44 protein-coding genes and 1 pseudogene (1 of these 45 running past the window's edge) are annotated in these 57671 nt (G+C 46.9%); 23 read left to right on the forward strand and 22 right to left on the reverse strand.

Translation table 11 applies throughout. From position 1 onward, the window contains the following. The 4 genes from HUF13_RS08820 to HUF13_RS08835 all read right to left on the reverse strand — a co-directional run. Positions 1 to 344 (reverse strand): GTP-binding protein (locus HUF13_RS08820; RefSeq protein WP_304038991.1); only part of this gene is annotated, 344 nt, incomplete at its 3' end. Next, positions 344 to 1243 (reverse strand): sulfate adenylyltransferase subunit CysD, encoded by a 900-nt coding sequence (cysD, locus tag HUF13_RS08825; protein ID WP_173347120.1) that lies wholly within the window; start codon positions 1241 to 1243, stop codon positions 344 to 346. The genes HUF13_RS08820 and cysD, both read right to left, overlap by 1 nt. A 10-nt stretch (positions 1244 to 1253) precedes the next feature. Then, complete coding sequence (locus HUF13_RS08830) at positions 1254 to 1568, reverse strand: ferredoxin family protein (protein WP_173474788.1); 315 nt, start codon at positions 1566 to 1568, stop codon at positions 1254 to 1256. After that, a complete protein-coding gene (locus tag HUF13_RS08835; protein WP_173474789.1) occupies positions 1552 to 3306 on the reverse strand; it encodes an adenylyl-sulfate reductase subunit alpha in 1755 nt (584 codons plus the stop codon). The genes HUF13_RS08830 and HUF13_RS08835 overlap by 17 nt, the downstream gene beginning before the upstream one ends. 141 nt (positions 3307 to 3447) lie before the next feature. Between HUF13_RS08835 and HUF13_RS08840 the strand changes: the two genes are divergently transcribed. Then, complete coding sequence (locus tag HUF13_RS08840; protein ID WP_173388407.1) at positions 3448 to 4011, forward strand: hydrolase; 564 nt, start codon at positions 3448 to 3450, stop codon at positions 4009 to 4011. Positions 4012 to 4018: 7 nt separating this feature from the next. Here HUF13_RS08840 and HUF13_RS08845 read toward each other — a convergent pair whose 3' ends face one another. Next, complete coding sequence (locus HUF13_RS08845; RefSeq protein ID WP_173474790.1) at positions 4019 to 4900, reverse strand: pseudouridine synthase; 882 nt, start codon at positions 4898 to 4900, stop codon at positions 4019 to 4021. 122 nt (positions 4901 to 5022) lie between these two features. Continuing rightward, the gene (gene hisC / locus HUF13_RS08850; protein WP_173474791.1) at positions 5023 to 6132 is read right to left on the reverse strand and encodes a histidinol-phosphate transaminase; all 1110 of its coding nucleotides are present in this window, start codon (positions 6130 to 6132) and stop codon (positions 5023 to 5025) included. 482 nt (positions 6133 to 6614) lie between these two features. Between hisC and HUF13_RS08855 the strand changes: the two are divergent. The 7 genes and pseudogenes from HUF13_RS08855 to HUF13_RS08885 all read left to right on the forward strand — a co-directional run bounded on the left by HUF13_RS08855 (position 6615) and on the right by HUF13_RS08885 (position 14252). Then, positions 6615 to 7215, forward strand: a pseudogene (locus HUF13_RS08855) (response regulator transcription factor). Between the two features lie 149 nt (positions 7216 to 7364). Further along, a complete protein-coding gene (locus HUF13_RS08860) occupies positions 7365 to 8270 on the forward strand; it encodes a cell wall metabolism sensor histidine kinase WalK (RefSeq protein ID WP_304038995.1) in 906 nt (301 codons plus the stop codon). 11 nt (positions 8271 to 8281) lie between these two features. Then, positions 8282 to 8518 carry a hypothetical protein gene (locus HUF13_RS08865; protein WP_173474792.1) on the forward strand — a complete coding sequence of 79 codons (237 nt, stop codon included), beginning with the start codon at positions 8282 to 8284 and terminating at the stop codon, positions 8516 to 8518. Positions 8519 to 8671: 153 nt separating this feature from the next. After that, positions 8672 to 10213 (forward strand): sialate O-acetylesterase, encoded by a 1542-nt coding sequence (locus tag HUF13_RS08870; RefSeq protein ID WP_173474793.1) that lies wholly within the window; start codon positions 8672 to 8674, stop codon positions 10211 to 10213. Positions 10214 to 10300: 87 nt separating this feature from the next. Continuing rightward, a complete protein-coding gene (locus HUF13_RS08875; protein WP_173474794.1) occupies positions 10301 to 12001 on the forward strand; it encodes a CBM35 domain-containing protein in 1701 nt (566 codons plus the stop codon). A gap of 526 nt (positions 12002 to 12527) precedes the next feature. Then, entirely contained in the window at positions 12528 to 13463 is a 936-nt protein-coding gene (locus tag HUF13_RS08880) for an Rpn family recombination-promoting nuclease/putative transposase (RefSeq protein ID WP_173474795.1), read from the forward strand. Between the two features lie 51 nt (positions 13464 to 13514). Further along, a complete protein-coding gene (locus HUF13_RS08885; RefSeq protein ID WP_173474796.1) occupies positions 13515 to 14252 on the forward strand; it encodes a phosphatase PAP2 family protein in 738 nt (245 codons plus the stop codon). A 61-nt stretch (positions 14253 to 14313) separates the two neighbouring features. On the opposite strand, the gene HUF13_RS08890 is transcribed toward HUF13_RS08885, so the two are convergent. From HUF13_RS08890 to HUF13_RS08910, 5 genes are all read right to left on the reverse strand, one after another. After that, positions 14314 to 15264, reverse strand: coding sequence for a hypothetical protein (locus HUF13_RS08890; protein WP_173474797.1), 951 nt, complete (start codon positions 15262 to 15264; stop codon positions 14314 to 14316). Between the two features lie 21 nt (positions 15265 to 15285). Next, positions 15286 to 16248: a radical SAM/SPASM domain-containing protein gene (locus HUF13_RS08895; protein ID WP_173474798.1), complete on the reverse strand. Its 963-nt coding sequence runs from the start codon at positions 16246 to 16248 to the stop codon at positions 15286 to 15288. Then, positions 16241 to 17317, reverse strand: coding sequence for a tRNA-dihydrouridine synthase family protein (locus HUF13_RS08900; RefSeq protein WP_173474799.1), 1077 nt, complete (start codon positions 17315 to 17317; stop codon positions 16241 to 16243). The genes HUF13_RS08895 and HUF13_RS08900 overlap by 8 nt, the downstream gene beginning before the upstream one ends. Before the next feature lie 51 nt (positions 17318 to 17368). After that, positions 17369 to 17995, reverse strand: coding sequence for an RdgB/HAM1 family non-canonical purine NTP pyrophosphatase (rdgB, locus tag HUF13_RS08905; protein ID WP_173474800.1), 627 nt, complete (start codon positions 17993 to 17995; stop codon positions 17369 to 17371). A 151-nt stretch (positions 17996 to 18146) separates the two neighbouring features. Beyond that, positions 18147 to 18371, reverse strand: a complete 225-nt coding sequence (locus HUF13_RS08910; protein WP_173387792.1) for a TM2 domain-containing protein — start codon at positions 18369 to 18371, stop codon at positions 18147 to 18149. A 159-nt stretch (positions 18372 to 18530) separates the two neighbouring features. Between HUF13_RS08910 and HUF13_RS08915 the strand changes: the two genes are divergently transcribed. From HUF13_RS08915 to HUF13_RS17345, 13 genes are all read left to right on the forward strand, one after another. Continuing rightward, complete coding sequence (locus HUF13_RS08915; protein ID WP_173474801.1) at positions 18531 to 20486, forward strand: hypothetical protein; 1956 nt, start codon at positions 18531 to 18533, stop codon at positions 20484 to 20486. Further along, entirely contained in the window at positions 20471 to 21307 is an 837-nt protein-coding gene (locus HUF13_RS08920) for a transglutaminase family protein (protein ID WP_304038997.1), read from the forward strand. Before HUF13_RS08915 ends, HUF13_RS08920 begins: the two co-directional genes overlap by 16 nt. 122 nt (positions 21308 to 21429) lie before the next feature. Next, positions 21430 to 24276, forward strand: coding sequence for a TIGR02171 family protein (locus tag HUF13_RS08925; RefSeq protein ID WP_173474802.1), 2847 nt, complete (start codon positions 21430 to 21432; stop codon positions 24274 to 24276). Next, entirely contained in the window at positions 24273 to 25913 is a 1641-nt protein-coding gene (locus HUF13_RS17315) for a TIGR02171 family protein (RefSeq protein ID WP_304038999.1), read from the forward strand. The genes HUF13_RS08925 and HUF13_RS17315 overlap by 4 nt, the downstream gene beginning before the upstream one ends. 24 nt (positions 25914 to 25937) lie before the next feature. Continuing rightward, positions 25938 to 26813, forward strand: a complete 876-nt coding sequence (locus HUF13_RS17320; RefSeq protein WP_304039001.1) for a hypothetical protein — start codon at positions 25938 to 25940, stop codon at positions 26811 to 26813. A 213-nt stretch (positions 26814 to 27026) separates the two neighbouring features. Next, the gene (locus tag HUF13_RS08935) at positions 27027 to 29957 is read left to right on the forward strand and encodes a TIGR02171 family protein (protein WP_173474803.1); all 2931 of its coding nucleotides are present in this window, start codon (positions 27027 to 27029) and stop codon (positions 29955 to 29957) included. A 257-nt stretch (positions 29958 to 30214) separates the two neighbouring features. Continuing rightward, positions 30215 to 32968 (forward strand): TIGR02171 family protein, encoded by a 2754-nt coding sequence (locus tag HUF13_RS08940; protein ID WP_173474804.1) that lies wholly within the window; start codon positions 30215 to 30217, stop codon positions 32966 to 32968. Between the two features lie 8 nt (positions 32969 to 32976). Next, complete coding sequence (locus HUF13_RS17325; RefSeq protein WP_304039003.1) at positions 32977 to 34638, forward strand: hypothetical protein; 1662 nt, start codon at positions 32977 to 32979, stop codon at positions 34636 to 34638. 85 nt (positions 34639 to 34723) lie between these two features. Then, entirely contained in the window at positions 34724 to 36169 is a 1446-nt protein-coding gene (locus HUF13_RS08950) for a glycosyl hydrolase family 8 (protein WP_173474805.1), read from the forward strand. Positions 36170 to 36521: 352 nt separating this feature from the next. Further along, a complete protein-coding gene (locus tag HUF13_RS17330) occupies positions 36522 to 37097 on the forward strand; it encodes a hypothetical protein (RefSeq protein ID WP_304039005.1) in 576 nt (191 codons plus the stop codon). Between the two features lie 4 nt (positions 37098 to 37101). Then, positions 37102 to 37896: a hypothetical protein gene (locus HUF13_RS17335; RefSeq protein ID WP_304039007.1), complete on the forward strand. Its 795-nt coding sequence runs from the start codon at positions 37102 to 37104 to the stop codon at positions 37894 to 37896. After that, positions 37850 to 38281, forward strand: a complete 432-nt coding sequence (locus HUF13_RS17340; protein WP_304039009.1) for a hypothetical protein — start codon at positions 37850 to 37852, stop codon at positions 38279 to 38281. The genes HUF13_RS17335 and HUF13_RS17340 overlap by 47 nt, the downstream gene beginning before the upstream one ends. Continuing rightward, the gene (locus HUF13_RS17345) at positions 38278 to 38595 is read left to right on the forward strand and encodes a hypothetical protein (RefSeq protein WP_304039011.1); all 318 of its coding nucleotides are present in this window, start codon (positions 38278 to 38280) and stop codon (positions 38593 to 38595) included. The genes HUF13_RS17340 and HUF13_RS17345 overlap by 4 nt, the downstream gene beginning before the upstream one ends. Positions 38596 to 38714: 119 nt before the next feature. On the opposite strand, the gene ligA is transcribed toward HUF13_RS17345, so the two are convergent. Together ligA and HUF13_RS08965 are read right to left on the reverse strand one after the other, a co-directional pair. Further along, complete coding sequence (gene ligA, locus HUF13_RS08960) at positions 38715 to 40889, reverse strand: NAD-dependent DNA ligase LigA (protein WP_173474806.1); 2175 nt, start codon at positions 40887 to 40889, stop codon at positions 38715 to 38717. Positions 40890 to 41114: 225 nt separating this feature from the next. After that, the gene (locus tag HUF13_RS08965; protein WP_173474807.1) at positions 41115 to 41663 is read right to left on the reverse strand and encodes a manganese efflux pump MntP family protein; all 549 of its coding nucleotides are present in this window, start codon (positions 41661 to 41663) and stop codon (positions 41115 to 41117) included. A gap of 161 nt (positions 41664 to 41824) precedes the next feature. On the opposite strand from HUF13_RS08965, the gene HUF13_RS08970 reads away from it, so the two are divergent. Both HUF13_RS08970 and HUF13_RS08975 read left to right on the forward strand, forming a co-directional pair. After that, on the forward strand, positions 41825 to 43072 hold the full coding sequence (locus tag HUF13_RS08970) for a hypothetical protein (protein ID WP_173474808.1): 1248 nt from the start codon (positions 41825 to 41827) through the stop codon (positions 43070 to 43072). Further along, positions 43069 to 43512, forward strand: coding sequence for a hypothetical protein (locus HUF13_RS08975; RefSeq protein WP_173474809.1), 444 nt, complete (start codon positions 43069 to 43071; stop codon positions 43510 to 43512). The genes HUF13_RS08970 and HUF13_RS08975 overlap by 4 nt, the downstream gene beginning before the upstream one ends. Here the strand turns inward: HUF13_RS08975 and HUF13_RS08980 are convergent. From HUF13_RS08980 to HUF13_RS09020, 9 genes are all read right to left on the reverse strand, one after another. Next, complete coding sequence (locus tag HUF13_RS08980) at positions 43509 to 45206, reverse strand: GGDEF domain-containing protein (RefSeq protein ID WP_173474810.1); 1698 nt, start codon at positions 45204 to 45206, stop codon at positions 43509 to 43511. The two genes, HUF13_RS08975 and HUF13_RS08980, sit on opposite strands and share 4 nt — an antisense overlap. 141 nt (positions 45207 to 45347) lie before the next feature. Then, positions 45348 to 46595 carry a nucleoside recognition domain-containing protein gene (locus HUF13_RS08985; RefSeq protein WP_173474811.1) on the reverse strand — a complete coding sequence of 416 codons (1248 nt, stop codon included), beginning with the start codon at positions 46593 to 46595 and terminating at the stop codon, positions 45348 to 45350. A gap of 87 nt (positions 46596 to 46682) precedes the next feature. Further along, positions 46683 to 47339, reverse strand: a complete 657-nt coding sequence (gene yfcE / locus HUF13_RS08990) for a phosphodiesterase (RefSeq protein ID WP_173474812.1) — start codon at positions 47337 to 47339, stop codon at positions 46683 to 46685. A 364-nt stretch (positions 47340 to 47703) separates the two neighbouring features. Further along, positions 47704 to 51513, reverse strand: a complete 3810-nt coding sequence (locus HUF13_RS08995) for a transglutaminase domain-containing protein (protein WP_173474813.1) — start codon at positions 51511 to 51513, stop codon at positions 47704 to 47706. A 310-nt stretch (positions 51514 to 51823) separates the two neighbouring features. After that, entirely contained in the window at positions 51824 to 52246 is a 423-nt protein-coding gene (locus HUF13_RS09000) for a YraN family protein (protein WP_173474814.1), read from the reverse strand. A gap of 147 nt (positions 52247 to 52393) precedes the next feature. Further along, complete coding sequence (locus tag HUF13_RS09005; RefSeq protein ID WP_173474815.1) at positions 52394 to 53902, reverse strand: serine/threonine-protein kinase; 1509 nt, start codon at positions 53900 to 53902, stop codon at positions 52394 to 52396. After that, positions 53899 to 56037, reverse strand: coding sequence for an ATP-binding cassette domain-containing protein (locus tag HUF13_RS09010; protein WP_173474816.1), 2139 nt, complete (start codon positions 56035 to 56037; stop codon positions 53899 to 53901). The genes HUF13_RS09005 and HUF13_RS09010 overlap by 4 nt, the downstream gene beginning before the upstream one ends. Before the next feature lie 12 nt (positions 56038 to 56049). Further along, positions 56050 to 57240: a pyridoxal phosphate-dependent aminotransferase gene (locus tag HUF13_RS09015; RefSeq protein WP_173474817.1), complete on the reverse strand. Its 1191-nt coding sequence runs from the start codon at positions 57238 to 57240 to the stop codon at positions 56050 to 56052. Continuing rightward, positions 57237 to 57671 carry the 3' portion of an MMPL family transporter gene (locus HUF13_RS09020; protein ID WP_173474818.1) on the reverse strand. It continues 1983 nt past the right edge of the window, so the window shows 435 of its 2418 coding nt (coding positions 1984-2418); its start codon lies beyond the right edge, outside the window — the gene reads right to left on this strand; it ends in the stop codon at positions 57237 to 57239. The genes HUF13_RS09015 and HUF13_RS09020 overlap by 4 nt, the downstream gene beginning before the upstream one ends.

Here is a 57671-nt window from a genome sequence, read left to right on the forward strand (position 1 = left end):
TCTACGAGAATCACTGCGAGGTCGGCAAAAGATGCGCCCACGGCCATGTTGCGCGTGTATTCTTCATGCCCCGGAGTGTCAGCAACGATAAAGCTGCGGTGATCCGTCGTGAAATAGCGGTACGCGACATCGATGGTGATGCCCTGTTCGCGTTCGGCCATAAGGCCGTCGAGCAAAAGCGAATAGTCGATTTTTCCGCTGCGGCTACCGACTTTACTGTCCAATTCCAGAGCCTTTTCCTGGTCGGCATAGAGCAACTTGGAATCGTAAAGAATATGGCCGATAAGGGTTGATTTTCCGTCGTCAACGCTACCGCAAGTAATAAACTTCAATAAACCTTTCATTAGAAATATCCCTCCCTCTTGCGGCGTTCCATGCTTCCGGCGGCTTCGTTGTCGATAACGCGCGAAGTTCTTTCCGAGGAGACTGCGCTTAATGTTTCGTCGATGATTTCGTCAAGCGTAGTGGCGGTCGATTCGATGCCGCCTGTGAGCGGGTAGCAGCCGAGCGTGCGGAAACGTACCGACTTAATTTCGGGCGTTTCGCCTTCGCGAAGCGGAAAACGTTCATCGTCTACCATGATGATGTTGCCGTCGCGCACCACAACCGGGCGCGGCGCTGCAAAGTACAGCGGAACGATGTCAATTTTTTCGCGCTTGATGTATTGCCAGATGTCTTTTTCGGTCCAGTTCGAAATCGGGAAAACGCGGATGCTTTCGCCCTTGTTGATTTTTGTGTTGTAAAGTTTCCACATTTCGGGACGCTGGTTTTTCGGATCCCAGGCGTGCGCGGAATTGCGGAACGAGAAAATGCGTTCCTTGGCTCGGGACTTTTCTTCGTCGCGGCGGCCGCCGCCAAATGCCGCGGTGAATCCGTACTTGTTGAGCGCCTGTTTCAACGCCTGCGTTTTCATGATGTCGGTGTAGGCGGCACCGTGATCAAACGGATTGATACCTTGCTTGACGCCGTCCTGGTTGATGTATTCCAGCATTTCGATACCGAGCTTTTTCGCGATATTGTCGCGGAACTCGATCATCTCGCGGAATTTCCAGGTGGTGTTTACATGCAAGAACGGGAAAGGCGGCTTTTCGGGGTAAAAGGCCTTCATGGCCAAATGTAACATGACGGAACTGTCTTTGCCGATAGAATAAAGCATCACCGGCTTTTCGCATTCGGCAGCGACTTCGCGGATGATGTAGATTGCTTCGGCTTCCAGCTCGTCGAGGTGTGAATATTCGCTCACTGTGAAACTCCTAGTATTTGTTGGATTCTTTTGGGTCGATGTCAATGTGCTTTACGCTTCCGTCGGGAAACTCAACAATCCATCGAACGAGTCCGTTTACTTTTTCGGTATGTACCTGGCTGCCTTTGCCGCCAATATCTTCGCCGAGGAAAAATCGGATGGCGTGAACGGGGCACTCCTTGATGCATGAAGTGCAACCCCAGCAATCTTTAGGGTACTTGATAAATGCCTTCTTTTGTTCGTTAATTTTAATCAGCGTGCCTGGACAAACATCGTGACATTTTCCGCAGCCGATGCAAATGTTTGGATCAATGTTGATGCTCATAATTCTTTTGCCCTTCTGCGGTAAGTTCGCGAGTGAATGTCTTGATTTCGCCGTTGACTAAACGGGAATTCACGTACTTTCGCCAATGAATGTTGTCTTTTTCAGGGTAGTCTAGGTTCTCAGCAAAACTGTGCCAGCGCGTTTCGTGGCGTGTGGCGAGATGCGCAATGACGCTCTTGCAGACTGTGAGGCGTTCCTTGAGTTCGTAGATGTACATGACTTCTTGCAAGTCGGTGGCGCTCAAGTTATCCGTCAGTTTTTCAATCCTTTCAATTTCTTTTTGAGCGATATCTAGTTGATTTTCGCTGTAGCCGTAGCCCGTCTTGATGCCGCCTGCATAAGAGTCCATAGTCTCTTGCATGGCTTCTTCAAGCTGCTCTGTCGTGTACAGCGAATTTTTCTGTGATAGATATGTTTCGATTTCTGCGACGTGGCTTGCGATTTCGGCTTCTTTGATGGTTGCTTCGGTTTCTACGTCATTGCGAGACCCCTGTAAGGGGGCGTGGCAATCCACCGTTGCGTTAATATACTCCACGGCACTCTTCGCCGCAATTTCGCCTTCGGCAAGTGCGCCCGTTACATATTTTTGCGGTGCGCCTCCGGCTACATCGCCTGCGGCGTAAAGTCCCTCGATGGTTGTTGCGCGTTTGGTATCGACCCAGTAACCGCTTGCGGTGTGGCCACCTACAATGTAAGGCTCCGTACCTTCGATTTCCACATTTGCTTTGGAGGGAGTTTCGTTTTCAAGCCAACGAATTGTTTGCGAAGGAGCCATGTTCAGGTACGCCTTCAAAAGCGATTCTTCTTGTTCTGCCGAAATCCCTTCAGTTCTCAAGTAGCATGGACCACGACCTTCCAGATTTTCAGCGACCGTTCCGTAAACGCGTTCAGAAGTAGAAATCCCGTACTTTGTCTCGTAAACTTCGCCAAGGGAATTCACCTGCTTTGCGCCCACACCCTGCGCGAGTGTTCCTGTCGGTGCGATTGTATCTTTGCAACGGAGCGCAATGAATCGCATTTCGAAGGTGGTCATTTCGGCACCGTGGCGGATTCCCATGGCGTAACCTGCGCCCGTATTGAATGGCGGATACCACATTTTATGGCGAGAAAATCCTGGATTGTTCGGGCGGTAAAGCCCTGCAGCACCACCTGTGGCGATAATGACGGCGTCCGCTTCGATAGCGTAGAATGTATCGTTCTCGATTCCAAAACCGAATGCACCGTTAATCTTGTTGTTGTGAACGGCATAATCAAAAATGTTCACGTGGTTCAACACGGTCACATTGGGGAGCTTCTTGACTGCATTAGCCAAAATCGGCTTGATGTTTTCGCCGTTGATTTTGATGTTGCGATTTCCGCGCGTCACATATTTGCCGTCCTTGTCTTTCAAGATGACAAGTCCCAGCTTTTCCAAGTGCGCTGTGACATCGTTAAATTTTTCGGATATAGAATAAAGTAAATCTTCACGAACAATCCCATCGGCGTCTTTCTTCGCGTATTCCACGTAATCTTTGGGTGTGTGGCCTTCGGTAATGTAGGCATTCAATGCATTTACGCCTGCCGCGAGGCAACCACTTCGTTTGATATTTGCTTTTTCGACGATGAGAATTTTGAGGTTTGCACCTTTACTGCCCGCGGCATCTTTCTGCTCATTTTGTGCGGCTGTAATCGCGGCGTAGCAACCAGCCGTCCCGCCGCCGATAATCAGCAAATCTGTTTTTATCCGTTCTATTTTCACAGCGCCTCCACATTTTCGGGTTTCGCAAATATAGAACGCTCTTTTTCAAACGTCCAATACTTAATTCATATCGCTATTGATAAAAAAATTGTATTAAGAAATCACTTCCGTTGCTGATTGGAAAATGTTATATTTTGGCACATGGCATTATCAGCAGGAATTACACGCGAAGGAGCCTTGGAACTCCTCAAAAAATACAACTCGGATCCATTCCACCTCGAACATGGCGAAATTGTCGAGAACACCATGCGATATTTCGCTCGTGAACTCGGTTATGCCGAAGACGAGGAATTCTGGGGAATCGTTGGGCTTTTGCACGATCTCGATTTTGAACAGTGGCCCGAACAGCATTGCATCAAAGAACGTGAACTCATGCAAGAAGCGGGGCTCTCCGAAGAACTGATTCATGCCACGACAAGTCACGGCTGGTCTATAACGGTCGATGTGAAGCCTGAACACGAAATGGAAAAAGTCCTTTACGCCGTTGATGAATTGACGGGCTTGATTGGCGCTGTCGTATTGATGCGTCCATCAAAAAGCGTGCAAGATCTGGAACTGAAATCTGTTTTGAAAAAGTATAAATCGCCCAAGTTTGCGGCAGGCTGCTCTCGTGAAGTCATTGAACGTGGTGCGAATTTGCTGGGCTGGGAACTGAACGATTTGATTTCTCGGACAATTGCGGCTCTGAAAACTTTTAGACCGTAGTTTGTTCTTATTTGGGGCGGATTTCTTTAATTTCGCCCTGCTTTAAATCGCCTAATTCATAACTGCAAAACTTGATGCGGACAAGGCGCAAGACTTCGTAGCCGAGGTGTGCTAGCATGCGACGGATTTCGCGGTTTTTGCCTTCGTCCAAAGTAATTTCTAGCCAACTGTTCTTTTCGCTTTCGCGGTGGAAAACGGCGCGAACGGCGTGCATGAATTCTTCACTCTCGCCAAAGACGCGGGGCGGTACATTGAAACCTGCTTCCATTTTTGCGAGGTCGTGGGCGGAGGGGTGGCCGTTAACCTGCACTCGGTAAATTTTTGTGTGAAGAGCTGTTACTGGATCCTTCGACTTCGCTGACGCTTCGCTCAGGATGACATTTGGATTGCGCGACGCTCTCGTCTCTAGTCTGTAGGGCTTTGCCCGTTCTCTCGTCTGTAACAACGCGTCTGCCCATTGTGTATCGTTTGTAAACAGCAACAGTCCTTCGCTGGCGGCGTCGAGCCTGCCCACGGGCGAAATATGCGGTACAGGCTTGCCGGGGAACATCTTGGCGTACTCTTCGCGGAATAAATCCATGACGGTTGTGCGCCCTTTTTCGTCGCTTGCCGTGGTTACGTAACCGCGGGGCTTGTTCATCATAAAGTAAACAAACTCGCTTGCGGTCACTGGTGCGCCGTCTACAAGAATCTTGTCGTTTTCGTAAGCAGGAGCGTCCGGGTCGTGCACGATTTTACCACGCAAAGAAACCCGGCCCTCGCGGACCATGTTTTCTGCTTGACTTCGGCTACAAAATCCGCGTTTGGAAATAACGCGAGCAACGCCGTGAGGCTTTTCCTTCGTGGCTTGCGAGTTGCTATTCCATTTGTTATTGCGGAATTTGTTCATTTATAAAAAATAACGTCATACTGAGCGAAAATTGCGAATGTCCCAGTTCGAGTATTCATCAAGACTCTACTGGATGTCTCGCTTCGCTCAACATGACGTTTGGGCGGATTTAATTCAGCTATTTACTTGCCGAGATATGCCTTGATGTTTTCGAGGCATTTCTTGTTCTGAGCTTCGGTACCAACGGTAATGCGGAGCACGTCACCCATTGCCGGCTGCGGACGGATGATAGTGCCCTTGGCCTGCAAGAACTTGAAGGCGTCCATCGGATCCTTGAATCCGCTGACGGCGATGAAGTTCGCGTGGCTGTCGACGTAGGCGAGGCCGAGTTCCTTGAAACCAGCCTTGAGCTGTTCGAGACCCTTCTTGTTGAGTTCGCGTACCTTGTTCACGTATTCTTGGTCGTCGATGGCGCCAATGGCGGCAGCCTGAGCGATGCTGTTCACGTTGAACGGTTCACGCACGCGGTTGATGAGTGCGACGATTTCCGGGCGGGTGATGCAGTAGCCCACGCGGAGGCCTGCAAGACCGTAAATCTTGCTGAATGTACGGCAGCAGATGATGTTCTTGCCTGCGGCGATGCGGCTGTTGAAATCCGGGACGAGTTCCGGCGTGTCTTCGATAAATTCGGTGTAGGCTTCGTCCATCACGAGAACGCAAGTTTCCGGGAGGCTGTCGGCGAAGTCGAGGATTTCCTTAGCGGTAAGGTCAGAACCGGTCGGGTTGTTCGGGTTGGCGAGGAACACGATGCGGGTCTTTTCGTTCACGGCGTCGCGCATGGCCTTGAGGTTGTAGTTGTATCCCGGAGCGGGCATATCGACTTCAACAATCTTGGCGTTCATGGCCATCGTGGCGAGCTTGTAAACAGCGAAGCTGTGGTTGCCCATGACGGCTTCCGTGCCGGGGCCGAGGAACACCTGGGCAATCATGTCCAAAAGTTCGTTACTGCCGTTACCCACAGCAATCTGGTCGCGCTTTACGCCGCGGAATTCAGCGATCTTTCCGATGAGGTCGTAAGAACCGCCATCCGGATAGAGGTTCACTTCTTCCAAAGCCTTGCGAGCTTCGGCCATGCCTTTCGGGCTCGGGCCAAATGGGTTTTCGTTGCTGGCGAGCTTGTCGATGTCTTTCGGGTCGAGGCCGAATTCACGAGCGGTGTAGGCGATGGGTTTGCCGGTCACGTAGAGCGGCTGCTTCAAGATGTGCTGTTGTGCGAGCTGATTGATATCCATTTTTAGTTAGTATTTACTAGTTAATAGTTACTAGAGGTTAATGTTTTGTAGTCAGGATTCATTCTGAACTTCTTTATAAGGAGTGCTTTTTAACTGTCATCCTCGACCGTTAGGGAGGGGATCCATACAGGTTTAAAGGACACTTGTATAATTGAGTCGATGGATCCTGTAGATTTGTAATCCGAAAAGAATTATAGCAATTTTTTTTATTATTGCTTCGGCGGTTAAATAATAGACATTATCGATTAGATATTTAGATCGCGTCATAGAAACATTGCATTCTCGTAAGTCCAGTGCTGATGAATAGTTTAGAGGGTTGAAGCTTTTTCGTGGAATTTGAGGACCGTAGCGTAAATGCTGCGTAAAGAATTGTAAAGTCTGTGTGAAGTCTACACAAAACATTTGCTAATTCGCCATTTTAAGCATTGAATTAATCCATTACACTTTTTATCTTGATACTGTATTGATTGGTAGGAAGGGATATGATTTATATAGTTGAAGATGATGCTGAAATCCGTGAACTTGAGACTTACGCGCTCAAAAGTAGTGGCTTTGAAGTTAAATCTTTTGACTGCGGAAAAAAAACTTGACGAAGAAATCAAAGCTTGCGTCCCGGATTTGTTCATTCTCGACATCATGTTGCCTGGCGAAGATGGCTTAAGTATTTTGAAACGTCTTCGCACACAAGAAAATACAAAGAATGTTCCTGTCATTATGCTCACCGCCAAAAGTACGGAACTGGATAAGGTCAAGGGCCTTGATTTGGGTGCCGATGATTACATTGCAAAACCTTTTGGCATTCTTGAATTTGTGTCTCGAGTCCGCGCCTTGCTCCGCCGTTCTGGCCTGATGAATTCTGAAAGTGAAGAATCGACGTACAAAGAATACGAACTTTTAAAACTTTTATTGTCGCATCCGGGGCTTGTCTATTCTAGACAACAGATTCTAGAGAAAATCTGGGGTGTCGATTTTAATATGGATACACGAACTGTCGATATGCATGTTAAGACGCTCCGACAAAAGCTAGGCGAACAGGGCGCGATAATTCAAACAGTTCGCAATGTTGGATACAAGGCTCAATGAAGGACCGAATACGATATAGCTTAAATTCGACAACGCTTCAAGCGAAGGCTTTCTTTTTTGCGAAACGCTTGAATGATGGAAATGTACTTCGACTAGGAACGCGGTAGGCTAGCTTAAAGCAGGCTTACTCCAAAACGATTCCTTACCTTGTGGCGTTGCTTGCTGCAATTGTTGTGGCGGCGATTCTTATTGCGATTGGACTCAGTCGAGTCTTTATTAGCCCGCTACAAAAATTGGTAGACCAGCTTGGAACACCAGAATGGATGAATATCGAAAATATTTACAAAGAAATTGAACCGCTTGTAAATGTTATTCGTAAACAAGATTTGGAATTGCAATTGACGATTGAACAATTGTCGAATGAAAAACAGAAAATTTCGCATTTGAAAGATGAATTTACGGCCAATGCTTCGCACGAACTGAAAACGCCGCTGACTTCTATTTCTGGCTATGCGGAGCTGATTGAAAGCGGCATGGCGAAACCCGAAGATGTAAAGGTTTTTGCGGGCAAAATTCATAAAGAGGCAAAGCGTTTGCAATCGATTGCAAATGATATTATTACGCTTTCGAAATTGAACAATCGCGAAAGTGAACCGTTTGACCTCAGTGAAAAAATAAATCTTTGGAACTTGTCGCACAGTTGCATTGAAAGCCTTCTTTTGAATGCCAACAAAAAGTCTATCCAGCTTTCGTTAGATGGTAATCCAACTGCTGAAATTTTGGGTAATTCTAAACTTATTTACGAAATGGTTTTCAACTTGGTCGATAATGCAATCCGTTATACGGAACAAGGTGGAAAAGTTGTCGTACTTGTAGAACCGAACGCTATTGTTGTAAAAGAAACGGGAATAGGAATTCCCGAAGAAAGTCAATCGCGTATTTTTGAACGTTTTTATCGCGTGGATAAAAGCCGTTCCAAAGAAACAGGCGGCACGGGCCTTGGCCTTGCGATTGTAAAGCATATTGCCGAAGTTCACCATGCGACGATCCACTTAAAATCTACAGTCGGTTTTGGTACAGAAATTCAAGTCGGATTTAACTCATTTTCAAAATAAAATAAAGTACTATGATTCTTGCAATTCTTAAAATGATCGGTTGCCTTGCGCTCCTCATGTTCGGTATGAAAACCATGAGCGAAGGCTTGCAAAAACTCACTGGCGGGCACCTTCGCGCTGTTCTTGGAACCATGACCAAACATCGCGTGGGCGTGCATTACATGGATATCATTAACGACTGCGAAAAGCTCGGTGACTACATTGTGAACGTGGTCGAAGCTCACTTGAATCATCGACTGAAAAAGTAAAAATCGTTAAAAAAGTGCGTTTGGGGCGATTTTTCCCGAAATTTGGGATATCGCTCTTGACAAAATGTCTAAAAAAATAGCGCAAACGGGTGTAATTTACCCTTCCATATAATATAGATTACACTTAGGTGTAATTCTAAAAAGGGATTTTACATGTTTGTGGGATATTCTAAAACTCTTGCTGGGATGGCTTTTGCCCTCGGTATTTCTCTGTTCGGTACGCTCCATGCGGCTCCGGACCCCAATTTTCACATTTATATTGCCTATGGCCAGTCCAATATGGGCGGCACAGCAGATGCTCAAAGTGCAGATAAGGCGGAGCATCCGCGCTTCAAGATTTTTGCAACGCAAAAGTGCTCGGGCAAAGGTCGCAATACGTTGGGCGAGGTTTATCCGGCGGTGCCTTCGCTGTTTAACTGCGGCAATACAATTTCTATCGCGGACTGGTTTGGCCGTACGATGGCCGATAGCATGCCCGATGTGACCGTAGGGATTATTCCTGTTGCGGTGGGCGGTGCAAGTATTAAGTTGTTTGATAAAGACCAATACGCAAGTTACCTTTCGACGGCGGAAACATGGCTCCAGAACTATGCCAAGGAATATGCTAGCGATGGAAACGTTTACAAGACGATTGTCGATATTGCCAAGAAAGCAAAAGAAGTCGGCGTTATTAAAGGTTTTATTTTCCACCAGGGCGAAACGGATGGTGGCTATTCGGATTGGCCGAAAATTGTGAAGAAAACGCGTGACGATATTTTGAAAGCGCTTGACATGAGTTCGGATACGGTGCCGTTTGTGGCGGGTGAACTTTTGCGCGATGGTTGCTGCTATTCTGATCGTGTTTCGAAACTCCCGAATACCATGGACAATACTTATTATGCGACTTCCGAGAATCTTGGCGGAAACGGGGTAGACCGCTACCACTTTAATCACGATGCCTATGTGACATTCGGTAAGCGCTATGCAGAACAAATGCTTAAAGCTGTTGTTCGTACTCCGGTGGAACCTGTGCCGCAACAGCCGTTCGGAAAAATCGAGAATGGCGAAGCTGTGGCCGGTGATGCTGCCGTGATACCTGGGAAAATTCAAGCCGAAAACTACGATATTACGGGAGTCGGGAGCGGTAACAGTTCGTACAAGGATGACGATTCCGAAAACAAGGGTAATGCTTACCGCAACGATGGCGTAGATATCGAAGAAATCGCGGATGGCTACGCTGTGGGTTATACCATGGAAGGCGAATGGCTGGAATATTCCGTGAATGTCAAGAAAACTGAAACATACAAGATCAGGGTACGCTTCGCTTCGGGTTCTGAAACATCGGGTTTCCAGCTTTTGCTCGACGACAAGGAACTTGGTTCTGCTTTTGTTGCGTCCAAGACGGGCGAGGATTGGAAAACCTACGAAACAGTCGATGTTGGGACCGTTGATTTGACCGAAGGTCCGCACGTTCTCAAGATTTTGATTACCGGAAATTATGTCAATATTGACTGGATTGAATTTGTAGGTGAATCTTTGCCTATTGCTCGCGGGCGCTTGCAAGCGAAGGCTGAACCGCGCAATTATATGGTCTTTGACCCGATGGGTGTTTGTGTTGGTACGATTCGCGCGTTAAATGCAAACGATGCGATGCAACAAGCGAAAATGAATGTTAAGGGAATGAAGAATTTGTATGTGAAAGCGGTTGCTAGATGACAAGCATTTATACCGTCTAACCTAGCACGTCATTCGGAGCATCGCGAAGAATCCAGTGAATTTTTAGGATTGATAAAGGAGTGTGAGATGAAAAAGTGTTTTAACAAAGTCTTGGTAACGTTGTGTGCGTTTGCGGTTTGTGCATCTGCTGCGGTGGATCAGTGCAAGCCGATTGGCTGGGCGACTCGCTCGGGCCGTACTTCGACCGAGTTTAATGTGACCGGCGGCGGAAACGCAACTCCCATTACCGTAAAAACGTTCTCCGATTTGCAAAAGTACGCGAAGGATTCTTCTCCGCGTGTGATTTACATTGACGGTACGCTTGGCGATGGCTGGAGTGGAACGACGGGCAGCCGCCTGAATATTACGGCGTCGAATAAGACGATTATTGGCCTTAAGCCGGGAACACTTTTGAAGGCTCCCATCCACATCACAAGCAAGGCTTCGAATATCATCATCCGAAACATTGTGATTCAGGGCCCAGGCAGCAACGCCGACCAAGCGTGGGACAACCTCACGATTGAAGGCGAATCGAAAAACATCTGGATTGACCATTGCGAATTTTGGGATGGGCAAGATGGCAATGCCGATGTAGTGAAAGGTTCGGACAACGTTACATTTACGTGGTGTATTTTTGGCTATAAGAAAAAGAGTACACACAACTTATCGAACCTCATTGGAAGTTCCGATAACGAACCCGTAAGCGAAGGCAAGTTGAACGTGACTTACATGTTCAACTGGTGGAAGGCTGCAAACCAGCGCAAACCGCGTTGCCGCTACGGAAATGTGCATGTGGTGAATAACCTTTTGACAGGTGATGCTAGCATCACGAACGGAACGGATGTGTTAGGCGTTTCTGCTGGCCACATGTGTAAAGTGCGCACCGAAAGAAATGTGTTCATCAACGAATCGAACCCAATTTATACAGGCAACGCAAACGGCACAGGCGTGAATGAAGTTATAGACAACATTTTTACGAACTGCTCGGGCAACACGAGAGGAACGGGAACCTCTTTCACTCCGCCGTATGAATACACGAGTTTTATGCTCAAGGCAAGTGAAGTCGAAGCCGCCGTGAAAGCGAATGCAGGGGCTACGCTCAAGAACCCGACGGAATGCGATGCCAATTACGTGGAACCGCCGCCACCGACACCGGATAAACAGTACCAAGCCGAAAAAGGAACGATTACGGGTGGCACTTCTGAAAGTAGCAATGCAGGTTATCACGGCGATGGCTATGTGAATTTTGACAAAGGCGGTGATGTCGTCGTGAAAGTCAAGGTTGATACCGCGGGTCAATACAAGTTAAGTATTGATTTTGCGAACGGCTCTGGCGAATCACGTTCGTTAACAGTGAGCGCAGGGCTTGATACAGTGACAGCGCCTTTCAAGGCAACAAGCGCTTGGACCGTTTGGGATTCTGCCGAAGTCTTGATTAATCTAGCCTCGGGTGAAAACGCTGTAAAATTTGCAACACTTGACGGTAAAGATGGCCCAAACATCGACCAGTTCGATGTAATGCTCGTAAAGGCCGCGGAAAAAGATACAACGGAAGAAAAGCCGACATCGAATCGCTTTGCAAATTTGCGTTCGGCGGTTGCTCCGAATGTCTATCGCGTTAGCATTTTCGATACGAAGGGAGCGTTGGTGCGCCGCATGAATGTGGAATCTGCGAAAGTCGGTGACGTTGCTTGGATAACGCGTGGACTGCCTGCTGGCCTATACGTGATGCGTATGACGGCTCCCGGCGCAGGTGTTGAACGCCACCAGTTCATTGCCGTGAAGTGAATGTTTGCTTTGTCATGCCCCGCTTGACGGGGCATCTCGTTTTTTCATACGTCATTCCGGGCTCGTCCCGGAATCACCTTTTCACTCGTCATTCTGGGCTTGACCCGGAATCTAGTACATTTTTTATTTATATTAGCGCTGACATAGCTCTACACTTCGCGGTGTGGGGCGCATAAAAATTTTGAGTAAAAGCTCTTATTCTTGGAACCGAAAATTTGGTAAATCAAGGATACCTGCGATAAAAGGGCGTGACCGGCAAGGATTTGAAAAAAAACTTTTCTCCGATTTCCAAAAGATATTGTATGTAGCGTGATTTGTGCAAGTCCCGCTTGCATAATTTGAAGTTACGAGCGATTTGCGGTCAAAATTTTCGTCCGCAAAAATTTATCGACAATATTTTGCAGTCCTCTTGACGGATTCCATTGTTTAATTTATATTATTAGTGTTCAAATGTATAGTTGAATGCTGCCGTAATTAGCAATTAATGCCCCGCTGTTTCTGCTTGTCTGCGGGGAAGGAGTGAAAGATGAAAGAGCGCAAGTCCTTCAAGGACTGTATCGTGAAACCGGGTGAAATGAGCCCGTATGCAAACCTGTTGGTGGATTTGGCCTTCAAAAAGGCTTTTGATCCGGACAAACCCACTAGCCGAAGTAACCTCATAAATCTGCTGAATGACTTGCTTGAACCGCAACTTAAGCGGCCTATCAAAAATGTGTGGACGCGTAATGTGGCGAAGAATCTAAGTGGTAGCAAGGCGTCACGCACGGCGATTTTTGACTTGCATTGTAAGGATGATGCTGGCAATTTGATTGAAATCGAGGTGCTGATTCGCGAAGTGGACAACTTCATGAAACGCCTTGCGTTTTACGCGAGCGAAATGGTTGCAAACCAGGCTGAGCCTGGAGATGATTGGAATTTTGATGTTCAGCCGACCTATGTGATTGCCTTGACGCGTTTCCCTGTTTTCTGCGATGAGCGGGCTGTCCACCGAGCAACTGCAATCGACATGGATAGTGGCGTGCAGTTTATGGATTCCTTTAATTTTACGACAATTGAGCTTTCGAAGGTTCCCTTCTTTATTGAAAAGACTTCTAGTGACTTGAGTAAGTGGCTGTTTTTCTTCCGTTATCTCAATTGGCTCAAGGAACTTCCCGAGGAGTTGGATGAAGAAAAATTCAAGGACTTGACGGAGAGTGCAAAAGTGTCTAAGTTTTCCAAGAAAGAGTTTGAGGCTTATCGGAATATGTACCACAAGGTCTGGGATCATAATGCTCTGAGGAAGGGATTCTTCAAGGAGTTCGCGGATGATATCAACGCGAAAGTTGCAGAAGGAGTCTCCGAAAATAAGCGTGAAATCGCAAAGAATTTGATAAAGCTCGGTGATTCAGATGAAAAAATAGCCGCGGTCACAGATCTCTCTTTGGAAGACATCGTTGTGCTGCGCAGTCAGCTTGAAGAATAGAGACATTTTTTTGATTATATTTTTATATAACCAAAGTGAGGGGCTTTGCTGATGCAAAAAATTATTTCAAGATTTCTTTTTACTGTAGCTATTTGTGGGGTTGCTTTTTGCGGTGCCGCTGACGATGTCAAGTTGTACATGAATGCGGATGCGCTTCCGAATGCGCTCAACTTTTTGCCGCCTCCGCCAAAGGTGGGTTCGGCTGCGTTTGCGTATGATTCTTCGCAATATGTGTGGGGAAAGTCCATGCGTGCAGATTCTGCGCGTGCCGCTCTTGCGCTTGCACAGGCTACGGTTGATGTTGCTGAAATGGCGGTACTGTTCAGCGAAGCTTTCGGCATGGAAATTTCGTCAAAGAAAACTCCGGCGATTTTGAATGTTCTCAAGCGTGGCGTGCTGACGATGCGTCTTGCGGCTCGTGGCCCCAAGCAGTTTTACAAGAGACCGCGCCCTTACGAATACTTTAACGAATCGACGCTTATTCCGAGCGCAGACGAAGAACATCGCAATACGGGATCGTTCCCGTCGAGCCATACGGTTCGCGGGTGGGCAATGGCGCTTTTGCTTGCCGAAATCAACCCCACTGCTCAAGATGCGTTGCTGAAGTATGGCTATGAGTGGGGGCAAAGTCGTGTGATTGCGGGATTCCACTGGCAAAGTGATGTGGATGCTTCGAAGTTGATAATTTCAGGATGTTATGCTCGTTTGCATGCGGATGAATCTTTCAATGCCGATATGCGCAAGGCTCGTGCCGAGTTCAGGAGGCTTTCAGCCAAGAGCAAAAGATAAGCACGAAAAAGTGGACTAGCAGAAGTTTATTGGTGCCGAAATTTGCGCGTGTCTATTGCAATTAAATCTTCTGCAAGAACTCGACAAGTTCGCGATTAAGCGCGTTGTTGAGCGTATCCGCTTCTTGGACTGTGAGGTGCTCGTTGCCTTCGAAATCATGGGCGCGTTCTCCGCAGATGTCAATCCCAAGAATTTTGTGGCCTGCGGCTAGGGTGGTGATGCATTCTTTGAGTGCATCGAGCGTTAGCGAACCTTGATCCCAGTTGGTTGCGGCGTAAGCGGACGAGAGTGCATCTTTGTCGATGGAAATGTAGAGGGAATATGGAGACGAAAGACGAGAGACGAGTAGGCTGCCAGGTGAGTGTCGCAACGGCAAATTTATTTGCTGATATGACCGAACCGCAGCACCTGACGCCGATGGCGTCAAAGACGAGAGAAATGTTTGAGACGAGTGTTTGGTTAGTTCACTTTCTTTGATGAATGTAACTTTATCTAAAATATCCGCTTCCTCGGATTGTGAAAGTTCTTTGTGGACGGTTTCCACGAGTTCATCTTTGACTCCGATGATTATGGCGTTTTGAATAAACTTGTTGTTGTCGAGGACTTCTTTGACCCAGCCACCGCAACTTAAAATTCCGCCGAAACGGGGTGGCTGCATATCGGGATGGTGATCGAAAACAATGAGCGTGAACGGTTCTTGAACTCTGTCGGTCCAAAGTTTGCTCATGTAATGATAATTGCCGTTGTCAAAAAAGTGAATGGCCGGCACGTTTGCTGAATTGTCGCGATTCTTGATCATGCATTTGCTTTCAGTACTGTCGCGATTCTCGGCTTCGTCAATCATTTCGTTGATTGTTTTTACGGCTTCGTCATCGCAGTAGCAGTCGGTACCGACAATTTTCGTGCAGTCGAGCCTGCAAATGTTTTTGCATGTTTCTGCGGCTGCGCGCAGTTCTTGCATGAATGGCTGGTAATCGTAAATGCCCGTGAAATCTTGAACCGTAATTTTCATGCTTTAATAATAACTAAAAAGTTATTTAAACCGTTTGCAGAATGTGCAGGTTTGACAAAATGGGTGGCGTAGTTCGTGTTGCGCGAATCCTTCGCGAATGTTTTGTGCGGTGGGCGAGCCGAGAATTTCTGCAAGGCCTTGTTCGCCGATGTGGCCGAGTGTAATTTGTCCGCTATGGTCGAGGCAGCAGGCGACAACGCGACCGTCGTGAAGAATTGCTACATGCGTGTCAAGAGCGCGACAAGTGCCTGCAATTCTTTCGTCTCTTGTCCCGGAACAAGTCCGGGATGACAAAAGGGCTTTGCCCGTTCTCTCGTCTGATCTAGGCCATTCAAATCTTGTATCTTCGTGCAGGTAAAGGCGGCCTGTGATGTTGAAACTTTTGTGGCGGCTGCAAAAATGCCCAGGTGTGACATCGACGCCAAAAGTCTCGTGGATGCGGCTTAGCATGTAACTGTTCCATGGCGTGACTTCTTCGGCGCCAACGTTCCACAAACGCAAATTGATGTAAAGATCGGGGCGTTCGACAATTGTAAGGCTGCAAAAATCTAGAACGTTTTGTAAATATCGTTCCGCGGTTTCGCGGGGGAGTTCGGCATACGCGTGTGTTGAAAAGTTGACTTGTCGAACAGCGGGTGAGGCAAGAATTTGGCGGCCTGAGCGCTCGATTGTTGTTCCGTTTGTTGTAAGTGTTAACTTTAATGGAGCTTGTTCTAATTTTTTGATGTAATGCGCAAAGCCTGGATGGAGCGTGGGTTCGCCGAGAACATGAAAATAGACGTTTGTTGCTCCAATTTCTTGTGCGCCTGCGATGCATGCTTCGAATAGCTTGGAATCCATGAATGTGCGGCTTGCGAAAGTCGGCGAATTGTCCGCGGCTAATCCGTTGCTGGCTGCGTTTTCATTGTTCATGGCAGTTCCGCATGGGCAGAAGCTGCAATGCAAATTGCAGACATTCGTGATTTCGATATAGACGCTATTCACGACTGCCCCTCATCTCTATAATTACTTCTTGGTATTCGCTGAGTTTACCTGCTTTTTTGAGTCGCTTGAAAATTTTCTTGGGGACGCTGGGCTCTAGATATTCCCAGAAACTTTGCACGTGCGAAAGAATTTGACTATCGCCTTGGAATGTTTTGCAAGCGTTGTCGAATATGACTTGGTGCATTTGGAGAAGCTTGTCGAAAAAATTCAGCGGGGTGGCGGCGCCGTTTATATTACGGGTTTCTGCGGAACTAGATTCCTCATTGCTGCATAAAGCTTTGTATTCCGCAGCTAGACTCGGTTTCGCTAACATCCCGCGGCCAATCATCACGCCAGCGAGCTTCGGATAGCGTCGTTCCATTTCACAAATTTGCGAAACGCTTGTGATGTCGCCGTTGTAAATGAGCGGGTGACGACATTCTTCATAAAACTTTTCGAACGACTTAAAATCAATAGCGCCCTTGTATTGCTGTTTGCCAAGCCTTGGGTGGAGGGTAATTTGTGTGAGCGGTGTTTCGTTTAAAATTGGAAGGAGCGCAAAAGCTTCGTCAGGGGATTCTTGCCCGAGCCGCATCTTCACGGAAAATTTTATCGGCGCAGTTTTTTTTGCATTTGCCGGCGCGGTTTCGTTTGTGGCGCTAGATAATTTCGCGATTTCGTCCATGATTTTTTGGACGGTTGGCGCATCGTTCAATAGCCCGGCACCGCGATGACGATTGACTTGCATCGGGAAAGGGCATCCCATGTTGAAGTCGATTTCCGTGTAGCCTTTGGCGATTAATGCGTCTGCGAGAATTTTAAATTCATCGACGCTGTTTGCGATGATTTGCGGAATCTCGCGAGCATTCAAATCGCGCGCATTCCCTTCCGCGATGTCCGCGCATTTTGCATTTGCGCAATCAGCATTCGCGCATTCTAAATCGCGCAAATCTTTTTCGCGCGGCTTCCCGTTTTCAATTCGCAAGAATGGTGCGTAATAAGCGTTCACTCCGCCAAAAATTTCAGCGTGGGCTTTTCGATAAATACCCGTCGTGTAACCTTGTAGCGGTGCGAATAAAATTTTTAACATGGCGCGATTTTTGCGAACCTTTAAATTCTTGCGAACTTTCGGCTATTCTCGTTATTTTCCGAGTGCTTTCTTCAAAGCTCTGATGGCGTTTCCACGATGGCTGATAACTTTTTTCTCTTCAAGTTCCATTTGCGCAAACGTTCTTGTTTCGCCATCCGGAACAAAAAGCGGATCGTAGCCAAAGCCCATGTTGCCAACGGGCGCGTGATTGATTTCGCCGCGGCATTCGCCTTCGAAAATAATCGGCTCGCTAATGACAAATTTACCACTTTCGTTTTTGGTTACGGTCTGGTACGAAAGTGCGCAGAAATAGCGGGCTTTGCGATCTTCGATGCCTTCAAGCTTTTGCATCAATTTGACGTTGTTGGCTTCATCATCGCCGTGCTTGCCGCAATAGCGGGCACTGTAAATGCCTGGTTCGCCGTTCAATGCAAAAACTTCGAGTCCGGAATCATCGGCGAGTACGGTTGCTTCGATGTTTCGTTTGGCGAGCCATAGAGCTGTTGTGCTCGATTTGATAATGGCGTTCTCGGCAAACGAGTCTCCGTCTTCGATAATGTCTTCGTCGAAACCAATATCTTTTAATGTTTTAAATTCGTAATGATCGGTTCCCAAAATATGGGCGAAGTCTCTAATTTTTCCGGCGCTACCGGTTGCGATAACAAAAAGGTGTTTCATAAATTAGTGGTTAGTAAGCAGTGGTTAGTAAACAGGAATGAATTTAGTGGTTTGTAAGCAGAGGCTAGTAAATAGTGGTTAGTATGTAGGGATGTAAAAGGAACATTCTTATTGCAATCCTAACCACTAACCACTGACCACTAATCACTAGCTAGTACTTCTCCGGTTTCATGACTATCAAAATGGCGTCAACTATAGTTCCTATACCAAAAAGTCCACCGGTAAAGAGCCAAAGAAGTCCCGTCCAAATTTTCCCTTCGTAGAAACGGTGCAAACCGCAGATCCCGGGAAAAATGAAAATGGGGGCGAGGCAAAAACCAGGGATGAGGCATAGGATGAGCGCAATCCATTTATTATGTTCACCTTTAGCGGGCATAAAGACTCCTTGTTTGTTACGATTATAATTTAGAAAATGTGTGTTCAATGGTCGATAGTCAATGGTCAATAGTCAATAGCTGGTAACCCATAACTGATAACTAATGACCAAAGACCGATTCTGCTAGCTTCAACATTTATTATAATTCTTTTTGTGAAAATGAAAAAAATATCTCTTTCCTTATTGAGCCTTGCCGGTTTTTCGGCGGGCATGTTCCTTGCTGCATCCTGTGCTGCGCCATCTGTCAATCCTTCTGTACAGGCTACGGAATCCGCGCCGCCTGTGGTGCATGTTCCGGTTTATGCGGCTCCTGTAACGGTCTTCGAAATGCGCGTGCTCGATTTCGATAAGCAAGTTCGCGTCGTTGAAAAGCCAACGCTTGCGGCTCTTGACTTTGCGGCGTATTTCTCGAACCCGATTCGCATGGCGGGGATGGACGAAAAGCCTGAAAACTATACCGGCAAAAAGGCCAAAGCTCCGATTGCGGAATACCCGTTCCCGATGCTCGATTCTATTTCGGAATATGAACCGGATGCTGTTGCGGGGGTAGCGCCGATTGCGTGGGAACCTTTTGCAAAAATTCTCTATGCGCAGACGGGTGATGACGCCCTTACAAAAACATTGAATGAAGTCGAAGCTGTCAAGTGGGATGAACCGGATGTGTTCCGTGCGTTCCAGACGGTGAGCCGTTTGTGGGGCGTTCCTGGAACCGGTGAGAATCAAGGCAAGGTGGAATGGTGGGCCGAAGTGATGCCCGCTGTTTGGACCGGACGCGCTCCGTTCTATGGCAAACTCAAGATTGTTTCGGGGGGTGAATCTGCTGAAGTCTTGAATTATTACATGACAGCAGAAATGAACTCCGAAGAGGCTATGAACTGGGCTCGTACGCTTTCTTCGTACTGGTATCCGACTTTGAATACCGATTTGGAACAACATACTCCGGGTGCAATTTGGGAAAACTCTCGTGCGAATCGTCCGTTTGCTGTGATGCGCGGTAATCCGATGGGTAAGCCGATGTGGGTTGCTTTTGAAGTTCCTGCGTTCCGCTTGACGAATGAGCAGTTGCGCGCTGCCGCTGTTGCTGATTCTCTTGCAGCTGCCGGTGAAGTTGTGCCTGTAAACCGTACGCTCGATACGAGTTCGTATGCGCGGTTGGAAACGCTTGCGTCACTTGAAAATAGCTGCCCTGCAATGCCTGCGACAAAGAAGTTCCGCGAAGCATTAAAGAAAAAATTGGCAAAGCTCCCGAAAGAGCAAAATGCTTGGGCCGACAACGGCATGCTCTGGTTCCGCCGCAACGCAAATTATCTTGTTGCAGATAAAATTAGCGCTCAGGATAGCCTCCACAATCCGCTCCCTCGCATGATTGAACTCAAGCAATATCTGGAATCGCAAAATATTCAACTTTTAGTGGTGCCGATTCCTGTGAAAGAAGAAATCTATGCGGATAAACTTATTAAAGGAACTGATGCAGACTTGTGTGTGAACGTGAATGGCCGCGAATTTATTCGTGAAATGCTTGCTGCCGGGATCGATGTTCTTGATTTGTATCCGTCTTTGAAGGCTGCTCGCTCGGGTGACGAACCTCCGCATTACAGCTACCAGCGCTACGATACGCATTGGGCTTTGCCAGGCATGCTTGCCGCGATGGAACAACTTGCCTCCCGCGTGACGCAGTACAGCTGGTATGCCGATGCGAACCCGCAACCGGGAAGTCTCGTGATGAAGGATACGGTGGTGCTTCGCGAAGGCGATCTCGTCGCTCATTTGGCCGATAAGGAAAAGTCCAAATATCCTGCCGATACGCTTGCCGGTATGAAAATCTACAAGGGCGACAAGGCTTATAAGGGTGGCAAAAATGCACCGATCCTCTTGATGGGCGATTCGTTCACGGGCGTATTCGAATCTGTGGACCAGAAGAGCGGTGGCCCGGGTTCGCTCCTAGCTTATGCGACAGGCCTTGATGTACAAGTGCTTACGAGCTGGGGCGGTGGCCCAGGCGTTCGCAGCCGCTTAAAGAAAATGAAAAAGGACATGCAGAGCAAGCGTCTCGTGATTTACATGATGACTGCTCGTGACTTCTGGCAGAGCCCGATGGAATGGGACGGTATCTAGACGAAAGAACGCTCGCGATGCTCGCTACAGACGAAAGACGAAAGAATTATCGCTGTGACAATCAAAAAAAAGATTCTCTCTCGTCTCTCGTCTCTCGTCTATTGTCTAAACTCTTCTGGTCTGCGCTTTTTATCGCTGTTGTTGTGGCGCTTGCTTTGTTGCTTTGGAGCGGGCGTTCCGAGAATATGAGCTATCGCGAAATGGCTTGCGTTTTCGAAGAACGTGCACCTTCTTGTTTGGATTCCATTCCTGCATGGAACGAGGGGCTAGCTTTTTTTGACAGCAGTGTTGCCGCATCTCGTGACACGCTCGAATCGCTGAAAAACTTGCTATGGAAATTTTGGGATATTGAATTTGCCGGGGCGGGTGAAGCCGCGATTGCCAAAGAATCTGTGCTCCCGCTCCGCGTTCTCGAAAATAAAAAGTCCGGTTGCATGGGGCTTTCATGGCTTGCGCTCATGGTAGCGGAATCGCGTCATTTGCCATTGAATGCGATTCTCTTGCCGGGGCATGTTTTTTTGCGCTATGAATCGTCGAATGCGTCGTTTAATCTAGAACCGAACCGTCGTGGGTATTCGTACACCGATGCTGAATATCGTGAAAAATATCAAAAGGGTCCTTGGACTGGTCTAGAATTTAGACCGCTCAAACCTAAAGAATTTGTGGGCCTAGCAGCTTTTGATATCGGTAATCTTTTCCTTGAAACAGATATCCCTCGCGCGCTTACGTGGTACCGTATGGCCGAAGAATTTTTTCCGGCATATCCGGGAATTGATGTAAATCAAACCATTGCTAAAAATAGATTGCCAAATTCATTGTGATTACTTATTTTAATGGATAATTAAGGCGTGTTTAATGGATGATCAAGGCGTGTTTTTTAAGGGGAATAAATCAATCTGAACATTGGTTTGGGTTGGTTTAAAAAGCTATTTTTAGAGAGAAAATGTTTAACTGTTTTGCTCATCCCTTGTTCCTTGAAAAGGTACTTTTTCTGGTATCGTTTTTGCTTGCTTTTTCGGGTTGTGATACTTTTTATGGTGATCACGTTTGGCTTAATGCTCCCGTGGAAAATGATAAACTCCATGACGGATTGGTTGTCGTCAAAGCTTCGAAAGTGAAAAATTCGAGCGGAGGCTCGCTTTCGTATCTTGGAACGATTTCCACAAAAGCGAAGGCGAATGAACGCCCGCAGTTGCGTGTTGCCTTGGATTACGATTTCTCCATGGGTGTGCACGAGGTTACTTGCGCCGAATTTAAATCCATTATGGGGACAACTTTTGATGATCGGTGTAATGGTGAAGATTCGGATTTGCTGCCAGTGACAAAAGTGACCTATTTCGATGCCGTGCTTTATACGAATGAGCGCAGCAAGCGTGAAGGTTACGATACAGCTTACACGTATACCACGGCTTCTTTTGATGCCAACGGAAACTGCATCACGATGGAAGGGCTTGTTTTTCACCCAGAAGTAGATGCTTACCGTTTGCCAACGGAAGCGGAATGGCTTTTGGTAGCTGATCGTGACTGGCAACCATCGATTGAGTGGAATGCTCATAATTCTGGCTTTGAACCCAAAAATGTTTGTTCATATCCGCGCCTTCATGGTGATTTCTGCGATATGGGTGGAAACGTAAAGGAATGGGTTTCGGATTGGCTTGCGTATTTTAAGGACACGGTTATTACAAATTATGTGGGTGGGCCTGATGGTGGGGCTCTTGGCGAACGTGTGGTCAAGGGCGGCAGTTTTCGCAATGATCCATCTTCGATAAAGCTATATAATCGCGGTGATGTCTATATTGTGACTTCGGCTGCAAAGTCGGATTATCTGGGCTTTCGCATTGCGTTTGGAAAAATTCCAAATGCAGTGTGGATGGGGAGTGATGGCCGCGCGCGTGAAAGCCGAATTATTCCGATGGCAAGTGCAACTGTTGTCAAAAATAATATAGGAACATACCGTACAAAACTCGTATTCCGTAACGATGTGACCGGAAATTTAGCGTATGTTGATTACGTCAATGGTACGTTATCGGTTTCAGAAATTGTAGATACCCTCGATTCATATCATCCTGATATTTCTCCAGACGGAAGGCTTGTCGTTTTTTGCACGGGAATGGAAGGTGTTTCTGGAAAATCCGTAGCTTATGTTCGGCCTCTTTCGTTGGGAAAAGAGAAACCGTTGAAAATCAATGTGAAGGGGAATGTTTCTATTCCGCGATGGCGCGTATTAGAAAATGGTGATACGGTAATTGTTTATGTGTCCGATGCTGGAGACAATAAGAATGAATCGACTTTCAAGTCTACGAGTACGTGGCAGGTGAAGTATAGTCAGGGACGCTTTGGAACTCCGCAGAAGCTTTTTGACGGGGCCTATCATGGTGGTATCTCAAGTGATAACAAACTTGCTGTGACTGGAGCGCGGTTGTTGCGTGCTCGTATTGCTAGCTCTAATGGTACTTTGGCGAATGGTCGTGATACAGTTTGGTATAACGGAGAACAGGCTTGTAATGTGTCGCTTGCAAACGATGGTTCCAAGCGTGTCGCGTTCCTTGATTTCGGTGGTAAGACCGGAGCCGACTTTGTTGGCAAAAGTTATAGAACGCATGAACGTTTGCTGATTGCCGATAGCACCGGAAAACTGATTAAAGCGATTGCGGCTCCGGATGGCTTCAGCTTTGACCATGCAGAATGGGCTTTGAATTATATAAGCTCAAAACCGAATGGCGGTTTTATCGTTGCTACACTTACAAATCCCAATGGCGCTCATACAAAGGTAGTGCTTGTAAATGTTGACGATGGATCCGTTTTGAATTTGGCGGAAGGCGATGAACTTTGGCATCCGTGCATCTGGCGCCCCCAAAATTATATCCCAGAAAAAAGTGAACTTGACCCTGATAGTGCGGGAGTTTATTTGCATCCTGCTGATCAATGGGGTAATATCCTTATGCGTTTCAAAATGAATTTGCTTTGGAAGTACCGCGATTCTGCGAATGTCGTGATTTTGGGCTCGTCACGACCGATGTTTGGTGTATCTCCAACGAGATTTAGTCAACAGTTCTTTGTTGTTAATTTAGCACAAACTCCAAATTCTATTTATATGTCAAGGGATTTCTTGAATCTCTATATTTTAAGGCACTTGAAAAATCTCAAGTATATCGTTGTTTCGCTTGATATTGATTTTTGGCATAAGCAAGATGGTATTTATGGGGACAATTTTTTCTATAACGAATTTGAAAATTATCCTGGTTATGTCTATGATAGAAATCATGATTATTGGAGTGATGGATATCCTGAGGGATTGCTTGAATATACCGAAAATTCCGTGGGCTCGTCCGATGAAAGCATTTATATGAAAGATCGCGGGCGTTGTATGGTTGCTGCATGCAAATCCTGGCGTGATGATCCTGAAATCGAGCAAGATTCAAACTACCTTGATGCTCATTGGAATTTGATTGAAAATAGCATGGCTGCGCTTGTTTCTATTATCAAAGAGGCTGCAAAGAGAAATATTCGTGTTGTTGGGCTTATTTTCCCGCAAAGCCCTGCCTATGCAAAAACAGGATCTTTTGGACGCTATGGCTTGCGCCGTAGTTCTGCGGAAAAGCTGATTAGCGAAATTGAAAATTTGAAAAAGGAATATCCGAATTTTGTATTGATGGATGAAAATAAAATGGGAAAGCACGAGTATCCAGACAATATGGCTATCGATGAAGACCATTTGTGTTATGGAGGAAGTGTTTTGTTGACAGCTAAATTGGATAAATTCTTATTGTCATGGGAAGCAAAAAAATGAGATACTTTGAATTTTTATTGCTGATTGTTGCTCTGTTAAACGCTTGTAGCGATGACAGTGGTTCTCATGCTACGGAAAATCCGGTAGAGCATGAGGATATAGAAGGCTTTGTTTTTGTCAACGCTCATGGAAATTCGGCTTACTTGGGGACAAATGCAAGCAATGCACGGCAGAATGAGAAACCCCAGATGAGTGTGCTTTTTTCGTATGATTTTTACATTGGTGAGCATGAGGTAAGTTGCGGTGAGTATAAAGCTTTGCGTAAGGATGTAAATGTTCAATGCGAAAATGGAGATAATCGCCCAGTAACGAATGTGACATTCTATGACGCAGTGCTTTATGCGAATGCTAAAAGTAAACAGAATTTATTGGATACCGTTTATACATACACCAGTGCTTCTTTTGATGCTTCAGGAAGTTGTGACAACTTAAAGGGACTTGTTTTTCATGAAAATGTAAATGGATACCGTTTGCCGACCGAAGCGGAATGGGTTTATGTGGCAAGCCATGATTGGAATCCTGAAAAAGGTTGGAATAGCAATAATTCTGGATCCAATACTCATGATGTGGCGACTTCGCCTGCAAATGGCATTGGCGTTTATGACATGGCGGGAAATGTTCTTGAATGGGTCAATGACTGGTTAACACCTTTTATTACGGCATCCCCTTATATAATGGATTTTGTTGGCGGTGCCGATGAAGGTAGCCTTGGTGAACGGGTAGTCAAAGGCGGAAGCTATAGAAACGAACCTTCTGTGATCGATATGTATAGCCGTGGCGATGTATATACGGTTGTTTCTTCAACAAAGGGCGATTATTTAGGATTTAGACTTGCTTTGGGGGCGATTCCTAAGCCGACTTGGCTTGATGAATGCGGTGCCGTTAAGGAATCCATTGTAAAGTCTCAAGTGGATGTTTATGAAATGAAGCATGTCGTGGGAACTTTTGAATCGAAACTGGTTTTTCGCAATGATTTTTTAGGCAACTTGTCTTTTATTGATTTTGGAAGTGGCGTTGTCTCTGTTGTTGATATTAAAGGAACACAAAAGGCTTATCACCCCGATATTTCTCCAGATGGAAAACGAGTTGCTTATTGCTCTGGAATTGAAGGAAACAAAAGTGATGCATCGTCGATTTATGTCCGTGATTTGAATGCCGAAGGCTCTAACCTCGTGGAGCTGGATGTGAAAGGTGCTGCGATTCCACGTTGGCGCGTTCTTGACAATGGCGATACCGTCATTGTTTATGTAACGAATCCTGGCAATAATAAGGATGATGCTGCGTTCAAATCGACATCAACGTGGCAAGTGAAATTTGCCAATGGAAAATTTGGTAAGCCAGAAAAACTTTTCGATGGTGCTTATCATGGAGGCGTGAACGCCTCTAATACGCTCGCTGTAACGGGTGCTAGAATCTTGCGTGCTCGCATTGCGCCCAAAGGTAAGACTCTCGCAAATGGAATTGATACAGTATGGTATGGTGGGGAACAGGCTTGTAATGCCTCATTAGCAAATGATGGCAGCGATAGAACGTTGTTCCTTGATTTTGGCGGAAAGACGGGTGCTAAATTTGTGGGACAGTCTTATCGTACGCATGAACGCCTCTTGGTTGTTGATGCAAAGGGAAATCTCATCTAGAGTATTGCCGCACCGAATGGCTTTATGTTTGACCATGCGGAATGGGTGCTTGGTGGTTCGAATTACGCCGTGGCTTCACTTTCTAATGCCAATGGCGCACATCAAAAAAATGTGCTAATTAATTTATCTGATAGCACGGTGAAGACTCTTGTCGAAGGTGAAGAAATTTGGCATCCATGCTTATGGCATTCAAAAAATAATTACAATAGCAAAGATTTGGACACGGATAGCGCTGGTGTTTATTATCTGTCAAGCGCTTTTTACAGCGCTTTGGAACTCCGCGTAAAAATGCAACGATTCTGGGAAAAACGCGATAGTATTACCGCTGTCGCTCTAGGTTCTTCGCGTACGATGTTTGCTTTGTATGACAAAAACATCAAGTCGCATTACTTGTTGAATATGGGATTTTCTAACGCGCAGATGACGGGAATGTCTTATCTGTTTGTCAATTATGTGCTAAATCATTTGAAAAAATTGAAAGTTCTTGTTTTAGAAATGTCCCCGGACTTTTTATGGTACGATGGATATTCTACTTGGAATAATGTTGTCTATGATAAAGTTCCTGGTTTTAAGTATGATGAAAATCACAATTTCTGGGTTGATGGCTTGCTGGAGCATTTTTTGGATGCCATAAAGGTTACTCCGCGCTCGGAAACGGCTTTGATGCATCCGTATAATTTGGACGATTTCTTGTTGCCCGTGTATGGTCCAAGACGTAGCTATGCTAAGAATATTATTGATTCTGTAAAGGCCTTGAATGTCATTTTATTTGATGAAAATAAATTTGGGGCACATGATTACACCGGTGTTATGGCTTATAATACCGATCATTTGAGTGCTTCTGGTGCACAACAATTTACGCGAAGATTGGATTCGCTGCTATATAAATTAAAAAAGTGAATAATTTAACAAGGGGCGCAAAAATGTTAATTATTCATATTACAAACCGCATGATGTGTGCTCTAAATCAAATAAAGAGACTCTAGACAAATGGGCCGTGAATACGGACTATCTCAGCATTCAGGGGCAACTGCTCTGATTTTGCGCTTGGATTCTCTGTTGCAAACATTAAAATAGTTTGCTTTTTCAGGTATAAATTTATATTTTTGGGGAATGAAAAAAGCGATCTTTGTCGGAACATCTTTTCTATTAGGCTCACTTTTTCTCTCTTGCTCGGATGATTCTCCGACGCAGACAGAAATGGGTTCGTCTCTCGTTTGCAGCTCCCAAGAAAATTGTACTGGTGTTACATTGCAAGAAGGCTTTGCATTGATTCGTTCTGCAGGCAAGTATGCTGAAATGGGAACGAATGCCAGGTCGGCAAAAGCTAATGAGCGTCCGCAAATGGATGTCAAGTTCTCCTACGATTTCCAGATTGGCAAGCACGAAGTTACGTGTGGCGAATTTAATTCGTTGATGGACGGAAAGAAAGGCGTCAAGTTAGACTGCGAAAAACAATCATTGCCTGCAACTAATGTAACGTATTACGATGCCGTTCTCTATGCGAATGCGAAAAGTAAAGCCGCAGGATTAGATACTGCTTATTCGTATTCGTCAGCTGAATTTGATAAAAAAGGCCATTGCACTCTTTTGAACGGTTTTGTATTTAAGCCTGAAGTCGATGCGTTCCGTTTGCCGACGGAAGCGGAATGGATTTTTGCAGCCGGATTGTCTTTTAATGTTGATAAGAGCTGGAATGCAGATAATTCTGGTTCCAAGGTACATGAAGTTTGCTCGAAGAAAGATGAAAATGGCTTGTGCGATTTCCTCGGAAATGTGACCGAATGGGTGAACGACTGGCTTGGCAATTTCCGCGATACATCGATTACGAATTACGTGGGTGGTGTCGATGGTGGTAATCTTGGTGAACGCGTTATCAAGGGCGGAAGCTATAGAACAGAATCTTCTATGATAAACTTGTATGCTCGTGGCGATGTCTATACGGTGACGGGTACAAGTGCTGCCGATTATTTGGGATTCCGTTTGGCGTATGGAAAAATTGAAAATCCGGTTTGGCTCGATGCTTCGGGGGCTGCTGTTGCTTCGAATCTTTCGATTGTTGCTAGCGTAAAAAATATTTCGCCGCTTTTTGGAACCTCAAAATCTAAACTTGCATTTAGAAATGACAATACCAAGAATTTGGTGTTTGTTGATTTTAGAAAAATTTCGCCTGCGATTGTTGAAATTAAGGATACGATAAATGTTTATCATCCGGACATTTCTCCAGACGGAAAGCATGTTGCGTTCTGCACGGGACTTGAAGGAAGTAAAAGTGACGCATCGTCGATTTATGTCCGTGATTTGAATGCCGAAGGTTCTAACCTTGTAAAGTTGGATGTGAAAGGCGCTGCGATTCCGCGTTGGCATGTGCTCGAAAATGGGGATACGGTGATTGTCTATGTGTCCGATGCCGGCAATAATAAGGACGAATCTACGTTTAAATCGGCTTCGACGTGGCAAGTGAAATTTGCTAATGGAAAATTTGGCAAGCCGGAAAAACTTTTCGATGGCGCTTATCATGGCGGTATTAGCGAAGATAAATTGTTGACTGTGACGGGGGCTCGTGTATTGCGCGCTCGTATCGCTGCGAAGGGGGCGACCGTTAAGTCGAAAGCCAAAGATACTTTATGGTATAATGGCGAACAGGCTTGCAATGCTTCTTTGAATAAAACATCGAAACGCACGTTATTCCTTGATTTTGCTAGCGAAACTGGAATCAAATTTGTGGGTTCCAAGTATCGCGTGCATGAACGCTTGTTCATTGCCAATAGCGAAGGGAAGTTGGTCTCGTCTGTAGGCGCTCCATCGGGTTACACGTTTGACCACAGCGAATGGGTACTGAATGATGAAAATGTTGCCGTTGTGACGCTTGCGAATGCTGATGGAGCTCACAAGCAAATCGCGCTGGTGAATACCAAGGATAGCTCGGTAACGGTTCTTGTCGAAGGTGAAGAAATTTGGCATCCGTGCTTCTGGGTATCGACTGGTATTTCCTCGGAATCGTCGAATTGGGATGCGGATAGCGTTGGCGTTTATGTTTCTGCTGCAAATCAGACAAACTCTTTGCTTTCTCATAAAATGCCGATGTTCTGGAAACTCAAAGATTCTGTAGAATTGATAGGGCTTGGAAATTCGCACATGTGGTCGGGCTTTGATCCGTTTGTGATGAGCGTTTCGTCTATGAACATGGGTGTTGTGCCTTGCGATATGCATTGCTCTCATTACCTCTTTAAAAATTATATCATGAATCATGCTTCTAATGTGAAATACATTGTTGTGAGCATTGATCCGGATTTGTGGTCTAATATCGATGAACGCACGGATATCAATGAAGGCAAGGGTGGGGCTCTTGGATTTGAATACGATGAAAACCATGAATTTTACCCAGAAGGCGTTGATGAAAAGTTTGTGGAACTCGTTTTAGAAAATGCTCCTGATGAGTCTGTAATAAAAGAACGCGGGTGGTATGCCGCTAATGATAATAGTGGATGGACCGATGACAACGGCGTGGCTCCTGTTATTGGTGGCGATTCGACGTGGAGTGATTGCTTGTTCAATAAGAATTTTGCCAATTGCTTAGTTGATTTTGACCAAAAAACTTGCATGTCTAATCACATGAATGTCTGTGTTGCCGATACAAGTTTGAACGAGTGCTTGGCTAAACATGAGTTTGGGCAATGCTTGGCCATTTTCTCGGGTGATATAGATAAATTAAAAGATATGGTGCGCTTGGCCAAGGAACGCGATATTATTGTTATTGGCTTGATATTCCCGATTAGCCCGTATTACAAGAAAACGGGGGCTTATGGGCGTCATGGTATGCGCCGTAGTCATGCCGAAAAGCTCATTGACGAAATCAAGACGTGGGCCGAAGGCAAGTCGAACTTCTATGTTTTTGACGAAAATAAGTTAGGCAATCATGATTATCCGTCTTCGATGTCGAATGACTATGACCATCTGAATGAGGCTGGGGCGAAGCAATTCTCGAAGCGTTTGGACTCGTTTATCAAGTCGTTAAATTCGAGTAGCTCTTCGAAAAAGTAGGATTTTGATGAAATGGCCTTTGAGGTCTCTAGAGATGGTTCTGCAAAGTCTGTGGGCGACATTTTTCGCTTTCTAGGGTTGATTTCAGCAACGAAAGTATGCAGAAAAATAAGGTCTGCACCGGTTCCATAAAGGGATTGCGACGAATTCAGGTATCCAAATGACACGTGAGCCCAAATTTTTTTTATTTTTTTTTAAGTTTGAATCTTTGCTTGTAACAGTGAGGTGATATGAAAAAACTGTATTGGGGTTTTGCAATGTTTTTTTCGGTATTGCAGCTTATATCCTGCTCCGATTCCGATGGAGTTTCTGTAAGTCTGAGTGATTTGCCAGAATCTCTTCCTGGAATGGAAAAGATTAAAGCTGTAAATAGCTCTGTTCTGTTGGGCTCAAATGAAGTCTCTGCAAAGGCGGATGAACGTCCGCAAATGAAAGTTGTTTTTACTTATGATTTCTTGTTTGGTAAAAACGAAGTGACTTGTGGTGATTTTAACACGCTCATGAAATCTGCAACAGGGCTTTCTCTTAAATGCGAAAAAAATAGTTTGCCGGCAACAGATGTCACTTATTATGATGCTGTGCTGTACGCGAATGCTCGCAGCAAGGCTGAAAACCTCGATACTGTTTACACATATAACAACGCCTCGCTTGACAACAATAAACATTGTACAAATTTAGATGGCTTTGCGTTCCATCCTGAAAAGAAAGGTTACCGCATGCCGACGGAAGCAGAGTGGATGCTTGTTGCCCAAAGTTATTGGAATTCGTCAGAGGCTTGGATCGCTGAAAACTCTGATTATAAATTGCACGAAGTCTGTAGCAAAGTCAAGTCCGATGTTGCAATTTGCGATATGCTTGGTAATGCCATGGAATGGGTGAATGACTGGCTTGGCAATTTCCGCGATACGACCTTGACCGATTATGTCGGTGCGCCTGATGGCGGTTCCTTGGGACACCGCATTGTAAAAGGTGGTAGTTACCGCAGTTCGTCGGAATCCATCAATAGGTACAATCGTGGCGATGTTTATACGGTGACATCTTCGACTCGTGCTGATTATGTGGGTTTCCGTCTTGCTTATGGTGCGATTCCTGGTGCAACGTGGATGGGGGCCGATGGCAAGGCGGCGACAAGTCGTATTGTGGCTCTTGCAAATTCTGCCAAGATGCGTTCCGAAACGGGAACGTATAAAGTGAAACTGGCGTTTCGCAATGATGTCACGGGTAATATTGCTTTTGTGGATTATTCCAGTGGAATCCTTTCTGTTACAGAAATTTCAGATAAGATAGATTCCTATCATCCTGAGATTTCGCCAGATGGAAAGAAGGTGGCTTTCAGCACGGGGTTTGAAGGAATAAACAGTGATACATCGACCATTTATGTTCGCGATCTGAATGCTGAGGGGTCTAATCTTGTAAAGTTGGAAGTGAAGGGTGCTGCGATTCCGCGCTGGCGCGTCCTTGACAACGGCGATACTGTCATTGTTTATGTGTCGAATCCTGGCAGCAATAAGGAAGACGCATCGTTCAAGTCCACTTCGACTTGGCAGGTGAAATTCGCGAATGGAAAGTTTGGCAAGCCTGAAAAACTTTTCGATGGCGCTTACCATGGTGGCATCAGTGAAGACGATAAACTTGCTGTTACTGGCGCTCGCCTTTTGCGTGCTCGTATAGCAAAGCCGGGCTCGACAATTATGAAATCGGCAATCGATACGGTGTGGTTTGGCGAGGAACAGGCTTGCAATGCATCTCTTGCCAACGATGGCAGCAAGCGTACTTTATTCCTTGATTTCGGAGCCAACGAAAAATCTGGGAAGAACAAGATGGGGCGTGAATTTGTCGGAAAAGATTACGGCACGCATGAACGTTTGCTCATAGCCGATTCGACGGGTAAGCTTGTTCAATCTGTTGCATCTCCGAGCGGCTATTCCTTTGACCATAGCGAATGGACTACGGGTGGCGAGAACCTTGCTGTTGCAACGCTTACGAATGTAAATGGGGCCAATACGAAAATTGTTCTTGTGAATTTGTCTGATAGCTCGGTCGTAGAACTCGCCGAAGGCAATGAACTTTGGCATCCGAGTTTGTGGATCCAGAACACGTCCGCTATCAAAAATGGCAAACTTGATCCCGATAGCGCTGGTGTCTATATGACAGAGACCACGGATATTGCAACTCGAATCATGAAAGTCAAAATGGATTATTTTTGGAAGTATAGGGATACTACGGAGATTGTTATCATCGGTTCTTCGAGATCGTTTGCGGGTATGGATCCTGAAAGCATTAAATTTGGTTTTGCTCTCAATATGGCATACTCGGCGCAGGATCTGGAAAGTACAGCGTTCTTTACGAAAAACTATATCTTACCGTTGATGCCGAAATTGAAAGTTCTTGCATTGACATTGGATTATGACCGTTGGTATGTTAAGGATGAAAATTTTAAAGTTTGGTTTGGTAATATTCCGGGTTATGAATACGATAAAAATCATGGCTATTGGCAAGACGGATTGATTGGAGATATGGTTGCAGCTTCGCAGGCTGCTTTGAATCCGACGGAATCTGAATATGGAATGTTTGGTTATCATCGTGGTTTGTATTATGATCCGGCGCAAGGATGGGGTGCCCCGAATCCTGAAATTGCTAATGATTCCAACTGGTTTAAAATTGATCAATCGGGCTTTGACTTTAACTTACAAAAGCTGACGGAAATTTTGAAAATGGCTCGCAACCATGATGTTTTCGTTGTAGGTGTTGTTTATCCTCAATCGCGGAATTTTTTGAAAACTAATGCTTGGGGGCGTTACGGACCTACCCGTGGTGCCGCAAAAATTATGCAAGATGCCGTGTTGGAACTGACCAAAACGTATCCGAATTTTGCAGTGCTTGATGAGTACCATGATGGGAATCATGATTTTGCGCCTGAAGCTTTTGCCAACGAAGATCATTTGGGACTTATTGGTGCTCAAATTATGGCGAGCCGTCTTGATTCTCTGTTAAAAGCTACAATGAAGTAAAGCCTTTTATGATGGTGCGCCAAACGGTTGCTTTTGCAATAAGTGCTATTGTTGCGCTGTTTGCCGTGTTTCCGCTGACGGATACCGATATCTGGTGGCATTTGGCTTGTGCGCGTGAATGGGTGACGACATGGACTCCGGTCCGCGAACCTGTTGTAAACGTGCACGAGTTTTTTCAGCAAACAGTCGCTTTTGTTTATAACGTTGGCGGCGCTTCGTTGCTTGTTGTGTTCAAGGCGATTTTATGGGGCTGCGTTTTTGCTCTTTTCCTATGGCCTTCGGTGCGAAATCCACAGCGGACAATGCCGCAGAAAATGCTTTGCACTTGTCATCCTGAAAATGCATCGGAAAGGCTTACCCCAGATCTTCAAGACAACGTTATGGCAAACCCCGTAGGGGTGAAACAATCAATATTGCTTTTGGCGATTTTTGCAACCATCCTCTTTATTTTCCGTTATCAATTTGAAATTCGCCCCGTGCTTTTTTCGCTTTTGTTCCTTGGCGTTTACTGGAACATTTTGCCGCGGTTGATTATAGGGAATGTGTCGCGCCATTCTAGCTTTTGGGTCTTGCTAGTTTTTGTTTTGCAATGGCTTTGGTGCAAGAGCCAAGGGCTTTACATTCTAGGCCCGATTTTTGCGTGTATTGTATTTGTTTCTGGACACAAATTGTGGAATTTTCGAGCTTGGAAAAAGCTGGAGCCTTCAAAATGTATGTTGCCGTTTATTTTGGTGATGATGCTTTTGACGATGCCTTTTGCCCATCGTGAAGGCTTGAATTTGTTCTTGTATCCGTTTGGCTTGTTAGACAGATTGCTCGGGCTTTCGCCTTCAGCTGCGGTCTTTGCTAGCGAAATTGCCGAAAATCGTTCGCCCATAACGCTTTTGATGGCGGGGGAGAATGTGTTGCAATCGTCACTGATGATTGTGTTGTGCGTTGCTGGAATTGTTGCTGCGGTTCTTCGTTTACGTCAGTCGGGAAGTGTTGAAAATACGTCATTAACGAACTCTACGGAGCGTGTTGAATTTTATTTCGGTAATGCCGGATTCTGTGCTTTATGGCTTTTGGTAACTGCGATCCTCGCGCTTATCGCCGAACGCAATTTTGTGCTCTTCTTGCCTGTATTTTTTGCCGTTGTTTTGAGATCCTTCGGTTCCGCGCATACGCCACTAAATTCTAAAATCTCTCAACCGTCTACTTCCTATTCTCATCTCTCATCTCTCGTCTTTCGTCTCTCGTCTCTCGTCTTAATAGCTTTCCTCCTTGGCCTTTGGGTAAAATCGCTGTTGGCCTACGATTCCATGGTCGCGTACCAGCGCGTGCCAGTTGCTGCTGCCGAATGGATGAAATCGCATCCGCATTCGGGTAGGCTCTTTAATGATGACCGCGCGGGGGGCTATTTGGCGTTTGTGAATCCGTCTGATTCGACGTATATCGATGGGCGCTTTATCCTTAAAACAGCGAAATTTTTCGAGAATTATTTGCGGTATGCGGAGTCTCCGCGAGTATTTCTCCATGATGCGGAATTGCAGAACATGGACCGCGTTGTGCTGCCGCTCCGCTATTATGCCCGCTGGGATAAATTGCTTGCCGCACTTGATTCTGTCGATAATTGGCACGTTGTGTACCGCGATACTCTTTTTGTCGTGATGGACCGCACAGAACGCTAAAACGTATGACTAAAATAATTTAAATTTTGTCATTAAAATTTTATTTTAATATAGATTTAACGGCCCTTTGGGCATAGGAGTTGGTATGAATTTTTTGGTAAAATTTGGCCTTGTTGGTTTTGTTGCGTTTGGTCTTGCTCAGGCTAAGGTGAACTTCCCGTTTCCGCAAAAAAACAATTACGGTGGAAATGGCGTGGTTCTTTCGAATTTGGACGAAGCTGCTTCTCAGTTGAAGTCCGCGTTCGCGTTTTACATGAAAGACAAGTATAAAGAAGACGCAACGTATGCTGCAATTGAAAAAGACAAGGGCAGCAACAATTTTGTTTCTGAAGGGACCGGATACGGCATGTTGATGATGGTCTATTTCAGCGACAATACAACGAGCTATCAGTCTCAGTTTGATAAATTGTGGGCATTCTACAAGGCTGGGGTCAATGAACACGGACTTATGAACTGGTCTTTTGGCGGCTTGAGGCCGTATGATAACAAGGCGAATGCTGCAACGGATGCGGAAATGGATGTGGCGGCGGCCTTGATCATGGCTGCATACCAGTTCGGCGATGACAAATATCTGGACGAAGCCCGCAAGCTTTTGAAAAATGTAAAGCAATACGAGTTCGAAGAGAACGGCATCCATAAGCCGGGTGATGCTTGGAACGACAAGAAAAATCCGTCCTATATCGCGCCCGCTTATTACAGGTTGTTTGCAGACGTGGATACGGAAAATGCCGAATTTTGGAAAACGACGGCGATGAAAGCGAACTATGCATTGCTGGAAGCGAACTCCGCGGAATATTCTACAGGTCTTTTTGACAACTGGTCCGATGCCAGCGGAAAGGGCTTGGATGGAAACTATGGTTACGATGCTGCGCGTACGCCTTGGCGCTTGGCTCAAGACTTTTATTGGTTCGGCGAAGAAAAAGCGAAAACGATGTTGGACAAGCTTGGTAAATGGGTGAGTGGCAATGCCGCGAAAAATATTCGTGGAAATATCAACCGTAACGGCAGTGTTGAAAGCTGGGCGGCTCATAACAGTACCTTTGTAGCAACTCTGATGACCTCTTTGGTAACGGATGCGTCTCGTCAGGGTAAACTGGATGAATTTTGGAGTGAGGCGGTTTCGCTGGGTGAAGAAGCATATTTCGAACAGTCTTTGAAAATTCTTTGTGGCTTGCTTGTTTCGGGTAACATGCCGAATCTTGCTGCCGCAACGCCTTCTGATCCGACTTCTTCGAGTTCGGCTTCGGTAAGTTCGAGTTCTGTAGAATCAAGCTCTTCGAGCACGACCTCGTTGAACGTTGTGGCGGCAGGCGCTCCGAAGATGACTCTTTCTGGCAGAACGCTTGAATTGAGCGCTAAGGGCGATGTTCGCGTGGATGTGATTTCGATGACGGGTAGTGTCGTGAAGTCGTTCGATAAGAACGCAACGGGTTCTGTCTCGATTTCGCTGAATGATATTCCTAGCGGTCTCTATGTTGTCCGCGTCAAGAATGCCGGCATCTCAAATCTCAAGAAGGTCAAGTTAGACTAAGTTTACTTAATTGTTTACTTTTGTAAACAAATCGTCATTCTGAACATTGTGAGATTTTACTCAAGTATGTTCAGAGTGACTTTTTTTGTATCTATTTGTACATATTTTGAACGTCGCCTGTTTGTTTGTAAATCTTTATTTGCTTTTTGTAAATAATTGTTATCGTTTAAATTAAATTTAGGTTAATTAAGCTGTAAAATTTAAATTACGTATTCTCGAAAATTGCTTATTTTTATTGAAATTTAAGCAAAATTTGATGTTGTTGTATATTTTTTGTATGCTTTTGCTTATTTTGTTCGATTCATTTACTAAATTTATTTGACCTTAAAATAAACTAAAAAAAGGCAAATAAATGAAAAACATTAAGAGTACATCATTGTTCTTGGGCGTGGCCTCTGCTATGGCTTTTGCTCAGGACGGCGCCGCCTGCATTCCGTTTGTCAACGGAGTCGGTGATTATAACAAGCATTGTTATAATTCCGGCCTTATTGATATGGAAAAAGGCAAGTGCTATACCATGAATGCGGATCGTGCTAGAGAGGGTGTTCCGCAGTGGATTAACAACATTGTTTCCCAAACATGGTGGTGGAGCGAGACGGAATGCATTGAAGAACCAGCTTCTAGTTCCAGCGTTGAACCGGAATCTAGTTCTAGTGAAGTTGTTTCCTCTAGCTCTGAAGAACCGGTTTCTAGCTCTAGCGAAGTTGTTTCTTCTAGCTCTGAAGAACCGGTTTCTAGCTCTAGCGAAGCTGTTTCTTCTAGCTCCGAAGAACCGGTTTCTAGCTCCAGCGAAGCTGTTTCTTCCAGCTCCGTTGAATCTAGCTCTAGCGAAGTTGTTGTTTCCAAGTGCGTTGAATTCGTAAACGGCTCTGGCGACTACAACGGCAAGTGCTTCCTACAACGGCAAGTGCTTCAATGCTGGTCTTAACGACATGACCGCTGGCAAGTGCTATAAGCTGAACCCGGATCGCGGCGAAGTTCGTGAAAAATGGATCAACAACAGAGCCGTTGACTCTTGGTGGTGGGTTGAAACTTCTTGCGGTGTAGAACCGGCTTCTAGCTCCAGCGTTGAAGAATCTTCCAGCTCAGTCGAAGAATCCAGCTCTAGTGTTGAAGAATCTTCTAGCTCTGTCGAAGAATCCAGCTCTAGTGTTGAAGAATCTTCCAGCTCAGTCGAAGAATCCAGCTCTAGCGTTGAAGAATCTTCTAGCTCAGTCGAAGAATCCAGCTCCAGCGTTGAAGAATCTTCTAGCTCAGTCGAAGAATCCAGCTCTAGCGTTGAAGAATCTTCCAGCTCAGTCGAAGAATCCAGCTCCAGTGTTGAAGAATCTTCTAGCTCAGTCGAAGAATCCAGCTCTAGCGTTGAAGAATCTTCCAGCTCAGTCGAAGAATCCAGCTCTAGTGTTGAAGAATCTTCCAGCTCAGTCGAAGAATCCAGCTCTAGTGTTGAAGAATCTTCCAGCTCAGTCGAAGAATCCAGCTCTAGCGTTGAAGAATCTTCCAGCTCAGTCGAAGAATCCAGCTCCAGCGTTGAAGAATCTTCCAGCTCTGTTGAAGAATCCAGCTCCAGCGTTGAAGAATCTTCCAGCTCTGTTGAAGAATCTAGCTCTAGCGAAGTTGTTGTTTCCAAGTGCGTTGAATTCGTAAACGGCTCTGGCGACTACAACGGCAAGTGCTTCAATGCTGGTCTTAACGACAACTTCTTGCGGTGCAGAACCGGTTTCTAGCTCCAGCGTTGAAGAATCTTCCAGCTCTGTTGAATCCAGCTCTAGCGTTGAAGAATCTTCTAGCTCTGTCGAAGAATCCAGCTCCAGCGTCGAAGAATCTTCTAGCTCCGTTGAAGAATCCAGCTCCAGCGTCGAAGAATCTTCCAGCTCTGTTGAAGAATCTAGCTCCAGCGTCGAAGAATCTTCTAGCTCTGTCGAATCCAGCTCCAGCGAAGTTTCTTCCAGCTCCGTTGAATCTAGCTCTAGCGAAGTTGTTGTTTCCAAGTGCGTTGAATTCGTAAACGGCTCTGGCGACTACAACGGCAAGTGCTTCAATGGATCAACAATAGAGCTGTTGACTCCTGGTGGTGGGTTGAAACTGCTTGCTTTGACGAACCAATCGTGAAGCCGGCTCCGAAGACCGAAAATCCTATTCTCAAGTCTAACGGTCGCGACAACGGCACAACGGCTATCGCCGCTACTGTCGAAGCAAAGTCCAACATTGCATTCGTGAACAACACCTTGAGCATCGCTTCGACCTCCAATGGCGCTAAGACTGTTAAGGTCTTCAGTGTTCGTGGTGACGTGCTCCTTTCCAAGACTTTCTCTGGCGCATCCATGAGCTTGGATATGTCTAAGTTTGCTGGCAAGGGTGCTGTGATTGTTCGTCTCGTCGAAGGCCGCAAGGTTCTCGCAACGAAGCGTATTGCAGTTCGCTAATTCGCTAACTCATAAATTCTGTTTGTGAAAAAAGGCTCCCTCTGACGAGGGAGCTTTTTTAATTTGATGGTGATTTTTTATGACTTGTGGTCAAATTCGGTATCAAGTTTCGGCTTTGTTTAGAGGTTGAGCGAAAGCTGGTCTTCTTTTGCGGAGGGTGTTGTGGCCTCCGCTTTTTCGTTGCTCGAATCATCATCGGATGCGTCGGCATTTGCAATTTGCTCCATAAGCCACGCTTCGTCGTGTACGGGAATCCCGAGCTCATTTGCCTTGGTGAGCTTGGAACCTGCCGCTTCGCCTGCCAAAACCCAGCTTGTCTTTTTACTGACGGAACCGGAAACTTTGCCACCATTTTCTTCGATGAGTTTGCGGGCTTCGTCGCGGTCCATGTTCGGGAGCGTTCCCGTGATAACGGCGGTTTGTCCTTGGAACAGCGTTTTGACGATTCCCTTGAATTCAGTCGGGAGGCCGAGTGCTACGAGTTCATCGATTTCGTTTGTGTAGAGCGGCGTGTGGAAAAATTCATAGACGGATTTACCGATGCGTTCGCCGACGTCGGTTACGTTCTGCAATTCTTCGACGGTGGCGGTGCGAATTTTTTCTAGCGTGCGGAAATGCTTAGCGATATTGCGTGCGCTTGTGCGGCCGACAAAGCGGATGCCGAGGCCGTGCAACAGGTTTTCGAGGCTCTTTTGCTTGGATGCGGCGATGGCGTCATAGACGTTCTTCGCGCTCTTCTTTGCCATGCGGTCTTGCGATTCCAAGTCTTCGAGCGTGAGGCGGTAAAGGTCGGGGATGCGTTTGATTTTGCCTGTCGCAAGGAGACTTGCGATAAGCGCTGGCCCGAGATTTTCGATGTTCATCGCTTCGCGGCTTACGAAATGTTCGAACAGGCATTGCACTTGTGCTTGGCAGTGCATGTTCTCGCAACGGAGGATTACTTCGCCATCAATGTGCGTGAGCGGTTCGCCACACACGGGGCATTTTTCGGGGGCCACGACAGGGGACGCTTCTGCAGGGCGCAGTTCTTTTTTGACATCCGTGATTTTCGGAATGATTTCGCCACCTTTCTCTACGCCGACGGTGTCGCCGTAGTGCAAGTCAAGTCTTGCGACTTCGTCGAAGTTGTGGAGGGTGGCACGTTTCACTGTCGTGCCTGCGAGGCGCACTGGTGCAAGGTTTGCGACTGGCGTTACCGCACCCGTGCGACCCACTTGAAATTCAACAGACAAAAGCGGAGTGTAGGCGCGCTCGGCCTTGAACTTGTAGGCGATGGCCCAACGCGGGCTCTTGCTTGTGCTGCCGAGCTCGCGCTGCATGGCAAGGTCGTTGAGCTTCACGACCATGCCGTCGATGTCGAAGGGGAGACTGTCGCGGCTTGCGCCAATCTTTTCTGAAATCGCCATGATTTCATCGACCGTGTCTGCGGTCCAGTAATCGTTCGTGTGGAATCCGAGACGCTTGAGCTGCTTCAAGTTTTCTTCGTGTGTCGCATTGTTGCTCTGCGGAATGTGATAGGCGAAAAAGCGCATCGGGCGAGTCTTGCATTCGGCAACGCTCTTGAGCTTGAGCGAGCCCGAAACCGTGTTGCGACAATTTTGGAAAGTCTTCTTGTTTTCGAGAATGAATTGTTCGTTCAAACGCTCGAACGCTTCGCGTTCCATGTAGACTTCGCCGCGGACTTCGAATGTTCCTTGCGGAATTTCGCTAGGGTCGATTTTCAATTTCTTTGCGTCAAAATGTTCGGGAATATCTTTGATTGTAAGAGCGTTTAACGTTACATCATCGCCTTGGACTCCGTCGCCGCGTGTCGCCGCTTGCTTCAAACGACCATTTTCGTAAACAAGCGAAAGCGATACGCCGTCAATCTTGCGCTCGCAAATCCATGTCGCGCGCTTCTCGTCATCCTGAGCGGATCTCTCGTCTCTCGTCTCTAGTCTGTAGGACTGAAGGCCCGTTCTCTCGTCTACTGCCGCGATCCCTTCTTCGGCGGCGGTCACGAACTCGTGCATTTCTTCTTCGCTGTAGACGTTTGCGATGCTGAGCATGGGCACGGCGTGAGCCACTTTCGCAAAATCGTTTGTGAGGTCGCTACCGACCCGTTGTGTGAGCGATTCCTTACCGCGCAGTTCCGGATACTTCGCTTCGAGCGCTTCCATCTCCTTGAGCCCAAAGTCGAAATCTTGGTCGCTCATAGGCGAAACACCATCTTTGTAATAAAGACGGCTAGCTTCTTCCAGTTGTTTCTTTAACTCAAAATAGCGGGTACGGTCAATATCTTTCTGCTCACTCATGGGATGTAATATAGAAAGAACTTAGAAGTTACTAGTTCTGAGTTACTAGTTACTGAGGTTGCTTCGCAACAGTTAAGAGTTCCGAGTTACTAGTTATTAGAGAATTTCATATTAAGAATCACTAGTAACTACTAACTAGTATCTAGTAACTAAAAAGTAACTAGCACCCGTAGGGTGAAGTAACTTATAACTAAGTTCTGCCAATTAAGTTCTGTCTACTTCCTACTAAACAAACATCTTCACGCCGATAGCGATGAGGATAAGGCCCGCGATAAAATCGGGAATTTTCGTTTTAAAACGCTTGGCGGTATGGCGCCCGATTTCAAAACCGATGATTCCCATTGCAAAACTTGCAAATGCAATGGCGCTCACGGCGAAATTCATGTTCACATTCATGAACGCAAATGAAATTCCAACGGCAAAGGCATCAATGCTTGTCGCAATGGACAAAAGCAAAATGTTCGTGAGGCTCAAACGCTTGCATGAGACTGCTTCGTCGCCACCCCTGATGGCTCCAAAAATCATGCGACCGCCCAAGATGCAGAGAATCGCACAGGCAATAGGCGTTCCGACGGCGTTGAACCAGCGTTCTGCGAAACTTCCCAGGAAAAAACCGAGGAGCGTCATGCCGCCCTGAAAAACGCCAAAGCTCACGGCCTGCAAAAATGCGCTGCTATAACGAATGCTTGATTTGCAAAGTCCGGTCGAAATAGCGACCGCAAAACAGTCCATCGCTTCAACAATGGCGATGATGATGATTTCTAGGGTGGTCATTTTGTGTTATGTTTTTTTCATTTGAATCTTCGAGTGCAAAAATAAAAAAATATATTGTAGATATTAGATGGCAGAACTTAGAACTTAGAGCTTAGAGTTACCAACTAAGTTCTAAGAGCGGAGCGGGCTAAGTTCTACCAACTGCGCCGGAGGCGCGAGCATTGAACAGTAAAGTCTTTACAATTGTTTTTATCGCTTTGTGCGTGTTGCTCCTGCTTTCTGTAGGGGGCTCGTTTTGGGATGGTTCCTTCGAACTGCTTTTGCACAATAGCAGTAATTGGAAATTCCCCAAGACGCTCTTCATCTTTTGGATCGGCATGTCGCAGGCGGGGATTCTCCTTTCGGCATTCTTGCTTATCATGAAGGTGAAAATCCACCGTCGCACGTCGCTGTTGTTGGAGCTGAGCTCTCTTTGCAGTCTTGTCGTTGCGTTAGTTTTTTCTTTGCTCTATTCTAACACCATCAAGATCAATAGCGATGTGTATAGCATTGGAATTGTTGGTTTTATTTCGCTCCTGTTTTTTGTGACGCATCTTGTGGCGGCGGATTCAGCTGAAGATTTGGCGCTTTGCAAGGAACTGGCTAAGATTAGGCGGCCACTTGCATGGATAATTCTCCCGACGGTGTTTTGGGTCGTCTCATCGTTTGCGCTTGGCTTTGCGCAATTTGAAAATACTGTGTGGTTGGGATCATTCTTCCCGCTGTACGTAATGGCTTGTGTTTTCTACATGGGGCTTGCCAATTCGGTTGTCCTTCTCTCGTTTGAAAATTACTACAACCGTATGATTGAGCGGTTCCTGATGCTCTGTAGCTGGTTCATGTCGCTATTGTTCCTTTGGCTGATTCTTTTGAAAGGTGGCGGAAGTGTTGCCTCGTTCATATTGGCGTGCGCGGTCCCGCAGTTGTTGCTCTTTGAGGCCGTGCGTGAAAATCTTTGGGGGCGCATGCTCGTGGTCTTTAGTATCCTGTTCGGCATTTTACTCAAGTGCGATTTCGTGGTGAACCACAATGATTTTCATTTCTTTGCGAATGTGAACTTTGCCAATCTGAGTCTCATGTTTGCGGGGGGAACGTTGTTTGTTGCCTTATTCTTTGGCGTTCGTTTTTGGCTTTCGCGATTCTTTGAAAACGATGAAATCTTGATGGGCGAGGAAAGCGATAGTTCGGATGGAGAAATGCCCGATACCGAAGAAAAAAAGTATTACTCTCCGTTTTCAGCGCCGGAATTTAAAGTGGTACGTTTGCCTGTGTTATGCGGAGTTCTTGCCGCTGTAGCGTATGGTTATTTTACATCGGATTGGATTACGCTTGCGGGGCCGTTTGGCGCTTACGTGAGTTGTCTGTTAGTCTGTCTGCAACCTTTTGTGCATATAGGCTTTAAAAAGCGTAGGAGGGCTAAACGTAAATGAGCATGTTTGCCAATGCCGTGGCGTGCCTCTTGTGCCTGATTTTTGCGGCGTTCCTTTGGAAAATGAAGGGAATGCTCCGCATTACGCTTGTCATGTTCTTGATTGTCATGACGAGTTGCCTTTATACGGCTTTTGCGGGGAATCTTGCTATTTCGGCGATGGAAAATTACCCGTTCCGCATGCTTGCGCTTACATTATGTGTTTTTACGACGGGGCTTCGCGAAAACCGCAGGTGCTTTATGGTGCTTGCCCAAACATTTTGGCTATGGTTGGAACTGGTCGGGAATGTATCTCTTTACCAAGCGGGAGCGGAGGCGCCTTGGATACGCCTCGCCGCTATTGCAGAAATCGCTCTCGGCTGTTGTTTTATGGTTAGAATCCCAAGAGAAATCGAGTTCGGGCTAATCGTTTTATGGATGGCCGTCTGGATGTTTTTTTAGGATTCGCGCGTGTAAGTCTTCTTGTTCGAAAGTCTTTTTTCGAAGTCTTCTTTAGTAAGAGGCTTATCGAAAAGGAATCCCTGGATTGTCGAGCATTTGGCGTGCTGCAGAAAATCCAGCTGCTTTGTATTTTCGACACCTTCGGCAACAACTTCAAGGTTAAGCTCGTTGATCATGTTCACCATGTTTCTGATAACAACTTCGTCATGGTGAGTATTTTCTCCGCCAATGTGGTCGAGTAGCGACTTATCAAGCTTAATGACGTTCACATTCAAGTCCTTGATGGCATTGAATGTAGAGTAGCCTGTACCGAAATCATCAATAGAAACGGTAATCCCGTGTTGACGAAGACCGTCCACGAATTTTTGCATGGCCACCTTGTCGTCGAAATCCGAAGCTTCGGTCAGTTCGATTTCGATATACTTGCTGTCGATATTGAATTCCTTCATTGTATTCAGGATATCTTCCGTCAAGTGCGGGTTTCTCAAGTGGAGTCTTGAAAAATTGGAAGACACGCGAACGGGTTCATATCCTGCTTGAATCCAAGAATGGATATCTTCGCAGACTTTGTGGAATACGTAAAAATCGAGCTTGCAAATAGAAGCTTCTTTTTCGAGAACGGGTAAAAAGTCATTGGGAGGAACGATTTGCCCATCGCGTTTCCAACGGACAAGAGCTTCGCATCCGCAAAGAGTTTGCGTTTGGACGTCAACTTTAGGCTGGTAGTAAACGATGAATTCTTTGTTTTTCAGGGCATCGTTGAATAGCGACGAAACTTCTTTTTCGTGATAGACGGCGTCGAGCATTTTCTGGGCGAAATAGACAACGTCGTTTCCGGGATGGCGTCTGGCATCGTTCAATGCAACGGAACTGCAATGCATGATTTCGTTCATCGAATCGTCTTGTTGAATGTCGTAAACGCCAATGCGGCAATGTAGCGTAAGGGGAATAGGTGGACCTTGCGGAACAGGGACCATTAAAGGCATTGCTTTTAATGTATTGACGAACATGTCCCTGTTTTCTTTTTTGACAAGAATGAGGAAGTTGTCGCCACCCAACCTTGCAATCATTTCATCGTCGTGGCACATGCCCATGACAGTATGCGTAAAGGTCACGATTCCTCTGTCTCCAACAGCAGGGGACTTGGACTGATTTATGTACTTGTAATTTTTGAGGTTGACGAAGAGGCTGCTGAAATTTTGCAGCTTGTTCTTGGCCTTGAGTTGGATACTGTGGTGCACGAGTTGCGATGTATTGGGTGCACCCGTCATCGGGTCGGTCTGGCTTGCGTTATGGACTGCTCCCATGAGGCGAGCTCTGCCAGAAAAAATGAAAATATCGTCGCAGATGAGCTTTACTGCTTGAAGTTCGGGGTTTATGAATTTGTGACCTTTTTTGGCACGAACTTCGATGGTGACCATCCCGTTTTCGCCAGTTTTGTATGTTTGAATTAAGGGAACGGGCTCATAACCTGACGCATCTTCAAAAATGATTCTCTCGTCATTCAATCCCTCTTTGGTTATAATGGAGCTCGGGGCTACGATTTTTACTTTGATATAACCAATGTTTAGAATATTGCAGATTGGAGGAACTGCAATAGCGATGCGCTTAATCATCGCTATGATATCAGGAATATTATCTAAGATTGCATCCCTAAAATCTTTGTATATACTACTGAAAATGACGTAATCCATTTTCGCCCCTTAAATGACCATACTATCTACACCAAAATAGCGTTCTAAATGTAAATAAAAAATTTGCGAAAAGGTAAAAAAAAATTAATACTTTTTCCCGTTTTTATTCCGCTTTTGTGCATATCTAATGCGGTATAAAAGCTAGTGGATTGGGGGGAAAAATATGTAAGCTATTGCGATAGCAGCGATTACGCCAACTGCATCTGCAATGAGTGCGCAGGTGACTGCATGTCGAGTTTTTTTTACACCAACGGAGCCGAAATAGACTGCTATTATATAGAATGTTGTGTCGGCTGCTCCTTGGAACATGCAGCTGAGGCGACCGGCAAAACTGTCGGGGCCTAAGTTCTTCATGGCGTCGATCATCATGCCTCGGGCACCGCTTCCGCTGAGGGGCTTCATGAGGGCGGTAGGGAGGGCCGGGACAACGTCGTTTCCGACACCGATGAATCCAAGTAATGCAGAGATTCCATTCATGACCAAGTCCATGGCTCCGCTGGCGCGGAACACGGCAACGCCAACAAGAATAGCAACAAGATTCGGGATGATCATCACGGCGGTATTGAATCCTTCCTTGGCGCCTTCGACGAATGCTTCGTACGCTTGGACTTTTTTGTAGCAGGCAAGTCCGAGGAATGCTACGATGATTCCGAATAGAACGATGCCGCTAATAAAGAGACTCGTTGTGCCGATGGCTTCTGCCGTGAGGTGGCTAAAGTAGAACATGATAGCGATGACGCATGCGCTGATGCCGCCGAGCCATGCTACCGTTACGGGGTCCTTAAGTTTGATTTTTTGGAAAAAGCTGAGTGCGAAAATACCGGCGATGGTGCTGAAAAAAGTGGAAAGCAAAAGGGGTAAAAAAACGTCACTTGGGTTTGCGGCTCCGAGCTGGGCGCGGTATGTCATGATGCTCACCGGAATCAATGTAAGTCCACTTGCGTTAAGGACTAAGAACATGATTTGCGAGTCGCTTGCAACAGTCTTGTCTTCGTTCGGGTTGAGCTCTTGCAACTGCTTCATGGCCTGGAGGCCCATCGGAGTTGCTGCGTTGTCGAGGCCGAGCATGTTGGCGCTGATGTTCATGAGCATGGTGCCCACGACGGGGTGGCCTTTTGGAATTTGCGGGAACAATCGCGAGAAAAGCGGTTGGACAATTTTGGCGAGAATTTGGACGGCGCCTGCTTTTTCGCCAATCTTGAGAATACCGAGCCAAAGGCTTAAAATGCCCGTGAGGCCGAGTGCGATTTCGAAGGCCGTCTTGGACATATCAAATGCCCCGAGAATAGCCTTGTTGAATATGCCGGTATCGCCGAAAGCAAGCCACTGGACGATGCATGCGATAAATGCACCGAAGAAAAATACGAGCCAAATTACGTTTAGGACCATGTTTTTTAAAGTAGTAAAAATGTAAGTAGTTGGCAGAACTTAGTCCGCTACGCTCTTAGAACTTAGAATGAGGCTCGTGTTACTATTTCATAATACCACATTTTTTATAACAGAACCATATTCCAGCGTGTGGATGCTGAACTTAACATGGGCGGGTTCGGTTGCGGTCGCGGGCGTGCTTTCATAGAAGCCGAATGTCGGCGGATTCCCGCCTTTGGGGAGGCTAGTGGAACCGGGGTTGACCATGAGAACATCGCGGAAGTTCTTTTCGAGTTTCCAGATATGTGTGTGCCCGAACAAGTAAGCGTCTATTTGCGGTTTTTGCGGGGCTTTTACTTCGGATTGGGATTGCGCGCAGGAAAGCGCGGTACCTGTGGATTCGATGCTTTCGAGTGCGTTTTTGGGGAAGCATTCGGGCATAAAGATGTGCCCATGACTCAAGAACAGGTGGAAACCGCAATCCTCAATGACCTTGTATTCGTTTTCGATAGGGAAGTCGAGCATCATCAAATCGACATCGGCATCGCAGTTTCCGCGAACGGCGATAATGCGGTCTTTGTAAGGCGCTAGAGCTTCGACGACTTGCATGGGGCCATGCCCTGCAGGGAGTGGATTTCTCGGCCCGTGATAAAGCGTATCGCCGAGCAAGATAATCTTGTCGCAGTTGAATTTTTCAAAGAACGTTAACGCTTGCCTTGCCGCCAAGGCAGAACCATGAATGTCGGAGAGGATTAATGCTTTCATAATTGCAATCACAAAAATTTAGTTGGTAGAATTTAGATCGCTACGCTGCAGAACTTAGAAAATTTACATATACTAAGCTCTAAGTTACTGAGGTTGAGTTCTAAGTTCTGAGTTACTAGTTACTAGAATTGTATTTCAAAAATCTCTAGTAACTAGTATCTAGTAACTATAAACTAGTAATTAGCCCGTAGGGCGAAGTAACTATTAACTAGTTACTATGCTGAAGGCACTTAGGTTTTTAGTCGATAGTTGTTAGTGGTTAGTAAGCAGTGGTTAGTCAACAGGAATGTGAAAAGAATGTTCTAATTGCGATCCTAACCACTGCCTACTGTCTACTTCCTACTGCCTACCGCGGCGAAGCCGCTTACTTCACCGTAATCATCGGGCTGGTTTCGCTCAACAGATAGTTCCATTCTTCGCGAATCTTTTCGTATTCGCTCGGATCGGCGTAAAGTGCGAATGTAGTCCACTTGATTCCGCTAGAAGTCTTGGACTTCGGCTGCTTTTCGAAACTGACGTAATCGACTTCTCGGTTGAGCGGCTTTGCTTCGGTGATGGTCACCGTGTGTCCGCTTGCAGTCTTGATGTTCAACTTAAAGCTGAACAGAGTTTCGTGCGGCATGCGGATGGGGTGGTGGCGCTTTGCGACCTTCGGGAGCTTGAAGAGGCTGCGTTCCCACACGTTCGGGAAGCGTCCCTTGAGTTCGGAACCGCCCTGACCGAAGTAACCCTTGGAGAGGTACGTATTCACGATGATGAGCGGCTTGTTGAACTGGTCCAGATTTTCAATGCGGATGTTGCCGATGCTCACGTCCGGTACGCCTGCGGCGAGGAACTGTTCAAGCAACTTTTCCTGATCCTTCACGTCGCGACCAAAGAACTTATTGCGGATGGCGCTTGCGAACTTGCCCTGGAGCTGCACGGAATCGCGGAATTCGCATTCGCCGTTTTCTCCAATGAACAAATCGTGCTGGATTGCAATTTGGTGTTCCTGGTTGTCTTCGAGAATCGGGGTCGTGACGACATGGCTATGGTCTCCATCGATGACGAGTGCCACTTTGCCTTCCATGTCGAGCGGTACCGGGCGGTCATTACCCGTCTTGTCGGTGGCATCGACCCAGCGTTCGCTAATCTTACCCTGTTTCGGGATGTAGAGAATCATGTGGTTGAACTGCTGGATTGTCGGCAAGTGCGAGAAGCCTTCTTCGGTGAGGTGGATAGCTGTGAGGTAGCTCTTGACGCCAATGGCTTCGAGCATGTCCTTGAGCAAGAGCGCCATGTCCTTGCAGTCGCCGCGGTGTTCCTTGAGCGTTACTTCTGCGGTTTGCGGAATGAGGCTGTGACCGCCGAAACGCACATCGCGGTAGCGGATGTCGTGACGGACGAAGTTTACAATGGCCTTGACGGCGTCATCGCCGATCTTGTTGCCGCGCACTTCAAAAGCCTGCTCGCGAACCTTGACGGCTTGCTTGAACTGGTGGCTGATGAGGTTCTGGTAATCGTCGCCGACATCGCGCCATTCTTGCTTGCCCGTGAGCATGAGGCCTGCGCCAAAGTCACGATACACTGGCATGTAGAGTTCCTTGCGGACAATGACTGGATTTTCAATCTTCCATTCTAAACCACCCTTAATAGCGGTCTTTTCGAGCGGTCCGTATTCTTCGGTGACAAAGCGGGTGGTGTCGGCGTAAATGCGGAAGACGGATTCTCCGACGGGCACTTCGCGGCTGCTTTCATAGTTGGTGTACGGAATCATGCCCTTGTTCTGGAGGTTCGTGCGGCTGAATTGCATGTAGATAAAGTCACCCGGAGCAATTTCCGAAAGCGGGAAGTGTGCGGTCTGCGATTCGTTGCCGCCGCCGATTTCTGTAGCGTATGTAATATAGGCTCCGTTGAGTGTTGCCTTCTGCTTGAGCTTCCAATTGCTGTCGTAAACTTCGAGAGCGTTCAGGTAAATGCGGTCAAAGCCTGGCAAAAAGTCGAACGTGAATTCGCGATAGATGGCTGCACCGCGCTGGTCCAAAACTTCGAGGAGCATCTCTTCGCTGCGAACCCAGTTGGCGCCTTTTTCAGCCTTGAGGGCTTCTTTCTGGTAATGGATAACGGCGGGGAAGTCGCCTTCGAGGGCGGTCTGTTTTGCCTGCGGGTGGAGGAGTGTCTTCAAGTCGGCAGTGCGTTCTTCGACCGGGGTAATCGGCTTTTGGAGCGTACGGTTGTCGGCCTTGCCGAGGTATGCCTTTGTTGCGGAGAGGAAACTCTTGGCGTCTTCGTTATCGGGCTTGAGGGCGAGTGCCTTGGTGAGAGCCTTTTCTGCATCGCGGTAGTTGCGGCTATAGAAGAGGATCTTGCCGTGCATGGTCCAAATCTTGTAATCGTTCTTGGCCTTGGCGAGCGTTTCTTCGCTGATAGCGCGTGCTTCTTCATAGCGGCCGAGGAACATGAGGGCGTCCATGAGAGTTTCGCCGAGTTCCTTGCTCATGCCAAAGCGTCCGCGGACTCCGTACAAAATATCTACAGCTTCGGCATATTGGTCAAGTCCCATGTAAGTCTTGGCGAGGTAAACGCCGAGGCGGGAACTGGGCTGCGTGTCAAAGAGTCGCTGCACGACGATGAGGGATTGGTGACGCTGTCCCAAGCCCCAGAGCGCATCGCTCAAGTTGATGACGTATTCAGGATTGTTGGGGGTGTAGCGGAGGGCGCCTTCGGCACATTCGCGGGCGTGGCCGTAATCGAACAAGGCTTCGTACATTTCGCCGAGAATCGAGAGCAACTTGCCGTTCTTGCGCACGAGATCGATTTGGCTTGTAAAGTAGCTGATGCCCGGGCCGTAAAGTTCTTTCATCTGGTACACGAAACCGCAGTTGATGAGGTAGAGCGGTTCTTCCGGGTCCATCTTGTTGGCGCGTTCAAAGTAGCTGAGAGCGACAAACGGTTGGTCTTCGAGCAAGCGGAGGATACCCACTTGGCTCATGACGGCGGCGTTGAACTTGTTCTGCTTTTTGCGAGCCTCTTCGTCGCTTGCCTGCTTGGGCATAGCTCCGACTTTGAGGCCTTCGACAGCGTTCTTCATCACCGAAGCGTATTTCTTTTTGTTGACGCCTTGCGTCCATGTGGCGATGAGGATACCGCGGCCATTGTCATAGAAGAATCGACCTGTGTAATAGAAATCGTAATTGTTGACGACTCTCGTAATCGTAAATTCTTGAGCGTAGCGGTCGCCGACCTTGATGCGTTGAACTTCAATGGACGGATCGTTCATCGAAAGACCAAGGCGGTTGAGGAGCACCTTGAACATGTCTTGCTGGCTCACTTCTTCGCTTGGGACAATGGCGCCGTACACGAATAATGAAATATCTTCTTTCTTGTTGCTAAGCACTAAGTCCGGGTCTTCGTTTTGCTTAGCGACTCCGGTCCAGTTGTGCCAAAGCGTGTCTTTTGTGCTCCAGGAATAGCCGAGGTCTGCGCTGGAGTATTGTGTGATGCGTTCATCGGAAAGTTCCGAGACCGCTTCCTTTACAACATCCTTGAGCTTGAACGTTGCGAAGAAATCTTTCCATTCTTGCTTGAGGGCGCCCGCGGAAAGTTGTACATCGTTTGCAGAAAGTGTGAGCGTAAAGACTCGATTCCCGGCGCCAATGACGAAGCCAACGGCTTCGTAAGGCGTGTCGTAGCGCTTGCCTGCTATATCAAAGAATGCTCCGGTGGTGCCTAATGCTTCTTCGGGGTAAGTTTCTGAGAGCGATGCCTTTTTGCCGCTTGATTCGAACGACTGCATTTCGATCTGGGCGCGGTCCATGAGGCGAAGCGGTTCGCTTTCGGGGAGCGTCACTTCGACGAGGACGGCGCGGCGGCCCGTTTGCGGATTGTAAAATTCATAAGGTGCGTTATCTTCGCCACCGATGATTGTCCAACCGTTATCGGGTGCGGTGAATGTGTAGCCGCTTGTTTCGATGGTGCCGCCGGTTGCTTTGGGCGCAATTGTTTCTTCTGCCGTGTAATCTATTTCCGTCGATTCATCTTCGTTATAGGAATCTTCGGTGTTGTCCGAAACATTAGTTGTGGGTGATGTGTTTATATCGGGAGTGTTGCCGGCGCAAGAAAACAGGAAAAAAAGCCCGAATGCAACAGTCAAGCGGGCGAGGGAATTCTTTTTATTTACAAACGAATAACGCATAATGAACTTCGTGGATGAAATGTTTAACACTCTAATTTTAGAAAATTAGGGTGCGCTAAAAGTAGTGCTTTGCGATACAAATGAGAATAATCTGAGCAACCTTTCTTTATTTTTACAATCGCGTGTTTCTAAAAATTTGTTTTCAAAGAAATGCTAATAACTATTTACTAAGTTCTATGCTTTGCCTGTTTCCAATTGCTTTGAATTCTTCGACTAAAACATAAAGGTTCCTCGCATACGCGAGGATGACGGCTTTGAGGATGGTTCCTGAATGAATTGTAAATTCGCCTTACGCATTAGTCCGAATGAACTAAATCATTGGGATGACTTGTGTGCCTTCGAATGCATTTTTGTAATGTGCAAATTGGAGCGGTTGCTGGTAGGCTCGGGTGCTCAGCACGTCAAAACGGCATGGCTCGTCAAATCCTTTTGGGGCGATTGCTTTTTGTGTGGCTAAAAAGTGGCAAGCGGTTTGCCAAATTTTCTTTTGCTTGAGCGAGTTCACGCGGGCAGCGGGGTTCCCTTCTTGGTTATTCCATACGGACTTGACTTCGACAAAGACGAGTGTTGCTCCATCGCGGGCGACAATGTCGAGTTCTCCGCCATGGTATGCGTAGTTACGGGCTACGACTTCATAGCCTTCGCGCAATAAATACGCGACCGCTTGCGATTCGATGAAGTTCCCCTTTGGCTTGTTATTTGATTTTTGAGCTATGGTACTTGTCTTGCGCATTGCATTCCCCTCATTTTCGTGCGACTACATCAAGGTTTCGTGCCAATCATGGATTGCTTCGCTGTGCTCGCAATGACGTTTGCACTTTCTATTTACTCAGGACGACTTAAATCTAAGCTCTAAGTTCTACCAACTTCCTACTTCCTACTACTTCACTTCCATCCCGAGCAAACGGATTTCCGAAATGGCGTAGTCATCGTTGTCCGCTTCGTAAACGTCATCGAGGTAGAACCGGAGTTCGGTTGTTTCGACGGCTTGGATGTTCGGGTATTGCATTCCCTTGATATTTTCAAGGTGGAGCCGTTGCTTGAATCCGTCCTTGGTTTCGACTGTGATTGTGCGCGGTTTCTTGAAAATGCGGAAGCGGTCGCCGAAGGCATCGTCAATGGATTTTTGGTAGCCAATGGCTATGCCGATGTTCGTGATGAGCGTGTTCTTGTCGAAGTACATGGCAAGAACTGGATTCATGGGCTTTAACGGCATGGTGTTGAGCCATGCCGTGGTGAGGTCTCCATCGGTCAGGTTTGCGATCGGGTAGCCTTTTTTATTTTCGGGTTCGATAGCTCTTGTTTCGTGATTTCCAAGAATTTCGTTCCATTCCAGTTCATGCAGTGTGTTCATCGGTTTATGCGTGAACATGAGTAGCATGAGCAATATGACAATAATCGGGAACAGCACCGAGAAAGCAATGATGATGAGTTTATGCGGAGCGATGTTTCGCCCGAAGTTTAATGCGGATTCTACAATGGATGGGGCTATGCGGCGTTGGGAACCTGTTTTGCGACCGATGGTGGCGTTTTGTTTCGGCGTGTCGTGCTGTGGAAACACTTGGTCACATTCGTCCAAAAATTCCTGCATGTCGTGAAAGCGCTCGTTGAGCTTTTTCTTGAGGCACTTGAGGATGAGTTCCGAAAGCCCGGCAGGAATGTCCTCGCGGAAAAGTTCCGGAGCCGGAGGTGGTTCTTGCACATGCTTGAGCGCAATTTCCACAGGGCGATTCCCTTCGAACGGGAGGCGACCGCAGGTCATTTCATAAAGAATGACACCCATGCTGTAAATGTCGGATTGGAGCGTGACTTCGTCGCCATGGCACTGTTCGGGTGACATGTATTCGGGCGTGCCCATTGTCATGCCGGTGCGGGTGAGGCGTTCCTTTTCCATTTCTTGAATGTAGGAAATGCCAAAGTCCATGATGTAAACGCGGTTGTCGCGTGTGAGCATGATGTTCGATGGCTTCACGTCGCGGTGGACGATGCCCTTGCTGTGGGCGTAAAGGAGGCCGCGTGCAATTTGCTTGATGATGACTTCAATCGCTTCGAACGAAAGTTTGCTTTTGTTTTGCAAAATTTCGGCAAGGGAAATTCCTTGTACGTAGGTCATCGCGATAAAGAGCTGCTTGTCTTGCTGGCCGAAGTCGAAAACGTGGACGATGTTCTGGTGGTCCAGTTCCTTCATGGCCTGGGCTTCGAGATAAAAACGTTTAATCGCTTCGACATCGGAAGTGGAGTCGAGAATCTTGAAGGCGACTTCGCGCTTTAGCTTTTTATCGAGGGCCTTGTAGACGTAGCCCATTCCGCCTTTGCCGAGCGTACCCAATAGTTCATAGTTGTCGTTAAAGGGATGCGGAAAAGTTAGCGGTTGTTCTGGACGTATCATCTTGGTTTCTTTAATTTATGTAGTAGAATTACAGTTACAATATAGAAAGCTAGCGCGATGGCGAGTGCAAAAATTGCGTTGAAAACATCATCTTTTCGTTCAAGTAAAATATTCAGGAGCGAAGCTTGGTTGTAACGCGACCAAATGACGCTCGAAAGGGCGCGGCCGATGGGCTGCATTTGATCGAGGGGAACGAGAGCGCCTGCTAAAGCTACTTGCGGGATGATAAGGAGCGGAAGGAATGCGTTTGCTTGGCTTGTATTCTTGGCGAGTGTACTCGTGAATAAACCGACTGCTGTGGCGGGAATGGCGATGCATGCAAATGTGGCGGCGATGAACGCTAGGTTGGGGGTGGGGGTAATGCGAGTACTGATAAACGCATAGATAATGGCTGTCTGCATCATCGTGAAAATGATGGGGAGCGTGCATTTCGCGGTCAGTGTTGAAAGTGCAGAAACGCCACGGCGAAATTTATCGCGGAGAATGTCTTTCTCCTGCACGATTTCGCGGATTGAAAGCGATAGAGCAAACCAGTTGGCGCAAAGGATGACGGCGAATGCAACTGTCCAAAGGGAGGATTGGTCGGAGAATATTTGCGAGAGCAAAAATCCGATAATGATTGGTTGCAAGAAGAGGGCTGCGATGCGGCCCTTGTCGCGGAACCACTGCTTTGCGGTGAGGCGGACGGTGTAGGTGAAATTGCGCGGGAGCTTGGTGCGCTCGAAAAAGTACTTGGATTCGTTCTTTTGGGAACTGCTCGAATTTTCGGTGGGGCGAGTGGCTTCACGAGTTGCGTTTTGGGATGCTTCTCGGGATGCGCGCCACTCGGCGGATTTGCTTTGGGTTATGTTAGTGAGGAGAGCTTGCGAATCAGTTGTATTGAAATGCGCGTAAGCATTTTGAACGCTCCCGTAGAATGCTTCTTCGCCTTGATGCAGTACGAGAACTTTGTTTGCAATCTGGAGCGCTTCGTAGCTGTGCGTCGTGAGGATAATTGTATGACCGAGGAACGCGAGCTGCTTTAAGTGCGTGCAGAGAATTCTTGAATTGTACGGGTCAAGACCCGACAGCGGTTCGTCGAGAATGACGAGGCCTGGGCTTCCCATGAGTTCGCGCGCGAGGGCTACGCGGCGCATCTCGCCGCCGCTGAGCGTTTTCACGAGGTTATGTTGGCGGGCGCTCAGCCCGAAAAGTTCGCAGAACTTTTCTAGCCTCGCGCGCGCATCGGCTTTAAAATTCTTCACGTCCATCGACGAACGCGCTCCATCGAGGATGGTTTCCTCGACGGTGAGCTCCGGACGGAGTGGCGGGTCTTGCGGAAGAATCGCGATGCGCCTGCGGATTTCGCTTTTGCGGTAATCGACACCGCCTATGCGGACGATGCTCTGCTTGTCGCAGCTATTGATGCCTTGAATCAACTTCAATAGCGAAGACTTGCCTTGACCGGAACGCCCGATAATGGCAAGGATTTCTCCAGCGGGGAGCTCGAAGTCAATCCCATTCAATAACTGTTTTTTGCCTGCAAAAACGTTCAAGTTCTTAGCAACTACATCAAAACCTGTTGTTGATGTTTCGATAAACAAGTCCTTGTTGCGGAACCCGATTACTGCCGACTCAATGTGGTTTGCGCTTCCGTTTTGAATTTCAATGGCGCGTGTACTTTTGCCGCCTTCGTCTACGATTGATTTTGCAAATTTAATTTCGGCACGGCTTTCGCGACGTTCCCCGTTGCTATTGCGGTCTCCGCAGAGTCTCGCTTTTGCATTTGCGGAGATTCCCGGAATTTCGACATTTCTCCATTCTTCCGAAAGCGGGATTGTTTGCATGTCGCTTTCGTTTTCGCGTTCCATCACGAGAAGCGTGAGGTCAGTGCCGCGGAGCGTTGCGCGCAATTGCCGTGGCCCGATGAGAATGACGTCGCCATCGTTAATTGCAACTGTCTTTACATCTTTCCCGTTCAGCATGGTGATGCTGTTTTGGGACAAATTCTGCAAAATCCATTTGCCGTCGATAAAGTTCAGAACCGCATGATACCTCGAAACCATCAGGTTGTCGAATTGCAAAACGTTGTCCGATTTGCGCCCGATGGTAAACGGTTTCGATGGGTCTGGATTTACGAGACGGAATGGGAACATCGCGCTTTCCCGTTACTTCAATTCTTTCACGAACGTTTCAAAGCGGTCGCATGCCTTCGCGAGATTTTCGTCGCTTGCGGCATACGAAAAACGGACGCATGTGTCGTCGCCGAATGCGGCGCCTGGCACAATGGCAAGTCCTTTAGATTCGAGGAGTGCGCTGCAAAAATCGATGGAGCCTGCAATCACCTTTCCATCGGGAGTCTTTTTGCCGTAGTAATCGCTCACGGGTGCAAATAGGTAGAATGCTCCTTCGGGTGCGCGCGGCTTTGTCGAAAGGAACGAGGTGCGTTCGAGCATGTAGGCTCTGCGCTTGCGGAAGGCGGCTTGCATGGCATGCACATTGCTCTTGTCCATGTTGAGGGCGCCAAGGGCTGCGTACTGTGCCACATTGCTCGGATGGTGCGTGGCTTGCCCTTGAATTTTGCCGATGATTTTTGCGATCGGGGCGGGGGCGGCATCATAGCCGATTCTCCAACCGGTCATGCAGTGCGATTTTGAAAATCCATTAATCACGATTGTGCGTTCTGCCATTCCTGGGAAGACTGCTGCACTTGTAAATTCTGTATCATAGACAAAGTATTCGTAAACTTCGTCCGAGATGCAGTAGATATCCTGTGCGACAATTTCTTTGGCGAGTGCTTCAAGTTCGCTTTTGCTGTAAACGACACCGGTTGGGTTGCACGGGTTGTTCAAAAGAATGGCCTTGGTTCGCGGTGTACATGCTTTGCGCAAATCTTCGGCGTCAATCTTGAAGTTCTTTTCGATGCCTGCTTGAACAAAAACAGGTGTGCCGCCAAGCCATTTGACGAGTTCCGGATAGGTGACCCAGTACGGAGCCGGGATAATCACTTCGTCGCCTGGGTTAATCAAGGCGGCGAGCGCGTTGAACACGGCATGCTTTGCGCCGCTCGTCATGATGATTTGCGATGCATCGTAATGAATGCCGTTTTCTTCTTCCAATTTCTTAGCGACTGCCTTGCGGACTTCTAGAATCCCGACGGGGGCGGTGTAGCGTGTTTTGCCTGCGCGGATCGCTTCTATTGCTGCGTCTTGAATGGGTGTCGGTGTTCCCAAATCGGGTTCGCCTGCGCCGAGACTGACAACGTCCTTGCCGTCTGCAATCATTTGTTTTGCCATTGTATCGATGGCGACGGTGAGTGATGCTGCGATATTTTGAGTTCTATCGGAAAGCGATTTCATTTTCTTGCTTCCTTTTTCCTTTTCTGTCTCAGACGGTATTGGTCGAGTGATCCTGCAATGAGGGGGAATATGGTGAATTGAGCGATGAATATGCAGATAAGCCCTGTCAATGAAACGTAGCCCATGCTTCGAAGTCCCGGATGGGATGAAACGAGCATGCCGTATGTACCGATGAAGGCTGCCATCTGCGAAAGGAAAATCGTAAAGAACCTGTCTCTTAAAATAGTCAGTGCGGTTCCTTTCTGTTTTTCGTAATAGGCCGTAAAAAATTGAAGAGAACCATCGACGCTAGCTCCCATGAGAATAGGGAAGGTGAGGGCGCTATACGCCGAAATTTGCACATCAAAAAAGTTGAGTGCAGCGAGGAACCAGCTTGCGGCAAAAACTGATGGAAGTATTGTGAACAAAGCTCGGCTAAAACGGTTGTAGTA

Source organism: Fibrobacter succinogenes, assembly GCF_902779965.1.
GTDB classification, from domain to species: domain Bacteria; phylum Fibrobacterota; class Fibrobacteria; order Fibrobacterales; family Fibrobacteraceae; genus Fibrobacter; species Fibrobacter succinogenes_F.

Excerpts from the sequence above, each read along its gene's own strand:
- HUF13_RS08830 (WP_173474788.1), bottom strand. The coding sequence starts at position 1,568 with ATGAGCATCAACATTGATCCAAACATTTGCATCGGCTGCGGAAAATGT.
- HUF13_RS08840 (WP_173388407.1), top strand. The coding sequence starts at position 3,448 with ATGGCATTATCAGCAGGAATTACACGCGAAGGAGCCTTGGAACTCCTC.
- HUF13_RS08845 (WP_173474790.1), bottom strand. The coding sequence starts at position 4,900 with ATGAACAAATTCCGCAATAACAAATGGAATAGCAACTCGCAAGCCACG.
- hisC (WP_173474791.1), bottom strand. The coding sequence starts at position 6,132 with ATGGATATCAATCAGCTCGCACAACAGCACATCTTGAAGCAGCCGCTC.
- HUF13_RS08865 (WP_173474792.1), top strand. The coding sequence starts at position 8,282 with ATGATTCTTGCAATTCTTAAAATGATCGGTTGCCTTGCGCTCCTCATG.
- HUF13_RS08870 (WP_173474793.1), top strand. The coding sequence starts at position 8,672 with ATGTTTGTGGGATATTCTAAAACTCTTGCTGGGATGGCTTTTGCCCTC.
- HUF13_RS08875 (WP_173474794.1), top strand. The coding sequence starts at position 10,301 with ATGAAAAAGTGTTTTAACAAAGTCTTGGTAACGTTGTGTGCGTTTGCG.
- HUF13_RS08880 (WP_173474795.1), top strand. The coding sequence starts at position 12,528 with ATGAAAGAGCGCAAGTCCTTCAAGGACTGTATCGTGAAACCGGGTGAA.
- HUF13_RS08885 (WP_173474796.1), top strand. The coding sequence starts at position 13,515 with ATGCAAAAAATTATTTCAAGATTTCTTTTTACTGTAGCTATTTGTGGG.
- HUF13_RS08890 (WP_173474797.1), bottom strand. The coding sequence starts at position 15,264 with ATGAAAATTACGGTTCAAGATTTCACGGGCATTTACGATTACCAGCCA.
- HUF13_RS08900 (WP_173474799.1), bottom strand. The coding sequence starts at position 17,317 with ATGTTAAAAATTTTATTCGCACCGCTACAAGGTTACACGACGGGTATT.
- rdgB (WP_173474800.1), bottom strand. The coding sequence starts at position 17,995 with ATGAAACACCTTTTTGTTATCGCAACCGGTAGCGCCGGAAAAATTAGA.
- HUF13_RS08910 (WP_173387792.1), bottom strand. The coding sequence starts at position 18,371 with ATGCCCGCTAAAGGTGAACATAATAAATGGATTGCGCTCATCCTATGC.
- HUF13_RS08915 (WP_173474801.1), top strand. The coding sequence starts at position 18,531 with ATGAAAAAAATATCTCTTTCCTTATTGAGCCTTGCCGGTTTTTCGGCG.
- HUF13_RS08920 (WP_304038997.1), top strand. The coding sequence starts at position 20,471 with ATGGGACGGTATCTAGACGAAAGAACGCTCGCGATGCTCGCTACAGAC.
- HUF13_RS08925 (WP_173474802.1), top strand. The coding sequence starts at position 21,430 with ATGTTTAACTGTTTTGCTCATCCCTTGTTCCTTGAAAAGGTACTTTTT.
- HUF13_RS17315 (WP_304038999.1), top strand. The coding sequence starts at position 24,273 with ATGAGATACTTTGAATTTTTATTGCTGATTGTTGCTCTGTTAAACGCT.
- HUF13_RS17320 (WP_304039001.1), top strand. The coding sequence starts at position 25,938 with ATGTTTGACCATGCGGAATGGGTGCTTGGTGGTTCGAATTACGCCGTG.
- HUF13_RS08935 (WP_173474803.1), top strand. The coding sequence starts at position 27,027 with ATGAAAAAAGCGATCTTTGTCGGAACATCTTTTCTATTAGGCTCACTT.
- HUF13_RS08940 (WP_173474804.1), top strand. The coding sequence starts at position 30,215 with ATGTTTTTTTCGGTATTGCAGCTTATATCCTGCTCCGATTCCGATGGA.
- HUF13_RS17325 (WP_304039003.1), top strand. The coding sequence starts at position 32,977 with ATGATGGTGCGCCAAACGGTTGCTTTTGCAATAAGTGCTATTGTTGCG.
- HUF13_RS08950 (WP_173474805.1), top strand. The coding sequence starts at position 34,724 with ATGAATTTTTTGGTAAAATTTGGCCTTGTTGGTTTTGTTGCGTTTGGT.
- HUF13_RS17330 (WP_304039005.1), top strand. The coding sequence starts at position 36,522 with ATGAAAAACATTAAGAGTACATCATTGTTCTTGGGCGTGGCCTCTGCT.
- HUF13_RS17335 (WP_304039007.1), top strand. The coding sequence starts at position 37,102 with ATGACCGCTGGCAAGTGCTATAAGCTGAACCCGGATCGCGGCGAAGTT.
- HUF13_RS17340 (WP_304039009.1), top strand. The coding sequence starts at position 37,850 with ATGCTGGTCTTAACGACAACTTCTTGCGGTGCAGAACCGGTTTCTAGC.
- ligA (WP_173474806.1), bottom strand. The coding sequence starts at position 40,889 with ATGAGTGAGCAGAAAGATATTGACCGTACCCGCTATTTTGAGTTAAAG.
- HUF13_RS08965 (WP_173474807.1), bottom strand. The coding sequence starts at position 41,663 with ATGACCACCCTAGAAATCATCATCATCGCCATTGTTGAAGCGATGGAC.
- HUF13_RS08975 (WP_173474809.1), top strand. The coding sequence starts at position 43,069 with ATGAGCATGTTTGCCAATGCCGTGGCGTGCCTCTTGTGCCTGATTTTT.
- HUF13_RS08980 (WP_173474810.1), bottom strand. The coding sequence starts at position 45,206 with ATGGATTACGTCATTTTCAGTAGTATATACAAAGATTTTAGGGATGCA.
- HUF13_RS08985 (WP_173474811.1), bottom strand. The coding sequence starts at position 46,595 with ATGGTCCTAAACGTAATTTGGCTCGTATTTTTCTTCGGTGCATTTATC.
- yfcE (WP_173474812.1), bottom strand. The coding sequence starts at position 47,339 with ATGAAAGCATTAATCCTCTCCGACATTCATGGTTCTGCCTTGGCGGCA.
- HUF13_RS08995 (WP_173474813.1), bottom strand. The coding sequence starts at position 51,513 with ATGCGTTATTCGTTTGTAAATAAAAAGAATTCCCTCGCCCGCTTGACT.
- HUF13_RS09000 (WP_173474814.1), bottom strand. The coding sequence starts at position 52,246 with ATGCGCAAGACAAGTACCATAGCTCAAAAATCAAATAACAAGCCAAAG.
- HUF13_RS09005 (WP_173474815.1), bottom strand. The coding sequence starts at position 53,902 with ATGATACGTCCAGAACAACCGCTAACTTTTCCGCATCCCTTTAACGAC.
- HUF13_RS09010 (WP_173474816.1), bottom strand. The coding sequence starts at position 56,037 with ATGTTCCCATTCCGTCTCGTAAATCCAGACCCATCGAAACCGTTTACC.
- HUF13_RS09015 (WP_173474817.1), bottom strand. The coding sequence starts at position 57,240 with ATGAAATCGCTTTCCGATAGAACTCAAAATATCGCAGCATCACTCACC.